At 27.9% G+C, this 57,671-nt stretch carries 58 protein-coding genes (2 of these 58 cut by a window edge); 5 read left to right on the forward strand and 53 right to left on the reverse strand.

Going from position 1 to position 57,671, the window contains the following annotated elements; all coding sequences use genetic code 11:
* The 3 genes from NSA50_RS03560 to NSA50_RS03570 all read right to left on the reverse strand — a co-directional run.
* Nucleotides 1–174: the 5' portion of a GTP-binding protein gene (locus tag NSA50_RS03560; RefSeq protein WP_257443037.1), read on the reverse strand. It extends 450 nt beyond the left edge of the window; only the first 174 of its 624 coding nucleotides appear in the window; its start codon is at nucleotides 172–174; its stop codon lies off the left edge, out of view.
* A 9-nt stretch (nucleotides 175–183) separates the two neighbouring features.
* Nucleotides 184–1,125 (reverse strand): CobW family GTP-binding protein, encoded by a 942-nt coding sequence (locus NSA50_RS03565; protein WP_195264293.1) that lies wholly within the window; start codon nucleotides 1,123–1,125, stop codon nucleotides 184–186.
* A 172-nt stretch (nucleotides 1,126–1,297) separates the two neighbouring features.
* The gene (locus NSA50_RS03570; protein ID WP_257443039.1) at nucleotides 1,298–2,923 is read right to left on the reverse strand and encodes a cell shape-determining protein; all 1,626 of its coding nucleotides are present in this window, start codon (nucleotides 2,921–2,923) and stop codon (nucleotides 1,298–1,300) included.
* Nucleotides 2,924–3,239: 316 nt separating this feature from the next.
* On the opposite strand from NSA50_RS03570, the gene NSA50_RS03575 reads away from it, so the two are divergent.
* Nucleotides 3,240–3,863 carry a DUF975 family protein gene (locus NSA50_RS03575; protein WP_195264291.1) on the forward strand — a complete coding sequence of 208 codons (624 nt, stop codon included), beginning with the start codon at nucleotides 3,240–3,242 and terminating at the stop codon, nucleotides 3,861–3,863.
* A 309-nt stretch (nucleotides 3,864–4,172) separates the two neighbouring features.
* Here NSA50_RS03575 and deoC read toward each other — a convergent pair whose 3' ends face one another.
* The 4 genes from deoC to NSA50_RS03595 all read right to left on the reverse strand — a co-directional run bounded on the left by deoC (nucleotide 4,173) and on the right by NSA50_RS03595 (nucleotide 7,933).
* A complete protein-coding gene (deoC, locus tag NSA50_RS03580; protein ID WP_195264290.1) occupies nucleotides 4,173–4,847 on the reverse strand; it encodes a deoxyribose-phosphate aldolase in 675 nt (224 codons plus the stop codon).
* A 113-nt stretch (nucleotides 4,848–4,960) separates the two neighbouring features.
* Nucleotides 4,961–6,007: a DNA polymerase IV gene (locus NSA50_RS03585; protein WP_257443040.1), complete on the reverse strand. Its 1,047-nt coding sequence runs from the start codon at nucleotides 6,005–6,007 to the stop codon at nucleotides 4,961–4,963.
* 11 nt (nucleotides 6,008–6,018) lie between these two features.
* Nucleotides 6,019–6,969 (reverse strand): DUF4003 family protein, encoded by a 951-nt coding sequence (locus NSA50_RS03590; protein WP_195264288.1) that lies wholly within the window; start codon nucleotides 6,967–6,969, stop codon nucleotides 6,019–6,021.
* 178 nt (nucleotides 6,970–7,147) lie between these two features.
* Nucleotides 7,148–7,933 carry a hypothetical protein gene (locus NSA50_RS03595; RefSeq protein WP_257443043.1) on the reverse strand — a complete coding sequence of 262 codons (786 nt, stop codon included), beginning with the start codon at nucleotides 7,931–7,933 and terminating at the stop codon, nucleotides 7,148–7,150.
* Between the two features lie 145 nt (nucleotides 7,934–8,078).
* Here NSA50_RS03595 and NSA50_RS03600 point away from each other — a divergent pair, with 145 nt between their 5' ends.
* The gene (locus tag NSA50_RS03600; protein ID WP_257443045.1) at nucleotides 8,079–8,798 is read left to right on the forward strand and encodes a hypothetical protein; all 720 of its coding nucleotides are present in this window, start codon (nucleotides 8,079–8,081) and stop codon (nucleotides 8,796–8,798) included.
* A 197-nt stretch (nucleotides 8,799–8,995) separates the two neighbouring features.
* Here the strand turns inward: NSA50_RS03600 and NSA50_RS03605 are convergent, their stop codons facing one another.
* Nucleotides 8,996–9,271 carry a hypothetical protein gene (locus NSA50_RS03605; RefSeq protein ID WP_195264285.1) on the reverse strand — a complete coding sequence of 92 codons (276 nt, stop codon included), beginning with the start codon at nucleotides 9,269–9,271 and terminating at the stop codon, nucleotides 8,996–8,998.
* Nucleotides 9,272–9,436: 165 nt separating this feature from the next.
* Between NSA50_RS03605 and NSA50_RS03610 the strand changes: the two genes are divergently transcribed.
* Together NSA50_RS03610 and NSA50_RS03615 are read left to right on the forward strand one after the other, a co-directional pair.
* A complete protein-coding gene (locus tag NSA50_RS03610) occupies nucleotides 9,437–9,958 on the forward strand; it encodes a ferritin-like domain-containing protein (RefSeq protein WP_257443055.1) in 522 nt (173 codons plus the stop codon).
* A 106-nt stretch (nucleotides 9,959–10,064) separates the two neighbouring features.
* The gene (locus NSA50_RS03615) at nucleotides 10,065–10,481 is read left to right on the forward strand and encodes a hypothetical protein (RefSeq protein WP_008678112.1); all 417 of its coding nucleotides are present in this window, start codon (nucleotides 10,065–10,067) and stop codon (nucleotides 10,479–10,481) included.
* A gap of 38 nt (nucleotides 10,482–10,519) precedes the next feature.
* Here NSA50_RS03615 and NSA50_RS03620 read toward each other — a convergent pair whose 3' ends face one another.
* From NSA50_RS03620 to NSA50_RS03655, 8 genes are all read right to left on the reverse strand, one after another.
* Entirely contained in the window at nucleotides 10,520–11,257 is a 738-nt protein-coding gene (locus NSA50_RS03620) for an amino acid ABC transporter ATP-binding protein (protein WP_257443058.1), read from the reverse strand.
* 12 nt (nucleotides 11,258–11,269) lie between these two features.
* A complete protein-coding gene (locus NSA50_RS03625) occupies nucleotides 11,270–12,718 on the reverse strand; it encodes an ABC transporter permease subunit (protein ID WP_257443060.1) in 1,449 nt (482 codons plus the stop codon).
* Between the two features lie 28 nt (nucleotides 12,719–12,746).
* Nucleotides 12,747–13,901 carry a tRNA uracil 4-sulfurtransferase ThiI gene (thiI, locus tag NSA50_RS03630; RefSeq protein ID WP_195264282.1) on the reverse strand — a complete coding sequence of 385 codons (1,155 nt, stop codon included), beginning with the start codon at nucleotides 13,899–13,901 and terminating at the stop codon, nucleotides 12,747–12,749.
* Entirely contained in the window at nucleotides 13,898–15,043 is a 1,146-nt protein-coding gene (locus tag NSA50_RS03635; RefSeq protein ID WP_195264281.1) for a cysteine desulfurase family protein, read from the reverse strand. Before NSA50_RS03635 ends, thiI begins: the two co-directional genes overlap by 4 nt.
* A 556-nt stretch (nucleotides 15,044–15,599) precedes the next feature.
* Nucleotides 15,600–16,037, reverse strand: a complete 438-nt coding sequence (locus NSA50_RS03640) for an ACT domain-containing protein (protein WP_195264280.1) — start codon at nucleotides 16,035–16,037, stop codon at nucleotides 15,600–15,602.
* Nucleotides 16,009–16,932: a homoserine kinase gene (gene thrB, locus NSA50_RS03645; RefSeq protein ID WP_195264279.1), complete on the reverse strand. Its 924-nt coding sequence runs from the start codon at nucleotides 16,930–16,932 to the stop codon at nucleotides 16,009–16,011. The genes NSA50_RS03640 and thrB overlap by 29 nt, the downstream gene beginning before the upstream one ends.
* Nucleotides 16,929–18,392 (reverse strand): threonine synthase, encoded by a 1,464-nt coding sequence (thrC, locus tag NSA50_RS03650; protein ID WP_257443064.1) that lies wholly within the window; start codon nucleotides 18,390–18,392, stop codon nucleotides 16,929–16,931. The genes thrB and thrC overlap by 4 nt, the downstream gene beginning before the upstream one ends.
* 251 nt (nucleotides 18,393–18,643) lie before the next feature.
* Nucleotides 18,644–21,193 (reverse strand): calcium-translocating P-type ATPase, SERCA-type, encoded by a 2,550-nt coding sequence (locus NSA50_RS03655; RefSeq protein ID WP_195264277.1) that lies wholly within the window; start codon nucleotides 21,191–21,193, stop codon nucleotides 18,644–18,646.
* Nucleotides 21,194–21,420: 227 nt separating this feature from the next.
* Here NSA50_RS03655 and NSA50_RS03660 point away from each other — a divergent pair, with 227 nt between their 5' ends.
* Nucleotides 21,421–23,061 carry a putative manganese-dependent inorganic diphosphatase gene (locus NSA50_RS03660; RefSeq protein ID WP_257443067.1) on the forward strand — a complete coding sequence of 547 codons (1,641 nt, stop codon included), beginning with the start codon at nucleotides 21,421–21,423 and terminating at the stop codon, nucleotides 23,059–23,061.
* A gap of 214 nt (nucleotides 23,062–23,275) precedes the next feature.
* Here NSA50_RS03660 and NSA50_RS03665 read toward each other — a convergent pair whose 3' ends face one another.
* The 37 genes from NSA50_RS03665 to NSA50_RS03850 form a co-directional block, all read right to left on the reverse strand.
* Nucleotides 23,276–24,049 carry a flagellar hook-basal body complex protein gene (locus tag NSA50_RS03665; protein ID WP_257443069.1) on the reverse strand — a complete coding sequence of 258 codons (774 nt, stop codon included), beginning with the start codon at nucleotides 24,047–24,049 and terminating at the stop codon, nucleotides 23,276–23,278.
* 14 nt (nucleotides 24,050–24,063) lie between these two features.
* Nucleotides 24,064–24,846 (reverse strand): flagellar hook-basal body complex protein, encoded by a 783-nt coding sequence (locus NSA50_RS03670; protein ID WP_257443071.1) that lies wholly within the window; start codon nucleotides 24,844–24,846, stop codon nucleotides 24,064–24,066.
* Nucleotides 24,839–25,003: a hypothetical protein gene (locus NSA50_RS03675; protein ID WP_195264273.1), complete on the reverse strand. Its 165-nt coding sequence runs from the start codon at nucleotides 25,001–25,003 to the stop codon at nucleotides 24,839–24,841. The genes NSA50_RS03670 and NSA50_RS03675 overlap by 8 nt, the downstream gene beginning before the upstream one ends.
* A 38-nt stretch (nucleotides 25,004–25,041) precedes the next feature.
* The gene (locus NSA50_RS03680) at nucleotides 25,042–25,557 is read right to left on the reverse strand and encodes a hypothetical protein (protein ID WP_195264272.1); all 516 of its coding nucleotides are present in this window, start codon (nucleotides 25,555–25,557) and stop codon (nucleotides 25,042–25,044) included.
* Nucleotides 25,558–25,596: 39 nt separating this feature from the next.
* On the reverse strand, nucleotides 25,597–26,322 hold the full coding sequence (locus NSA50_RS03685; protein WP_257443073.1) for a FliA/WhiG family RNA polymerase sigma factor: 726 nt from the start codon (nucleotides 26,320–26,322) through the stop codon (nucleotides 25,597–25,599).
* Nucleotides 26,323–26,336: 14 nt separating this feature from the next.
* Entirely contained in the window at nucleotides 26,337–26,978 is a 642-nt protein-coding gene (locus NSA50_RS03690; protein WP_257443075.1) for a flagellar brake protein, read from the reverse strand.
* A 10-nt stretch (nucleotides 26,979–26,988) separates the two neighbouring features.
* The gene (locus NSA50_RS03695; RefSeq protein WP_257443077.1) at nucleotides 26,989–27,852 is read right to left on the reverse strand and encodes a MinD/ParA family protein; all 864 of its coding nucleotides are present in this window, start codon (nucleotides 27,850–27,852) and stop codon (nucleotides 26,989–26,991) included.
* Nucleotides 27,846–28,997 (reverse strand): flagellar biosynthesis protein FlhF, encoded by a 1,152-nt coding sequence (gene flhF / locus NSA50_RS03700; RefSeq protein WP_195264268.1) that lies wholly within the window; start codon nucleotides 28,995–28,997, stop codon nucleotides 27,846–27,848. The genes NSA50_RS03695 and flhF overlap by 7 nt, the downstream gene beginning before the upstream one ends.
* Nucleotides 28,997–31,057: a flagellar biosynthesis protein FlhA gene (flhA, locus tag NSA50_RS03705; protein WP_257443080.1), complete on the reverse strand. Its 2,061-nt coding sequence runs from the start codon at nucleotides 31,055–31,057 to the stop codon at nucleotides 28,997–28,999. The genes flhF and flhA overlap by 1 nt, the downstream gene beginning before the upstream one ends.
* 17 nt (nucleotides 31,058–31,074) lie before the next feature.
* The gene (locus NSA50_RS03710; RefSeq protein WP_257443083.1) at nucleotides 31,075–32,919 is read right to left on the reverse strand and encodes a fused FliR family export protein/FlhB family type III secretion system protein; all 1,845 of its coding nucleotides are present in this window, start codon (nucleotides 32,917–32,919) and stop codon (nucleotides 31,075–31,077) included.
* 14 nt (nucleotides 32,920–32,933) lie between these two features.
* Nucleotides 32,934–33,203 carry a flagellar biosynthesis protein FliQ gene (fliQ, locus tag NSA50_RS03715; RefSeq protein WP_035285706.1) on the reverse strand — a complete coding sequence of 90 codons (270 nt, stop codon included), beginning with the start codon at nucleotides 33,201–33,203 and terminating at the stop codon, nucleotides 32,934–32,936.
* Nucleotides 33,204–33,212: 9 nt separating this feature from the next.
* Nucleotides 33,213–33,986 carry a flagellar type III secretion system pore protein FliP gene (gene fliP, locus NSA50_RS03720; RefSeq protein WP_195264265.1) on the reverse strand — a complete coding sequence of 258 codons (774 nt, stop codon included), beginning with the start codon at nucleotides 33,984–33,986 and terminating at the stop codon, nucleotides 33,213–33,215.
* Between the two features lie 13 nt (nucleotides 33,987–33,999).
* On the reverse strand, nucleotides 34,000–34,353 hold the full coding sequence (locus NSA50_RS03725; protein WP_257443087.1) for a flagellar biosynthetic protein FliO: 354 nt from the start codon (nucleotides 34,351–34,353) through the stop codon (nucleotides 34,000–34,002).
* Between the two features lie 34 nt (nucleotides 34,354–34,387).
* On the reverse strand, nucleotides 34,388–34,834 hold the full coding sequence (locus NSA50_RS03730; RefSeq protein ID WP_257443089.1) for a flagellar basal body-associated FliL family protein: 447 nt from the start codon (nucleotides 34,832–34,834) through the stop codon (nucleotides 34,388–34,390).
* A gap of 1 nt (nucleotide 34,835) precedes the next feature.
* The gene (locus NSA50_RS03735; RefSeq protein ID WP_195264262.1) at nucleotides 34,836–35,576 is read right to left on the reverse strand and encodes an OmpA family protein; all 741 of its coding nucleotides are present in this window, start codon (nucleotides 35,574–35,576) and stop codon (nucleotides 34,836–34,838) included.
* Nucleotides 35,576–36,382, reverse strand: a complete 807-nt coding sequence (locus tag NSA50_RS03740) for a motility protein A (protein WP_257443092.1) — start codon at nucleotides 36,380–36,382, stop codon at nucleotides 35,576–35,578. Before NSA50_RS03740 ends, NSA50_RS03735 begins: the two co-directional genes overlap by 1 nt.
* A 16-nt stretch (nucleotides 36,383–36,398) precedes the next feature.
* A complete protein-coding gene (locus tag NSA50_RS03745) occupies nucleotides 36,399–36,590 on the reverse strand; it encodes a flagellar FlbD family protein (protein ID WP_195264260.1) in 192 nt (63 codons plus the stop codon).
* A 132-nt stretch (nucleotides 36,591–36,722) separates the two neighbouring features.
* Complete coding sequence (locus NSA50_RS03750) at nucleotides 36,723–39,359, reverse strand: flagellar hook-basal body complex protein (protein WP_374940961.1); 2,637 nt, start codon at nucleotides 39,357–39,359, stop codon at nucleotides 36,723–36,725.
* A 76-nt stretch (nucleotides 39,360–39,435) separates the two neighbouring features.
* Nucleotides 39,436–39,822 carry a TIGR02530 family flagellar biosynthesis protein gene (locus NSA50_RS03760; RefSeq protein ID WP_195264258.1) on the reverse strand — a complete coding sequence of 129 codons (387 nt, stop codon included), beginning with the start codon at nucleotides 39,820–39,822 and terminating at the stop codon, nucleotides 39,436–39,438.
* Between the two features lie 36 nt (nucleotides 39,823–39,858).
* Nucleotides 39,859–40,551, reverse strand: a complete 693-nt coding sequence (locus tag NSA50_RS03765; protein WP_257443095.1) for a flagellar hook capping FlgD N-terminal domain-containing protein — start codon at nucleotides 40,549–40,551, stop codon at nucleotides 39,859–39,861.
* A 12-nt stretch (nucleotides 40,552–40,563) separates the two neighbouring features.
* Nucleotides 40,564–42,069, reverse strand: a complete 1,506-nt coding sequence (locus NSA50_RS03770) for a flagellar hook-length control protein FliK (RefSeq protein ID WP_257443096.1) — start codon at nucleotides 42,067–42,069, stop codon at nucleotides 40,564–40,566.
* Nucleotides 42,070–42,086: 17 nt separating this feature from the next.
* Nucleotides 42,087–42,518: a flagellar export protein FliJ gene (gene fliJ, locus NSA50_RS03775; protein WP_195429346.1), complete on the reverse strand. Its 432-nt coding sequence runs from the start codon at nucleotides 42,516–42,518 to the stop codon at nucleotides 42,087–42,089.
* A gap of 14 nt (nucleotides 42,519–42,532) precedes the next feature.
* Nucleotides 42,533–43,843: a flagellar protein export ATPase FliI gene (fliI, locus tag NSA50_RS03780; RefSeq protein ID WP_257443097.1), complete on the reverse strand. Its 1,311-nt coding sequence runs from the start codon at nucleotides 43,841–43,843 to the stop codon at nucleotides 42,533–42,535.
* A 15-nt stretch (nucleotides 43,844–43,858) separates the two neighbouring features.
* Nucleotides 43,859–44,617, reverse strand: coding sequence for a FliH/SctL family protein (locus tag NSA50_RS03785; protein WP_257443098.1), 759 nt, complete (start codon nucleotides 44,615–44,617; stop codon nucleotides 43,859–43,861).
* Nucleotides 44,601–45,617: a flagellar motor switch protein FliG gene (gene fliG / locus NSA50_RS03790; RefSeq protein WP_257443099.1), complete on the reverse strand. Its 1,017-nt coding sequence runs from the start codon at nucleotides 45,615–45,617 to the stop codon at nucleotides 44,601–44,603. Before fliG ends, NSA50_RS03785 begins: the two co-directional genes overlap by 17 nt.
* Nucleotides 45,618–45,621: 4 nt before the next feature.
* On the reverse strand, nucleotides 45,622–47,184 hold the full coding sequence (fliF, locus tag NSA50_RS03795; RefSeq protein ID WP_257443101.1) for a flagellar basal-body MS-ring/collar protein FliF: 1,563 nt from the start codon (nucleotides 47,182–47,184) through the stop codon (nucleotides 45,622–45,624).
* A gap of 21 nt (nucleotides 47,185–47,205) precedes the next feature.
* Nucleotides 47,206–47,508 (reverse strand): flagellar hook-basal body complex protein FliE, encoded by a 303-nt coding sequence (gene fliE, locus NSA50_RS03800; RefSeq protein ID WP_257443102.1) that lies wholly within the window; start codon nucleotides 47,506–47,508, stop codon nucleotides 47,206–47,208.
* 9 nt (nucleotides 47,509–47,517) lie between these two features.
* Nucleotides 47,518–47,922, reverse strand: a complete 405-nt coding sequence (gene flgC / locus NSA50_RS03805; protein WP_195264250.1) for a flagellar basal body rod protein FlgC — start codon at nucleotides 47,920–47,922, stop codon at nucleotides 47,518–47,520.
* Nucleotides 47,923–47,924: 2 nt separating this feature from the next.
* Entirely contained in the window at nucleotides 47,925–48,320 is a 396-nt protein-coding gene (gene flgB / locus NSA50_RS03810) for a flagellar basal body rod protein FlgB (protein WP_257443105.1), read from the reverse strand.
* A gap of 636 nt (nucleotides 48,321–48,956) precedes the next feature.
* Nucleotides 48,957–49,814, reverse strand: a complete 858-nt coding sequence (locus tag NSA50_RS03815; RefSeq protein WP_257443107.1) for a flagellin N-terminal helical domain-containing protein — start codon at nucleotides 49,812–49,814, stop codon at nucleotides 48,957–48,959.
* A 224-nt stretch (nucleotides 49,815–50,038) separates the two neighbouring features.
* Complete coding sequence (locus tag NSA50_RS03820; protein WP_257443109.1) at nucleotides 50,039–51,037, reverse strand: hypothetical protein; 999 nt, start codon at nucleotides 51,035–51,037, stop codon at nucleotides 50,039–50,041.
* 26 nt (nucleotides 51,038–51,063) lie between these two features.
* Nucleotides 51,064–51,459, reverse strand: coding sequence for a tetratricopeptide repeat protein (locus NSA50_RS03825; protein ID WP_257443110.1), 396 nt, complete (start codon nucleotides 51,457–51,459; stop codon nucleotides 51,064–51,066).
* 105 nt (nucleotides 51,460–51,564) lie between these two features.
* Nucleotides 51,565–52,632, reverse strand: a complete 1,068-nt coding sequence (locus NSA50_RS03830) for a glycosyltransferase family 2 protein (RefSeq protein ID WP_257443112.1) — start codon at nucleotides 52,630–52,632, stop codon at nucleotides 51,565–51,567.
* 79 nt (nucleotides 52,633–52,711) lie between these two features.
* Nucleotides 52,712–54,112, reverse strand: coding sequence for a TPR domain-containing glycosyltransferase (locus tag NSA50_RS03835; protein WP_257443114.1), 1,401 nt, complete (start codon nucleotides 54,110–54,112; stop codon nucleotides 52,712–52,714).
* 30 nt (nucleotides 54,113–54,142) lie between these two features.
* Nucleotides 54,143–56,359, reverse strand: coding sequence for a glycosyltransferase family 2 protein (locus tag NSA50_RS03840; RefSeq protein ID WP_257443116.1), 2,217 nt, complete (start codon nucleotides 56,357–56,359; stop codon nucleotides 54,143–54,145).
* Between the two features lie 62 nt (nucleotides 56,360–56,421).
* Nucleotides 56,422–57,237, reverse strand: coding sequence for a flagellin N-terminal helical domain-containing protein (locus tag NSA50_RS03845; RefSeq protein WP_195264792.1), 816 nt, complete (start codon nucleotides 57,235–57,237; stop codon nucleotides 56,422–56,424).
* A 157-nt stretch (nucleotides 57,238–57,394) separates the two neighbouring features.
* A protein-coding gene (locus NSA50_RS03850) for a flagellin N-terminal helical domain-containing protein (protein WP_257443117.1) crosses the window boundary here: on the reverse strand, nucleotides 57,395–57,671 show its end. Its footprint extends 539 nt past the window's final position; 277 of the gene's 816 nt are visible here — the last part of the coding sequence; the start codon falls outside the window, past its right edge — the gene reads right to left on this strand; the stop codon is at nucleotides 57,395–57,397.

A 57,671-nucleotide genomic window follows, 5' to 3' on the forward strand; every position in this document is an offset into this window, starting at 1 on the left:
TAAATAAACTATTTTTACATTTTTAAATTTTTTTTCTATATTAGTAGTTCCCCTTTCTAGAAGAACCACTAATATTTCATCATTATTACACATTTCTGTAGTTAAATAAGAATTTATAAAAGATGTTTTACCTGAACCTAAAAATCCACTTACAATTTCCAGCTTACATTTCATATTTTATCCTCATTTAAAAAGTTGCTTTAACTCTTCTTTATTTAATTTAATACCAATAAAAGAAATAACACTATTTGTATTGTCTTTTATTTCTCTAATCTCAAATTCATCTTTTACAAAATCAAATTGTCCATTACTTCCATCTAAAAGCTTAACAATTCCTTTAGCCCTTAGTACATCCCCATAACTTTTTGATGAAGATATGAACTTAAACTTTGATATTAATTCTGATTTAGATATCTTAGAATTAGGATATATTGCAAAAGTCTCAAAAACTTCATCAGCTTTTTTATGTTCTTCTAACTTTTTAGTTAATTTAGCCTTATATGAGTTGTTTCCTTTTAAATTTAAGTTTTCAGAATTATTTTGATTTAATATATCTTTTCCTTTTATCTTGTTCCAATCTTCCCTAATAATAACTGCTCGTCTATTTAGTTTTTTTATTTTAGAAACTACATCTTGAACTTCTTCATAATTTAACTTTTGAACTCTACTTAAAACTATTTTTTTAGTATTTAGTATTTGATCTTCATAAAAATCTTTAAAATTATTAATATACATATCAAATTTTTCAGGATCAATAACAGTAATTATATTGTCAACTTCTGATTTTTCTTTTAATTTTCCTTCCTTAAAAACTTTTATTATATCTGTTAATTTTGCAACCCCTGAAGGTTCAATAATTATTCTATCTGGATGATATTTTTCTATTACTTCTAATATCGCTTCCTTAAAATCACCAGTAACTTGACAGCAAATACAACCTGAATTTATTTCCTTTACTTCTATATTAGATTGTCTAAGTATAGCTGCATCAATACTTACCTCTCCAAACTCATTTTCTATAATTGCTATATTTTTTTCATATGCACCTTCAGTAATAAGCTTTTTCATAAGAAAAGTTTTTCCTGCTCCTAAAAATCCTGAATATATATCTATTTTTATCTTCATTTAACACCTCTATTAAAACTTGCTCTTATAACGTTCTAAACATTTTATGCCTTAAATTTAAGTTATATTACTTTTTTAGTAAGGAAATACTTATTAAATATAAAACTTTTTATTTTCTGATATAAATAAAAAGAGGCTATAAATTAATTTTTAATTTATAGCCTCTTTTATACTATTGATTTTGTGTGCTTTTTAAAGTAATATTTTCAAATGAATTTGTTAATATAAATTTTCCATCTCCAACTTTTATAAATTTAACTACTATCTTATCACCAACAGAGCTTAATGCTACTTCTCTTGATGTTTCTGTTGAAACTGAAAATATATTATCACTTCCTTTAATTTTTATATCATAAATACTAGTTCCATCCTTAACAACTAATCCAATTCTTTCGATTTCACCTTCTAAGCTTTCCTCACTATTACTACCCTCAAGCGAAATATTAGTGTTAGTTAATCCCTCTAAATATTTATTAAGAGTTGATTGTAATGAATCTCCAACGCCTACTATATTATAATTTTTAACATTCACCATAGCATACTGTTTAACTAATCCATTTGAATCTTTTAAAGTCATAAAATAAGTTGGTTCATTTTGTATATTTATTAAATATGGTAAGGTGGCTGTATATCCATATTGTTGAACTTTACCTTGTGCAGATTTCATACTTGCAGTTTCTGTTGCTCCTGATGTTTTATATAAGCTTGTTTCACCTGTTCTTGTATTAGTTAAAGTAAAGCCTACTAATCCTTCATCATTTCCTACCGATGTTACTCCCGTAAAATAATAACATTCATCATTATTAAATATTAAGTTCATTCCATCTGTAGACTTTAACTTATCTTTATCGCTAAAGTTAAATACTCCATGAACAAGTTCTCCCCATTTATCTATATAATTTTTTATATATCTATCTGGTTGAATTCTATCTATCCATTTTGGTGCATCTTCTATTCCATAAACATTAGATTCTCCCGTCTCAGCATTTAATACAAGAACACCTATCGCTTTTGCCTCTGCTATCCCAATAGCATTATCATACCTAGTAACAACCCAATATGGATTTCCTTCATCATCTAATTCAAAAGTAAAATCAGTATGACCAGCCTTCATATCTCTAAGATAAGCTGCTCTGTGTAAATCACTAAAAAGATAAGCTGATTCTAAATATTTAATTTTAATATCTTTTCCATTTACCTCTGTTACTAATTGTACATCACTTTCGTTTGTTGCACTTACCTTTATATAACCTGTAGTTCCTTCTCTATTAGTAAACCATTTAAATAATGAGGAATGTTCTAATGGGGCAACATAATAAAGTTGTCCATTCACACTTTGCAATGTTAAATCTCCAATAGTTACTTGGCTACCTAAGCTAGGTATTTCCCCTAATTTCTTATCAGCTAATTTATATGCAACTTCTTTATCTATAGTTGGTAACTGTTTTAAATCTATGTGTTCAATTTCACTACTAAATTCAACACCTTTCACATCACCAATTAATCCTCTATGGGCCTTATAGCTCACTATAGGACTAAATACTACTAATGATATAATATAAATTGCAGCAACTATTACTGCAGCTAGTCCATATTTCTTATTTAATGTAAAAAAAGCATAAGTTGCTGTTACTACAACAAATACTCCTGCAATATAAAATGAACTCAATGTAAAATCTAGTATTAAACTACTATTAAAAGCTAAAAATATTCCAACTATAATATAAGCTGTTAATAGCCATCCTAAATATTTAAAAAATGATCCTTTTTTTGGTGTAATGTTTCTTATATTCTCCATTTTCCATCCTCCAGTATTTATTCTACCGTATTATATAGTATATATTACATTGTAATATAATAGTTGTAAATATATTTCTGAAGAAAATTTCTATCTTATTTAAAACTATTTTAAAACTATAAAATTATTTCATATATTATTTTTCATGTTTTATTTGCAAAGATATTAATTATTTAATACTAAAACATTATTTATTATTGTATAGTTAGTTCAATAATCCATATAATTTTTTTAAAAACTTATTATTTTTTCACAGGAATTATTCTATATAATTTAAAATATAATATAATAACAAAACAAGTTTTAGAGGTGTGCTATGAATAGAGCTGAATTAAAATCTAAAGCAAAGGAACAATTAAAAGGCCGCTGGGGATTAGCAATAATCACTGCACTTGTTGCAAGTTTAATTGTTGACACTACTAGCATGACAAAAGGTCTGGACTATGTAATTGAAGTTTCAGACAATTTAACTTTAACATTAAACTTAATTTCGTTTATTTTTGGTGGCGTTATTTCTGTCGGATTGAGTAAATTTCTTTTAAACCTTACAACTAATAAAGAAAATCCTAAATTTGCAGATTTATTTTCACAATTTAGAATATTTTTCAAGGCACTTGGACTATATATTTTAATGGGATTTGCCATATTTCTAGCTACATTATTTCTTATTATTCCTGGTATTATAGTAGCTATAATGTATTCACAAGCCTTTTTTATTTTAGCTGAAGATCCTGATAAGGGAATTGTAGAATGTTTAAGAGAAAGTTCAAAGCTTATGTACGGTTATAAATGGAATTTCTTTGTATTAGAGCTTTCATTTATTGGCTGGTGGTTATTAGCAGTATTGACTTTAGGTATAGGTGCTTTATGGGTTAATCCTTATCAAAAAGTTACAGAAACAAACTTCTATTTAAAACTAAAATATAATATGCAAAAATAAAGTATAAAAATAGGAGTTAATTAATTAACTCCTATTTTTATACTTTATTTACTTATTATTTACCCCATTGATTATTTGTAGCTGTCTTTTTTGCTCCATGACATCCACATTCATCAGTATGTTTCTTTTCTTCTACTTTTTTGTTTTTACAACCACATCCATTAGCCATATTAAACACCTCCTATAACTTACATCCTTATTATTTGTTTTTAGGATTAATTTAATGTTATAAAAAATGTTGAATATATGGATTAATAATTGATATAAGGTAACCTTTATTTAGATTACCTTATAATAACATATTTATAATTAGTAATTTGAATTAGATTTAGTTCCTTCACAAATTGCTATTGAAGCTGAAGCTCCTATTCTTGTAGCTCCATTTTCTATCATAGCCATTGCATCTTCTAAACTTCTAACACCACCTGAAGCCTTAACTCCAAGTTCTGGTCCTACTGTTTCTCTCATAAGCTTTATGTCACTTGCTGTAGCTCCTCCAGTACTAAATCCTGTAGATGTCTTAACAAAATCAGCTCCTGCTTCCTTTGATAATTTGCAAGCTGTTACTTTTTCTTCATCAGTTAAAAGACAAGTTTCTATAATAACTTTTGTTAAAGCTTTTCCCTTTGCAGCATTAACTACAGCTTCTATATCTTTCTTAACATATTCTAAGTTTCCTTCTTTAAGCTTTCCTATATTTATAACCATATCAACTTCTGTTGCACCTTTTTTAATAACGTCTTCTGTCTCAAAAGCTTTTACTTCTGTTGTAGTAGCTCCTAAAGGAAATCCAATAACTGTGCAAACCTTCACATCACTACCCTTTAACATATTTGCAGCCTTTTCTACCATTGCTGGATTAATACAAACTGATGCAAAATTATACTCTAATGCTTCAGTGCAAAGTTTTTCAACTTCCATTTCTGTAGCATCTGCCTTTAAGATAGTGTGATCTATCATTCTTGCTAAATCTTTTTTATTCATAAGATCTCCTCCTGTATGTTAAATTATTTTTTCTCTCAAAAATTCATTATAAATGAAAATCCCTAGTAATTAAAGAGAGTTTTTTAACAAATCTTATTTTTTATAAAATTTAATTAAAATAAACGTAGTTGTTCCACCTTATTCTCTTTAAATGATGAAACCGTAACTCCTATTAATCTAACTCCTTCATTTATTTCTTCATTATCTAGTATTTCCTGACAAGTCTTAAATATATCCGCAAAATTATTAGTATAATAATTTAATGTTTTGCTTCTTGTATGATTTTGAAAGTCACTTGTTTTATATTTTACTGTGATAGTTTTTCCTTCTAAATTACCTCTTATAAGATATCTACTTATTTCATTAGAAAAATCTTTTAAATAAAGAATTAATTCTTCTTTATCATGAGTATCACTCTTTAATGTTCTTTCTTTTCCATAAGATTTCCTATCTCTTTCAACTTCCACTTCTCTATTATCAATTCCACGTATTCTATCATAGATTTCTAAACCATACTTGCCTAGATATTCTATATAAAAACTTTTTGGCATTTCATATAAATCTTTAATAGTAAATATTCCTATATTATTTAATTTTTCAACTGATTTTTTCCCAACTCCATGTATCTTAGATACTGGAAATGGTAATAAAATATCTGGAACCATTTCTTTTGTAATTATTTTTATTCCATTAGGCTTGTTCCAATCCGAAGCCAATTTTGCTAAAAATTTATTATATGATATACCTACGGAAATAGTTAATCCAATTTCTTTAAGAACTCTATTTTTTATATATATTGCTGCTTCCATCCCATTTTTAAAACTGCTATGAGTTATGTCTAAATAGGCCTCATCTATTGAAATAGGCTGTATAATTGAAGTAACATCTCTTAAAATATCAAAAACTTGATTTGAAACTTCTTTATATCTAAAAATCCTAGTTCTTAAATATACTCCATGTGGACATAATTTTTGTGCCATAAAAATTGGCATTGCAGAATGTATTCCATATTTTCTGGCTTCATATGAACATGTTGATACTACTCCTCTTTCACTAATGCCTCCAACTATAACTGGCTTTCCCCTTAAACTCTTATTATCTAGTTGTTCAACTGATGCAAAAAAAGCATCCATATCGACATGCAAAATTAACCTTTCCATAATTTCTCCTTTTAAGCTAAGGCTTCTGCAAACATTCCTTTATTTTTTGATTTTATAAAACAATATACTCCTTGAGCTAATAACTCATCTATATAATTTCTTTTTTCATAGATAGTTGTAAATGAAAGTATTGATATTGCAATAATAGTTCTAAATCCTTTATCCATATAATATTCGTATTCACTTTCTTCCTCACAAAGCATATCTACTACATCTTCGATTAAATCAATACTTTTTCTCATATCATTATTAGATAATACACCTAGCAAAGGTAAAAATTGCTGTGCCAGTTTTATGTCTCTCTTTTCTAATTGCAACATAAACTCTATTGTTTTATACATATGACCTGAAGATCCATTTAACATAATTGCATTTGTTAATCCTTGAATGCTATTCTTGGATTTAATGTTTAAATCCGTCATATGAGTATAAATAGTTTCAATGAACTCATCAATAGTATTAACATCAATATCATTTAACGCCCATAGAGCACAAACTAAATAATCATCTTCGCCTGTAATATTATAATATTTTTCTTTTAAAAGCAGATATACAGCTTTCATTTTATTTGCTATCTTATGCTTATCTTTATTATATCCATATTTAGCTATAACAAATGAAGTTAACACTAAATAATCACATTCATTAAATCCTTGAAATTTTAAAACATCCATTACTTCATATATATCATCAATTAAATTATTTTCATGTCCTTCTTCTAACGCAATTAATAAAGATAAAATATAAAGCATGTCACCTCTAAAAGGTGAAACCCTTGATGATGTTGCTTTTATATATTTTCTTATTTCCTTTACTCTCTCAAATGGAATTTCTTTTTCATAATGGGCAAAAACTAATGATGCAAAGTGATTAATTAAATCTCCATCATTTCTAAGATCTTCCTTTGCATTTCTATAGTTCTCAATTGTCAGATTTATTCTGTCTTTGAGAAGTTTCTCCATATCTAATACTCCCTCACTTTACTTTAAGCATATTAAATTCCCCAATACTATTATACTATAAAAACTGTGTCAGTTTCATAACAAAATTATAACAATTTATAAAACATACATTAAAGAAGCCAAGGTAAGAATTCATCTTATCTTGGCTCTTAGCATTTGTCATTTGTTTATTTTATAATTAACAACAACAGAATAGTAATGCAAGAGCTGTTAATCCAAACCAGCAGTCACATCCGCAACCACCAAATCCAAATCCTCCGCATCCAAATCCGCCACCACAGCCAAATCCTCCACAGCCTCCACAACAATTGTTGAAGCATTGATTTTGAATTACACTACCCTTTCTATCAAATATGATAGTTAGTTTTATAGTATTTTCACAATCCTTTAAAAACATTTGTGGAAATTTACAGAAGAATTTTGATAGCCATGGGCTAAAAGATCTTACTATAATTACAAATTCTTGAGGTTCAAAAGATTCTCTAAAACAACAATTTATATTAACCTTTTCTAATCCTAAATTAAAATCGTTGTTAGATAATCTACTATTACAGTCTGTACTACTTATATCATTAATACTAAAATCATTAATATTAAAATCGTTGAAATTAAAATCATTGATACTTGAATCCTCGCCTTCTAAACCTTCTAAATTAAAATTATTACTAAAACCATTTAGTTCATTTCTAAAACTGTTAATAGAATTATTATTACAGCACGGATTTCTTCTTATTACTCTAATCGGAGTAGAAATTGCTAGTAAGTCATTACATGGAAGAGCTGGAGCTGATAAAATTCTACCACAATTAACAATGATTATATTTATCTTTACTCCATCACCACAGATGTTTCTTGGTAAATTTCTCCTAAGCTCTCTTCCTATGCATTCATCTGCACAAATTATTAGATTATACTCATTGCCTATACAGTCATTATTTTTTACTCTTGTTAAACATATTTTCATTTGTATTTTCCCCTTTTATCTTAAAGTTAGATAATACATAATATGTTTAACTTATACTATTGTTTACCCAATATAAATTTATTATTTTACTAATTTAGTTATATATTAAATAAACTTATTAATATAATTATATATAGCAATAATTTTGAAAGGAATAAATATGGCTGGTAAGAAATTTTCAATACTAAAATCATCAAATAACGACGTTATTGAGGAAACTACTATTACAGAAAAAAAGGATAACTATCCAATAATAGATACTGAAGTAATAGAATTTATCTCAAAAGAATTTCCTAATACATCTAAAGAAATAAGCAACTCTCTTACAAATTTAAAAAATACATTAGAAAAAACAATAGATTATATAGAAGATATATCTAGCTCAATAATAAAAAATGAACGTAACTTTAGCTTAAGTGGAAAATATAGAGACACATCCATAAGACTTCATGATATAAGTATTAGTATAGAAAAATATATACAGTGGATGAAGGGCTTAAATAACAAGGCAACGCTTGACTCTACACCTGATAATAAAGATGAAAATGAGGATTCTCTCCCCTTAGATGATGACATTAACGATAATTTTCTAGAAATTTGTAATGATTTTACTGATAAAAATCCTTTATATTTTAAACTAGATAGCTCTAAAGTAAAAGTAGATGACTGGAACGACCTTGTTATAAAAACTGCAGACATACTTATAAAAAATTATAAGAATTCAAAGGATCTATTATATTCAAACATAACTTTTCCAAATCTTAACACAAAAAAATCACCTCAAAATGATTTTAGAGACACAATAATTGAAATGCTATTAGAATATAAAATAGATTTATCTAGATATTTTATTTCAATAAACTAAATAATTTGTATAATAATTATCTTTTTGGCAACACTAATAATGGATGCATTAATTAGTGTCCTCTTAGTATTATGAAAAAAGATGAATGAATTTTTTTAATTCATTCATCTTTCTTTTTATAAGTAAGCTCTATTTTATGCATATCAATTACTTTTTATAAAATAATATCTAATCTTAGTTTAATATTATATAAAAACTTATAAACTTCTCACATAAAACCCTTTATTATAAATTTCTTTATCATATTTTATTTCAATATCATTACATAACCTTTCATCTCTTTTAGCTATAGTAAATTTCACTTCATTTATAATTACTTCGAAATCTTCGTCTGACATAAAATCTGCATACAAATCATAAGCTGGCTTTCCACATCCAACTGCTACTACCTTTACTCTTATATGATTATAGCTGCTTTTTTCTATTTCACTTAATAATGCTTCCTTTGTACTTTCATTAAATATTATATTCATGTTTATCCTCCTTCATATTGTTCGTTAAAATAATACTATTATTTTTATTATATATATGTTTCAATTAATAATCTACATAAGAAACTTTACTATCTAAGCTCTTTTGATATCACCATACAACTTCTTTTCGTATACTATAATAAAAAATAATTTAAAGGAGCTATTATGAAAAATGACTTTAGAGACTTACATGAAAATTGCTCATTAGGATTACCTTATCCTAAAATAGAGATTTCTGAGAAAAATTCCAATTATGCTAACTTAATAAAAAGAAGCTATGCTGGAAATATCTCTGAATTAACTGCAGTAACTCAATATACTTATCAAGGACTAATTGCTAATAATATAATAGGAAATATATTAAAAAAGATAGCAGAAGTTGAAATGCATCATTTAGAAATTTTAGGAGAACTCATTGTGGCTCTAGGTGAAAATCCAGACTTTTCTATAAATAAAAAAGATAAAAAATTAAACTGGAATTCTAAATTTATATGTACTTCTGATTCAATAAAAGATATGCTTTTAGAGGATATAAAAAATGAAGAAGAAACTATAAAGCTATATAGAAAAACTGCTAACTCAATTAATGATGAAAACATAATTGCAATCCTTAATAGAATAATACTAGATGAAGAGCTCCATATAAAAATTTTAACTAATTTATATGAAATAGAAATGAGTAAATAATTAATTTAATTTTTTATTTAATTAATAATAGAATTATGTTATAATGACCTTGTTATTATAATTATTTGATTATGACAATATTTCTTAATATAAAGGAGTTTTAATTATGGGTTTCAAAGATAAAATGAGTAAATACTTTACAGATGCATATATGGAAAAATACGGTGATAGAATGACTAGTACTGCTGGTACCGTTTTATCTGTAAAAATTGAAGAAAAAAACATACTAGGTATAATAAGAAAGTTAACAGCTCATATTTTAATAAAACCAGATATGGGCAAAGGTGTAGTTAAAACTCAATATAAGGCTAGAAAATGGTTTAAAAAGCCAACTTTTATTGATGTTAAACAAGGTCATAAAGTAATCGTTATGGGAATTGAAGGTGAAAAAGGTAAGGCTGATTCAGAAGTTATTACTATTTCAAATATAGCTAATTTGACTACTAAAAAAGACTTACATCCATTTGATCACAATCAAATTAAAAAAGCAAGACAACAAGCAACAAGAATGAGAGCAAGATAATAAAAACAGCCTAAAAATTTTAGGCTGTTTTTATTTTTTTATTTTTCTTCTATTAGTCTTAAAAATTCCCTAGTTCTATCTTTTTTAGGTTTTGTAAATATGTCTTCTGGAGCTCCCTCTTCTACTACAACCCCATTTTCCATAAATACTATTCTATCTCCAACATCCTTTGCAAATCTCATTTCATGAGTTACTATTATCATAGTCATATTTTCTTTTGCCAAATCTTTAATTACTCCTAAAACCTCTGAAACTAGTTCTGGATCTAAAGCGGAAGTTGGTTCATCAAATAATATTACCTCTGGATTTATAGCTATTGCTCTTGCTATACTTACTCTTTGTTTTTGTCCTCCAGATAAAGTTTTTGGATAAACATCTTTTTTTTCTAATAATCCAACTTTTTTTAATGCTTTAGCTGCTATATTATTTGCCTCTTCTTTATCCATTCTTTTAACTACAATTAATGCTTCTGTTACATTTTCAATAACAGTTTTATTATTAAATAAATTATAATTTTGAAAAACCATCGCTGATTTAGATCTTAAATTATGAATATCCCTTTTAGAAACTTTATCAGTTTCTACCTTTAAATCTGCAATTTGAATTTCTCCTGAAGTAGGTATTTCTAAATAGTTTAAACATCTTAAAAAGGTTGATTTTCCAGCCCCTGATGGTCCAATTATTACTACTACTTCACCTTTTTTGAGTTCTAAATTTATTCCTTTTAGAATTTCATCATTTCCAAATTTCTTTTTTAAATTCCTTATCTTAATCATCTTTGTCACCTCTTAGTAAACAGATAGCTTCTTTTCTATCGATTTTTGTATAACATTATAAACACTAATTGTTACCCAATAAACTATTGCAACAGCTATATAACTTTCAAAAAATCTATAGCTTGCTGCTGCACTCATTTGTGCCCTAGCTAGAGCTTCTGTTACTCCTAATGTAAATGCTAAAGAAGATCCTTTGATATTATCTACAAATACATTTCCAAGGGAAGGTACTGCAACTCTAAACATTTGCGGCATAACTATACGCTTCATTCCTTGCATCTTAGTCATCCCTACTGATAAAGCCGCTTCCATTTGTCCATTATCTATAGCATCAAATGCACCTCTTAAAGATTCTGCAATATAAGCTGATGCATTTAAAGCCAATCCTATTACAGCTGCTGTATAAGCCGTAATACCTTTTAATGATGGTATTATTTGAGGCAATCCAAAGTAAAGTAAAAATAATTGAACTAGAAGTGGAGTTCCTCTTAAAAATGATATATAAACTTCTACTAATTGCTTTAATATCTTTATATTATTAATTCTAATTAGAGCTACTATAACTCCAATTACTAAAGCAATTATCATAGATATTATTGACAAACTTAACGTAGTTTTTAAACCACTTAATATACTTATTAATAATGATTTAATATAGTTAACATTTGAACCAGTTACATCTGTTTTTAGCCATTTATTAGATATTTCAGTAAAGGTTCCATCTTCTTTCATATCATTTAAAGCTTTATTTACTTCTGCTACTAGTGTTTCATTTTCTGAATTCTTTATAAATGGGAATGCATTTTCAACAGGTTCTATTGGCTCACCTGCTAACTCTAAATCTAAATTCTTTTCATTTATTGTTACTATTGCAGAAATCTTATCTATAACTACTCCATCAATTCTACCAAGTAATAAATCTGTAAAGGCAGCATCTGTATTTTGATATGTTACAACAGAAACTTCATTGTTTACATCTTTATCTCTTATTATTTGCTCGTAGTTACTACCAAGATCAACTCCTACTTTTTTTCCTTTTAAATCTTCAAAACTATTAATTGATTTTGGATTTCCTTCTTGTACAATTATTTGCGCTCCACTATAAACATATGGATCACTAAATAAATATTTCTCTTGTCTCTCTTCTGTAACAGTAATTTGATTTGAAATAGTATTAGCCTTATTAGTATCTAATAGTCCAAACAGACCACTAAAAGATGCCGTTGTAAAATCTATATTATACCCTAATCTGTTACCTATTTCTCTCCATACATCAACATCAAATCCTTCTATCTTATCACCATTTAAAAATGTAAAAGGATAATAAGTTCCAGACATTGCAACAACTAATTTTTTCTCACTATTTAATGTTTCTTTATTATTAGTGCATCCTACCATAACTAATATTGATAGTAATACACTTATAACTAAAGATACTTTTCTCTTCACCCTTATCTTCACTTCCTTATCTTCTGTTCAAAAAGCTATATTAGTTAAATACTACAAGTTCTGTCTCTTCAATAGCTTTATTTACTAATTCGTCAATATTTAAAACTTCTTCTGATTTTCTTATTAAATCTACTCTTGGTTTTGTTTTAGGATGCTTTGGAACAAATATAGTACAACAATCTTCATATGGTAATATTGATGTTTCATATGTTCCAATTTCTCTTGCTATATCCATTATATCTGTTTTATCCATAGCTATTAATGGTCTAAATACTGGTCTATCAGCGCAATCATTACTTACCATTAATCCTTCCATAGTTTGGCTTGCTACTTGCCCAATACTTTCCCCTGATGATACTGATTGAATACCGTATTTCTCTGATAAACTACATGCAACTCTCATCATAAATCTTCTCATTATTATTGTTAATTCATCTTCTCTACAACCATTTATTATTGCCATTTGTATTTCTGTAAATGGTACTATATGCAGGTTTACTCTTTCTGTATATGTAGCTAATATTTTAGCTAAATCTTTTACCTTATCTTTAGCTCTTTCTGATGTATATGGATGGCTATGATAATATACACAATGTAATTCTACACCTCTTTTAGCCATTAAATATCCAGCAACTGGAGAATCTATACCACCTGATAACATAAGCATAGTACTACCATTAATACCATATGGTAAGCCACCTACACCTTTTATTTTATCTTTAGTTGTATATATATATGCATTTTCTCTGATTTCTACATTTACTAGACACTCTGGATTTTTAACTTTAACTTCTAATCCATTCATATGATAAACTACATAAGCCCCAACTTCTTTAGATGTTTCTAATGAATTTTTTGGGAATGCCTTATTTGCTCTATTAGTTTCAATTTTAAAGTTTTTAGGATTAGCTTCCTTAACCTTTCTTAATGCCTCTTCTTTAATAGCTTCCATATCTCTTGGAACTTCTGTTACTATACAAACCTCAGCAACACCAAAAACTTTTCTTACTCTTTCAGTAGCTTCTTCTATATTATCCGCCTTAATAAAATATCTACCTTGATCAGATATTAATGTATATTCAATTCCTTTTAACTTTTTCTTTATATTATCCCTTAATTTTTTTTCAAATTTATTTCTATTTAAGCCCTTTAAAAAAATCTCTGATGCATATTTTACTAATATTAATTTATTCATTTTCTTACTCTCCTTAAAAATGTTAATGAACTTTTTAAAACTTCTATAACTTTGTCTACTTCATCTTTAGTATTAAACCTTGAAAATGAAAATCTTATGGCACTTTCTATTTCTTTATTATTTAATCCTAAAGCCTTTATTACATAGCTTCCAGATGCTGCGCTAGTTTTTGATGTACAAGCAGATCCAGTTGCTACAAAAATATCTTTATCTTCCATTAAATGAAGTAACACTTCAGCTCTTACTCCAATAAAAGAAACATTTAATATATATGGTGTAAAACCTTCACTTAAAGGACTATTTATTCGTATATTATCTATTTCTTCTAGCCTTTTTATCATATATTCCTTTAATTCACTTACATATTTAAAGTTTTCTTTTGTATTACTAAAAGTAATTTCTGCTGCCTTATGTAAACCAACTATAGCTGGTACATTTTGAGTGCCTCCTCTAAAGCCACCTTCTTGACTTCCACCATTTATTAATGAATTTAATACTATTCCTTTTTTAATGTAACAAAATCCAATTCCCTTTGGACCATGGATTTTATGAGCAGCCACTGATAGCATGTCTATATTCATTTTCTTTACATCTATGTCTAACTTTCCATAAGATTGAACTGCATCAACGTGAAACCTTGCCCTAGAACTTCTTTCTTTAATAATCTCTCCTATGCTCTTTATATCTTGTATTGCTCCCATTTCATTATTAACATGCATTATAGAAACTAATACTGTGTCCTTGCATATGGCATTCTTTAAATCTTCTAGAGATATCTTTCCATCTTTATCTACATCTAAATATGTAACTTTAACTCCATTCTTTTCAAGTTCTTTATATGTCATTAAAACTGAATGATGCTCAAAAATAGTTGTAATAACATGATGCCCAGGCTTTACTAACCCTTTTATTATTAGATTATTTGCTTCACTTCCACCTGATGTAAAATAAATTTCATCTTTTGATGCGTTTATACTCTTCCCTAAAAATTCTCTTGCTTCAACAAGCTTCTTTTCAGATTTCATACCTATCTTATGGAGAGATGATGGGTTTCCGAAATATTCCTCCATTGCATTTACTACTTCATCTATAACCTCTTTATATGGTTTTGTTGTTGAACTGTTGTCAAAATAAATTTCCAAACTTTATCCCTCCTTATAATAATATTATTATCTTTTATTATTTCTTAAATTCACAATATGAAACTTAAGCATCCCCTTATTTTTTACGCAAAGAAATATAAACTTTATTATAAATACATTATAAACTAAAGTTTCCTATCTTTTCTTCATGTTTAAAATTACTATATCAAATTTCCCAAAATAAATAAAGGTTTAATTTTTATCACTAACTTATAAAAACAAGTAAAAAGACTATCTCGTAAAATATTACTATATCTTAGAGATAATCTTTTATTTTACTTATTATTACTTTTCATCTTTTTATACTCTATAATAAGTATTACTGTTGTTGTTAAAAGTACCATGGAAATTGATAAAAATATCTCTAACAAGACTTATGCTCCTAATAAACTACTATATAATACATTGTATATATAATATTTATAAATATTACATATTGAACTCATAAATTTAAATCATTAAAAAAAGGCTTTGTAATTGTATAAAATAAACACATTACAACAGCCCTTTGCAAGATATCAAAACTTCAATAAAGAAGCTTTAAACTTAATTAAAATTATTCCATAGCTACAAACTCTACCTTTTCAACATCATTTAATTTTGACAAATCTTCAAGTAAAGTTTTTAAGTCCCCACTAAGTGATGATATATCAATTGTTAAACTCAAGTTTGCACTTTTATTCATAGGTATTCCTTGATTTATTGTTATTATATTTCCTCCTTCTTCAGAAATATAATTTAAAATACCAGAAAGTACACCTTTATTATCTTTTATCATCATGTTGATTGTTACCTTTTGTCCCTGCTCAGTTTCGGCAAGTTCAAAAACAGCCTCTTTATATTTATAATAAACACTTCTACTAATATTAATCGTTTTAGCTGCCTCAGTAACATCTTTAACTTTTCCTTCTTTTAACAATCTCTTTGCATCCACTACCTTTTCATAAACCTCTGGCAAAACTCTTTTATCTACTACTAGAAAATTCCCCTTCATTAGTATCACCTTCAAATATAGTAGCCCCATTATTATCTATATAAAGCTCCTTAATATCCCAATTAATATTCTCATTTTTCAAGAAATCTTTTATATCTGAAAACATCTTAGTATCATTACTTTTTATTATAGACATAATTGTTGGCCCTGCACCACTTAAAAAGCATCCCAATGCACCTAGTGATATACATTTATTATAAACTAAATTATAATCTTTTATCAATGGAATTCTATATTTTTCATGAATTGCATCTTTGCAACAATATTTTAATAATTCATATTTTCCACTTACAAAACTAGAAATCATTAATGATACTCTGCTAATATTATATATAGCATCACTAATTTTAACTTCTACAGGTAAAACCTTCCTAGCCATTGCAGTTGATAATTCAAATTTCGGAATTAATGCTATAAAACTAATTCCTTCTTTTATATCTATTTTATTGTAAATAACATCTTTTTCTTCCATAACAGATACAACCATACCACCAAAAAATGCTGGAGCTATGTTATCAGGATGTCCCTCAATATCAACTCCTATTTTAAAAAGTTCTTCTATACTTAATTTATTTTTCATAATATAATTAGCGCCTAATAATCCTGCAACAATACAGCTAGAGCTTGACCCTAGTCCCCTTGAAATAGGTATATCCTCTTTAATTAATTTTATATTTAATCCTTTAGGTTTAAAATCATATTTCTCGAAACATGTATTCATAGCCTTATATACTATATTTTCTTCATTGCAAAACTCATTTTTGAATCCATCAAAATTAATTCCTTCTTCACATTCAGAAAACTCATACTCATTATATAAGTTAAAAGCTATTCCCAAAGAATCAAATCCTGGTCCTATATTTGCAGATGTTGCTGGTACTCTAACCCTTATCATATATTTTCTCCTACAAATTCCTCAAGAACTTGTCTCATATTTTCAGTGCTACAAATATTATTATGAAGAACCTCTTTCTTATCCAAATCTCTTAAATTAGTAGGAAGATTTATTCCACAATATTCATTTAGCCTTTTTATTACTTCAAAATCGTTATCCTTATTAGTATCTATTTCTAAAGCATTTGTTATGCTTCTTGGAAATTTATATGGACTTGCTGTTGAAGCAATCAAATATGGTGTTGTATCTCCCGTAGATTTAATATACTTATTTAAAACTACATAAGCTACAGCTGTATGAGTATCAATTAAATAGCCCTCTTTTTCATATAAATTCTTTATTGCTTTATATACTTCTTTTATACTCGCATGATTTCCATAAAAGTCTTTTAAAAACTCCTTACTTTCCTTACCAATACTATATACACCCTTATTCTTTAATTCTTCCATTAACGTTTTTATTTCATTCGCGTCTCGTCCACTAGCTTCGAATAAGAGTCTTTCTAAGTTTGATGAAACTAATATATCCATAGATGGAGATTCTGTTAATATAAGCTCTCTTCTTCTATCATATATTCCTTCATTAAAGAAATCAGATAAGATTTTATTTTCATTAGATGCACATATGAACTTTGCAATAGGAAGCCCCATTTCCTTTGCATAATATGCAGCTAATATATTCCCGAAATTTCCCGTTGGAACTGCAACATTTATCTTATCCCCTAATTTTATTTTTTGCTTATTTACTAATTGAAAGTATCCATAATAGTAATACACTATTTGTGGAATTAACCTTCCAATATTAATTGAGTTTGCAGAAGAAATCCTAATACCCTTGCTTAACATCTTTTCTTTAAATTCTTCATCCCCAAATATTTCCTTTACGCCTCTTTGAGCTTCATCAAAATTCCCTTTAATTCCAACAACTTTTACATTTCTACCTTTTTGAGTTAGCATTTGCATTTTTTGTACTGAACTTACCCCATCTTTCGGATAATACACAAGTACTTTAAAACCTTCTACATCACTAAATCCTTCTAATGCTGCTTTTCCCGTATCACCTGAAGTAGCTGCCAAAATAATAATTTCATCATTTATATTTTCTTTTTCTTTTGCTAATTTCATTATTTGAGGAAGAAACAACAACGCTGCATCCTTAAATGCAGATGTTGGTCCGTGATATAATTCTAAAAATCCATTTTCCTCTACTACTTTAAATCGATCTTCATATGATTTATTTACTGCAAATTTAATTTCTTCATAAGTAAAGTCTGTAAAAAATTCTTTAATGACTTCAAAAGAAATTTCTTCATATTTAAGATTTTTTTTATTTTTTATTTTTTCATATAAATTAGGAAATTCTTCTGGAACATATAATCCACCATCACTAGAAATTCCATTTATAATTGCCTTTGAAGAAGATATATTAACTTCTCCTCCTCTAGTACTAATAAACCTCATAAAATCACCCCAAGCTTCGGTTTACCATCCTTTACCAATATATTACCATGTTCTTTATTGGAATACAAGTGTTTCTAATTTGTAAACATATATTTTTTTGCAATAAAATATAGGAGTTATAAATTACCCCTATATTTTAATTCATATTTATATATGCTTTAATCAATATACTATATAATCAATACAGTATATTACTAAATAGCCAATTTAATTATTTTATCAAAATAACAAATTGAAATCATATATATTTACTATTTTTTTGATCTTATAAATAAATACACACTATTTATTAAGAAAATTATTCCTGAGTAGAATAAAACTATAGCCCATTGTCCAAGCTTTAATGGAACGGTATTAAATATACTTGCTAAAAATGGTACATATAGTATTGCACATACCATAAGCATTGAGACAGTTACAGCTCCAACTAAATACGGATTACTAAATACCTTAATTTCAAAAATAGAATGTCTTTCTGATCTACATTCAAAAACATGTAGCAATTGTGACATAACAAGTGTTATTAATGCAAGTGTTCTACATGTAGCTAAGTCCATTCCATACAATCTTCCTGTCATAAATGAAAGTAAAGTACAAATACCAATTAGACATCCTCTCACAACAATTTTTGACCATAAGCCTCTTGCAAAAATACCTTCATTCTTTTCTCTAGGCTGTTGCATCATTATATCTTTATCAGCAGGATCCACACCAAGAGCAATTGCTGGTAAACCATCTGTTGCTAAATTAACAAATAAAATTTGTATTGGAGTAAGTGGATTCGGTAAATAAAATATTGATGCTAAGAACATGGTTAATACTTCACCTAGATTACAAGATAATAAATATCTTATAAACTTTCTTATATTATCATATATTATTCTTCCTTCTTCCACAGCAGATACTATAGTTGCAAAATTATCATCCATTAATACCATTGAAGCAGCTTCTTTAGTTACATCAGTTCCAGATATCCCCATAGCAATACCTATATCTGCTTCCTTTATTGCTGGAGCATCATTAACACCATCTCCAGTCATTGCAACTATATTGTTTTGCTTTTTAAAGGCTTTTACTATTCTAAGCTTATGATGTGGAGATACCCTTGCAAATACTCTTACATTTTTAACTTTTTTCATAAGTTCTTCATCACTAGTCTTTTCTATTTCTTCACCAGTCATAGCTTGATCATCTGTGTTGCAAATATTTATTGACTTTGCTATTGCAAGTGCAGTATTTTTGTGATCTCCTGTTATCATTACAGGTTGTATACCTGCAAGTTTACATTTAAGAACTGCATCCCTAACTTCAACTCTTGGTGGATCAATGCTTCCTGCAACGCCTAAGAATATCAAATCTTTTTCTAAACCTTCATTTTTTACTAATCCAGTTTCTTTATATGCAGCAGCTATACATCTTAAAGCTCTATTTGACATAGCTTCTATATATGATGCAACTTGCTTTTTCTTTTGAGCTGTTAAAGGCTTAATAGTTCCATTTTCTAATATGTGGGTACACCTTTCAATAACTCTTTCTGGAGCTCCCTTCATATAACAAACTTCCTTTGTTCCTTCTCTAACTATAACGCTCATCATCTTTCTTGAAGAATCAAATGGAATATCATAAATTCTTTTTGCATTAGAAACAAAAGCTTTAAGCAAATTCACATCTTTAAAGAAAGCTTTTATTAATGCCGTTTCAGTTGGGTCCCCATGTAAAGCCTTTTCTATGTTTTTAACATTAAAATCATAATTACAATCATTACAGTAAACTAAGGCTTTCATCATAGTCGAATGGTTAGTTAACTCTTCTTTATCTAAATCATGAATTTTACCATTCATATATATCTCTTTTACTGTCATCTTATTTTGAGTTAATGTTCCAGTTTTATCTGAGCATATAACAGAAGTACAACCTAGTGTTTCTACTGCTGGCAATTTTCTTACCAAAGCATTTTTCTTTAACATTCTAGATACGCCTAATGCTAGTGCAACTGTTACAATAGCTGCTAGTCCTTCTGGAATTGCCGCAACAGCTAATGAAACTCCAAGTAAGAACATTTCTGTTATTTCATTACCTCTAAGTATTCCAAGTACTGTTACAACTGCACAAATAGTTAAGCATAGTACTACTAATATTTTACCTAGTGAATCTAATCTCTCTCTTAATGGAGATTTTTCTTCTTCAATATTATCTAAAAGATTTGCTATTTTCCCCATTTCTGTATTCATTCCAATACCATCAACAAGTAAAATTCCTCTTCCTTTTAATACTGTTGTTCCCATAAATCCTTGGTTTTTTCCTCTTTTTGAATCTTTAGATACTCCAACTGATTCTCCAGTTAAAAGAGATTCATCAATCATCATCCCCGATGCTTCAATAAATGTACCATCAGCTGGAATTCTATCTCCAGCTTCTAAGATTACTAAATCTCCTATAGTAACTTCTATTGAATTTAATACTTTCAATACCCCATCTCTAATAACTTTACAAGTTGGTGCTGCTAATTCCTTTAATGCTTCTAAGGACTTTTCTGTTCTATATTCTTGAACAAATCCCATTATTGCATTTACAACAACTATAATAAGTATCGTTATAGCATCTGCAGTATCTCCCATTAATCCAGATATTACAGTAGCAGCTATTAATACCCAAACAATAAAATCATTAAATTGAGATAAAAATATTACTACAGGTGATGTTTTTTTCTTGTGTGACAATTCATTTAACCCATAAGTGCTTTGTCTTTTCTCAGCTTCCTTTGTAGATAGACCCCTAGACATTTCTCGTTCTTGTATCACCGGTTGTCCTCCTTATAATAGTTTCTATATATTATATTTAGTAAAATCAAAGATATGATTTTTTTTAATTATTACTATGTTAATCTAATAATTTTTCATTTTTATAATTATTAATTATCGAGTTTAATTGTACAAATTTCTACACATACTTTAAATAGATAGCTTTACAAATTTAAAATATAAATATAGAATAGGTATATATGTAATTAACTAAGGAGGGTAAAAATTTGAAAGATGTAATTTATGTAACTGGACATAAGAATCCAGATTCAGATTCAATATGTGCAGCTTTTTCATATGCTGAATATAAAAATAAGACAGGCAATCTGCCTGCAATACCAGTAAGATTAGGAAATGTTAGTCAAGAAACTCAATATATTCTTGATTATTTCGGAGTTGAAGCTCCTCAATTATTAAAAACTGTAAAATTAAAAATAGAAGATTTAGAGTTTGATAGAATAACTCCAGTATCTCCTGAAATTTCATTAAAAACTGCATGGAAGATAATGAAGGATAAAAATATAAAAACTCTTCCAGTCGCTGACGAAAATGATCATTTACTTGGAGTTCTAGCTGTATCTAACTTAACTTCATGTTATATGGATATATGGGATAATAAAATTTTAGCTAAGAGTAATACTACTTTTGAAAATATTGTTGATACATTATCTGCAAAAGAAATATTTGTAAATTATGAAAGAAAAACTTTCCCTGGAAAGATTGTTGTTTCAGCAATGAAACCAGAAAGTATGAAAGATCATATAGAAGCTGGAGATATAGCAATAGTTGGAGATAGAGAAGAAGTTCAAGATGCTTTACTTGATCTTGATATATCTTTACTAATAATAACAGGTTCTCATGCACCAACTGATGCAATAGTAGAAAAAGCTAAACAACATAACGTAAGTATTATAAGTACACCTCATGATTCATTTACAGCTTCAAGACTTATAGTTCAAAGTATTCCTGTTGGATATGTTATGATTAAAGAAAAATTAGTAACATTCTCAACTGATGACTTAGTAGAAGACGTAAAAAAAGTTATGATAGATACAAGATACAGAAGTTATCCTGTTATTTCAGAAAATGGTAAAGTACTTGGTACTGTATCAAGATATCATTTAATTTCTAACTTTAAAAAGAAAATCATTCAAGTTGACCATAATGAAAGAAGTCAATCTGTTGATGGACTTGAAGATGCAGAAATTTTAGAAATAATAGATCACCACAGAGTAGCTGATATTCAAACAAGCGGTCCACTATACTTTAGAAGTGAACCAATTGGAAGTACTTCTACTATAGTTGGTAAATGCTTCTTTGAAAATGGAATAAGACCTTCCAAGCAAGCTGCTGGACTTTTATGTGGCGCAATAATTTCAGATACACTATTATTTAGAAGTCCAACTTGTACTCCACAAGACAAGAGCATTTGCTTAAAATTAGCAGAAATAGCTGGAATAAATGTAGAAGAATTTGCTAAAGAAATGTTCAAGGCTGGAACTTCATTAAAAGGAAAAACAGTAGAACAAATCTTTAACCAAGATTTCAAGCCTTTTGGAATTGAAGATACAAGAGTTGGTATAGCTCAAGTAAATACAATGGATATTGAAGGATTTATGCCACTTAAGGATGAAATGTTAGCTTATATGAACACTAAAGCAAAAGAAGCTAACCTAGATATGGTAATGTTATTACTTACAGACATACTAAACGAAGGATCTCAAATACTAGTTGCTGGAGATAGACCAGAAATAGTAGAAAAAGCATTCAACGTTACACTAAAAGACAATACTGCATTCTTAGATGGAGTACTTTCAAGAAAGAAACAAGTAGTTCCACCAATAACTGCTGCAGTATCATCACTATAATTTAGCTAGCTAAATTATTAATGAAAGAATGAAAAAAGAAAAAGTTATGGATGAAATTCCACTGGAACTTCTAAATAGAATTAAAAAGGCTGAGAAAATCTCAGCCTTTATTTTATTCAATAATTCAGCTTATCTGAATTATAACAATAATTATTTCACTCTTTAATTATTTCCTTAATTCTTTCACTATTTCACTCTTTAATTCTTCCCATTTCTACCTAGCTCTCATGTTGTTAATCATTCCCCACATTTCGTCTGCAGTTTTTACTCCTCTTGAGCTAAGTTCGAAGGCTCTTTGTGTTACTATCATCTCTGAAAATTCAGTTGCAATATCAACATTTGATCCTTCTAATGAACCTTGATATATATCAAAATTTGTTGTTCTTTGGACTTCTACTCCTGGTGATGGAGTAAATAAATTATCTCCTATTGATAAGAAAGCTCTATCTCCTACAGCTGTATATACTGGAATTTCAGCAACTTGTATAAAGTTTCCTTTATCTTTTATATACACTTGGCCTTTTTTATCTACTAAAAAGTTATCTTTATTAAACACAACATTATCTTCTGAGTATCCATCTAAGTAATTTAACTCTAATTTATTTCCTCTATTATCTACAAGCCTACCTCTAGAATCAATAGCTAAAGCTCCATCTCTTGTATATGATTCTTGACCATTATCAGAAATAATTTTAAAATATCCTAATCCATCTATTGATAAATCAGTACTTCTTAAAGTTTCTTGAAGCATCCCCTGTGAGTTGTCTCTAAACCATTCTGAAGTTCTTGTACCAGTCCCAATTACAGACTCCTTATCATTAAGTGGAATTCCTTTTCTATCTAAGGACTCTGTAAGTAAATCCTTAAAACCAACATCTATTTTCTTATAGCCCATAGTAGTTGAATTTGCTATATTATTTGAAATTGCATCTAACTTATCCTGATTTGCATTCATTCCTGTTCTACCAGTCCATAATGCTCTTAACATACATTCTCCCCCTACTATTTAACTGCTCCTATTTCATTTGCAGCCTTTCCTAAAGTTTCATCAATAGTTTGTACTATTTTTTGATTAGTTTCAAAATTTCTCATTGTAGTTATCATATTAACCATTTCATTAGAAATATTTACATTAGATCCTTCTAATGCACCTTGTGTAACCCATACTTGTGCATTATATATAGGATTTTCTCCTCTAAAATAGTTGCCTCCTACCTTTAGTAAATCTCCATAATCACTAAAGTCTGCAGTTGCTAAATTATGAGTTGATCTATTTCCTACATAAATATTATTATTTTGATCTAAAACAAATTTATCTCCACCAACAAATATAGGCTCAAGTTCACCTGTATTTTTATTAGTTCCAAGAACTCTATCACCATTAGTATTTATTAGATATCCATCATTTCCAACTTTAAAATTACCATCTCTTGTATATAATATTTCGTTACCATTATTGGTTTGTCTTTCTATAGTAAAGAACCCTCTACCTTCTATAGCAAAATCTGTTTGTTTATCAGTGCTTTTTATAAGTCCTTGAGTAAATGCAGTATCAACACTATCTATTTCTGATCCTAGACTTATAGTTCCTAATTTTTGTGTTACATTTTTACCATTAATTACTTTATCCCTATTTTGCATCATAACTTCATCAAAGCTTTTGATTGATAAATTATCTCCCTTAAAGCCTGTTGTATTAGCATTAGTCATATTGCTAGTAATATTGTTTTGCCTATTTTCTAGTGATATTAATCCTGACACAGCTGTATATAGACTTCTAATCATTGCTCTCATCCCCTTTAAATAGTACTTTACATTCATCATCATAGTGCATTCCAAGATCTCTAGCCTTTTCTTCTATCTTATCACTAGAAATCTCTTTATTATAGCTATATCCAAACATAAAAATCGAAGTTAATACCATTCCTATTCCTATTCCCATAAGTACTTTTCTATCTGTTAAGAAATCAAATATTACAGTTAATTTTTTAATAAACTTTTTATTAATAATACTTCCCCCTTACCTATGGATAGCTCTTCGCATATTTTTTCATCAGTTAATCCAGCTTCTAGAAGTAATTTTACTTTCTCTAACTTATCATTTTTTAAATTGTTATACGAAATATTTGACTTATTTGAAAAATTTATTTCAGATATTACATTCTCATTAAATTCGCTATTAATATGCTCTTTTTTTAAATCATTATCTAATTCTTCTACTTCAAAACTTGTTATATTTATTTTATTATCGTCTGTTATCTTAGAACTCTTAATATCAGTGATTGAAATTTTTAATTCCTCAATTTCTTTCTGCAAGTCTAAAACAGTTTCTGCTAAGTCTTTTCTTATAGCTATTATCTCTAAACCATAGTCTTTATCATTATTTGATTCTTCTCTCTCTAATATTTTATCAAATGATTTATTCTCTTTTTTTATTGCCTTAATATTTAAAATTATAAGCATAATTCCTATTAAAATTGTTAATATAGGAAGCATAATCTTTTCCCCTCTATTATGTTCAAAATAAATTACTTTCTATATATAATTTATTTTTTGCATTACTACTCTTAAATTTCTTATTGCTCTGCTATGTAACTGACAAACTCTAGATTCTGAAACTTCTAAGATTTGTCCAATTTCTTTTAGTGTCAACTTCTCATAATAATATAAATTTAAAATAAGCTTGTCTTTATCTTTTAACCTTTCAATTGCTTCTGCGAGAATCTCTAATTTTTCTTTATACTCTAAAGATTCCTCAGGAGAAATAGAATTTTTGTCTTCTAAGGTTTCCATTATAGTTACATCATCATCGGCTGAATAAATTATAGATTCTAAAGACATTATAGACATGTAGTTAATATAATTTTCAACTTGAGAAACTTCTTCCACCGATATATTTAATTCTAGAGCAATTTCTTGTAAACTTGGATCTCTCATATATCTATTTTGAAGCTTTTCAACACATTCATTATATTTTGCTAATTTATCCATAGCTCCTTTTGAAATAGGTCTGCATTTTCTTATTTCATCAATCATAGCTCCTTTGATCCTTAAAGTTGCATAAGATGAAAACTTCATCCCTTTCGTTGAATCATATCTATTAATTGCATCTAAAAGCCCAACAATTCCGTAGCTCACTAAATCCTCATATTCTATATACTTAGTTTTACCGAGCATAACTCTAGAAGCCAAATATTTAACTAATGGTATATACTTTTCGACTATTTGTTCTTTATGAATTACAGGGCTTTGACATTCCATATTAATGACCTCCTCTAAATAAGTTCTCTTTGCTTTCTCATTATTGTAAATACAGTTTTAATAATTTTTTCTCTAGTTCCACTATCTATATCATCAAAATTTATACCACATATATATTTTTTATCTTGTGCTTTATCGACCCTTATAACTTTTCCTCTCACAGATATTTTTTCGTTATCGTATGTTAAATTTGCAATTATAATATCTGAAACTTTAATTTCTTCTTTTATCTTAATTCGCATACCTCCACCGCTTAAATCAAGAAGCAATGCATGCTCATACTTTTCTTCCCCACTAATATTTGCTTTTAACTCTTCTTCCTTTATATAATTGATAATTTGTACAACATTGACTCTTACGTAGTCTCTTCTTTGAATTCTTGTTACATCATAAGGTTTACTTACTCTATAAAATGGTATATCTTTTTCTATAACTCGACCTAAAACCTTGTTCTTATATCCAAATACATTTCCTTTATCATCATAAAAAATCTGCTCTATTTCATTTCCATCTTTTAATGTTAAATAAATACCATCACTTACCGGAATAGTTATTAGTATTTCATCATCCTTTATATCTTGAATCGAAGATTTATATATACCTTCTTCCCATAAAACATCAATTTTGCAATTTATACCAAGTTCTAATTTTGCCATGACTGACCCCCTAAGAAAAAATATTAAATAATTTTTTAAACAACCCTTGAGCTCCTGCTCCCATAGTTTCTTTTTTTTCACCTATAATTTTTTCGGCTATAGTTTTTATACATTTAGCTGCATCGCAATTTGGATATCCTATTACAAATGGAAGCTGTTCTCTTACAGACATTATAAGTTTTCTGTCCTCATATACAACTCCTAAAAAGCCTACATCTATCTTTAAAAATCTATTAACTGCCATTTTGAATTTCGAAAAAGTTTGATCTCCTTCTTTTTTTTCTAATATCTTATTAACTACTATACTTGCCCTATCCTTTATTTTGAAATGATCTACTGCTTTTAATAAACTATAGCCATCTGTTAATGATGTTGGTTCTGGAGTCGTTACTAATATTACTTCATCAGAACATGCAATAAAAGCCAAAACGCTTCTACTTATTCCTGCACCTGTATCTATAAAGATATAATCAAATCCCTCTAACATTTCTATCTTTTTTAAAAACAAATCTCTTTGATTTTGCTCTAAATCCTCTATATTATTGAGACCACTTCCACCTGATAATAACTTAACTCCTTCTGGACCATTAACTATAATATCTTCCATTGTTAATTTACCATTTATTAAATCTAAAACACTATTTCTAGGATATATTCCCATTAATACATCATCATTTCCCATTCCTATATCAGCATCAAATATTAATACTCTTTTTCCCTTCTGTACTAATGTAATTGCTAAATTAACTACAAAATTGCTCTTACCGACTTCTCCCTTACCTGATGTTACTGTAATAATTCTAGGCTTTCCTTTTTGCTCCTCTAGGGCTTCACCTCTTGCTAGTCTCCTTAAGCTTTCAGCTTGATCTAACATATAGTTTCCTCCCCTAGAATAAGTCTTGAAATTTCACTTTTTAAAGGGATTCTAATATCATCTGGAACATTTTGACCAGTAGTAATATATGCTATAGGCTTTTGTGCTTTCTTTATAATATTGTACATACATCCATATGAGCTAGTTTCATCAAGTTTAGTTATTATCATTTTTTCATAGCCAATTTCACTATATCCATTGATTATTGTTTGTATATCTCTATTTTTCGTTGTTCCACTTATAACCAATGCTATATGATCAGCATTTACTTTTTGAATAAAAGCTCTAAGCTCTGAAATCTGCATAGTATTTTTGCTACTTCTACCAGTCGTATCAATTAATATTACATCACAATCTTCTAGCTGATTAACTGCAAATTCCATTTCCTTTAAAGTTATAACTACTTTAAAAGGGATATTCATAATTTCCGCATAAGTTTTTAATTGCTCTACAGCACCAATTCTATATGTATCTATTGTAATTAAACCAACCTTCTTTTTTTCAATTAATGCTAATCTTCCTGCAAGCTTAGCTATAGTTGTGGTTTTTCCTACTCCTGTTGGCCCTACTAAAACTACTTTACCATTTAAGCTTGCAGTACAAACTTCAATTTCATTCTCTAGCAAACTTTTAAAGTATATTTTAAATTCATCTAAATTATCATACTTATTCATTAATATTTCTTTTATTAGTTCATCATCAATATCAATATCTTTTAAATATTCTAATACTAAGTCTTTTTCCTCTTCTTTGTTAGTATTTCTAATAACTTTATTTAACAAATCTTTGATTTCTTTTACTTCTTCTTTTATATTATCTGCATTTGTTAAAGCTGCTTCTTTATTAATCTGTTGACCTTTATCAAACTTTGTATCTTTACTATCATTTATTATCTTGTTAATACTGTCTAGTGAATCTTTAAAATCTATATCATTTTCATTTCCCATATTTAATTTACTCTTTTTATCTATCTTGTTATTTTCCAAAGCTGCTGTTACTTCAATAAGCTTAGGTCTAAAATATCCCTTAACACCTGATTCTCTTACCTTTCGTTGACTAATTATAATAGCGTTTTTACCTAGCTCATACCTTATCCTAGTTAGAGCTTCATTCATATTTTTAACTAAGTATTTTTTAATTACCATTACAACGATACAACTCCTTCAGTTCTTATTTCTACGTCATTTGGTATCTCATTTAATGATATAACCATCACATGTGGAAATACCATTTCTATAAGCTTTCTAAATACAGGTCTTATATTAGGTGATACCAATATAACTGGTTGATTATTGTAAAAATATACTCTATCGAGAGTATCTCTTACACTCTCAAGTATTCTAGTAGTTGTATCCGGATCAACTGCTGGAAATGATCCTTGCATAGATTTTTGAGTATTAGCAGATATTATTTCTTCTATTTGTGGAGATAAAGTAACAACTGTTATACTTCTATCTTCATCTATTACTTGATTACAAATTGTTCTTGCTAATGCAAATCTAACATACTCAGTTAAAAGTTCTAGATCCTTTGTAAGTCTTGAATTATCTGCTAAAGATTCCATTATTGCAACCATATCTTTTATTGGAACTTTTTCTCTTAATAAATTTTGTAATACTTTTTGAAGCTCTCCTATTGTCATTAAGTCTGGTATAAGTTCCTCTACAACTGTACTATATTTTTCTCTAGTATTATCTACTATTAATTGAACCTCTTGTCTTCCAAGTAATTCATAAGAATGAGATTTTATAGTTTCAGTTAAATGGGTAACCATTACTGTAGTTGGATCTACAACCGTTAAACCTTTTATTTCTGCTTCTTCTCTTTGATCTTTATTTATCCATACTGCTGGCAAATTAAATGTAGGTTCAATAGTTCTTATTCCAGATATTTGAGAATTCTCTCCAGATGGATCCATACAAAGTAACATATTTGCCATAAGCTCTGCTGAGGCAATAACAGTTCCTCTTATCTTTATTACATACTCATTTGTTTTTAATTGAAGATTATCTCTTATTCTTATAGGTTGTACAACAACTCCCATTTCAATTGCACATTGTCTTCTAACTGAAGCAATTCTTTGAAGTAAATCTCCACCTGTTGATTCATCAGCTAAAGGAATTAATCCATAACCTATTTCTACTTCCATAGGTTCTACAGAAATTAAACTCATTACATTTTCAGGCTCTTTTCTTTCCATTTCTGTATACTCTTCTTCTACCTTTGCAAGCTCAGCTTCTTGATTTTTCTGATCTTCCTTTATTAAAAGATATGTAGCAACACTTCCTGTAACAGCTGCTAATAAAAATGGAATCTTTGGCATACCTGGTATTAAAGATAAAAAGAACATTACTGCAGAAACTATTCCAAGTGCAACAGGGAATGCAGTAAGTTGTTTGCTAAATGTTTTACCAAAGTTATCAGAAGAACCTGATCTAGTTACTAATATACCTGATGCTGTGGATATTAATAATGCTGGTATTTGGCTAACTAACCCATCTCCAATAGTGAGTCTTGTGTATAATTCTCCAGCTTGTGTAAAGCTCATACCGCTCATTACTCCAATAACAATTCCTGCTACTATATTAATTAAAGTTATTATTATCCCTGCTATAGCATCTCCTTTTACGAACTTAGACGCCCCATCCATAGATCCATAAAAATCTGCTTCTGATTGTAAGTCTTGTCTTCTTTTTCTTGCCGTTACTTCATCAATTATTCCAGCATTTAAATCAGCATCTATACTCATTTGTTTACCTGGCATAGCATCTAAAGTAAATCTTGCTGATACTTCTGAAACTCTTCCTGCACCGTTAGTTATTACTACGAATTGTATAATTACTATAATTAAGAAAATTATTATTCCAACGATATAGTTTCCGCCTATAACAAATTCTCCAAAGGCTTCGATTATACTTCCTGCACTACCCTCACTTAATATAAGCCTTGTAGATGATATGTTAAGGCCTAATCTAAAAAGTGTTGTTACAAGTAGTAGTGTTGGAAAGACTGATAATTGTAATACATTTGTCGTAAACATAGTGATCATTATTACTACAGCTGAAAGTGTAATATTAAATGCTAATAAAATATCTAATATTAGCGGTGGAAGAGGTATTATTATCATAAGTACAATACCCAATACACCAAAGGCTACTAATATATCTGTGTTTTTCTTCAAATTAATTTTATTATTTACAAGCAACCTTATCCCATCCTTTATTATCTAGTACGTCTTTTTTTCTTATCTAATTTAAATACCATAGCTAAAACTTCTGCTACAGCTTGATACATATCTTGTGGAATTTCTTTATCAATTTCTACAGATTCAAATATCATTCTTGCTAAAGGCTTGTTTTCTATTATTGGTACTTTAGATTCAATAGCTTTTTCTTTTATCTTTATAGCTATCGCATCTGCTCCCTTAGCTACAACCTTAGGTGCTTCCATCTTACCTTCCTCATATTTTATTGCAACAGCTAAATGAGTAGGATTTGTAATTACAACAGTAGCATCACCAACTGATTGCATCATTCTTCTTTGAGACATTTCTCTTTGCCTTTGTTTTATTTTAGATTTAATTTGAGGATCTCCCTCCATTTGTTTGTATTCTTCTTTAATTTCTTGTTTAGTCATTCTAATATCCTTCTTGAAAAGCATATATTGAACAACATAATCTATAATTGCAATTACAACTAATAATATACATATTTTCACAAATATACCTACTATTAAAGATTTAACTTCTCCCCCCAAAGTAGGTAAATATAAATTTCCAATTTGCATTATCTTATCAAAGTTATCTCTTACATATGAATAGGAAATGTATATCATTATTGAAATAAGAATTAAGTTTTTTATTAGTTCAACTAAAGCTTTTTTAGAAAACATATTCTTAAATCCATTAATCGGATTTAGCTTTCCAAATGAAGGCTTTATAGCATCCTTAACTACTAAAAATCCAGATTGAATTAAGCTTGCAGCAACTCCAGCAATCATTATAGGTAAAATAACAGGCATTATTACCATTGCTGCTTTGCTTATAATAAGAGTATTAATACCTTTTATGCTATTTTCAGTAACTTCCATTGACCCCATATCTCCTAGAAAATAAACTACATTATCCTTCAAGGAAGATACTATAAATCCACTTAATGTAACAATAACTAGTATAGTAGCTATCATTGTGATTGCAAGACCAATATCTTTACTTCTAGCTATTTGCCCTTTTTTTCTAGAATCACTTTTCTTCTTTGGCGTAGCTTCTTCTGTTTTTTCATCTGCACCAATTAAAAAAATTAATGGAACAGTTGTCATTATTTTTCTGAATATATCTGGTAAATAACTTATACTACTAACAAATAACTTTATTATAATTGGCAATGATACCGATATTGCAATTATCCCAACCAGCATTTTAACTGGCATACCAAGTATCATCACATTTATTTGTGGGACAGCTCTTGAAATAAGTCCCATACAAAGATCTGTTAATATAATTATCAATACTATTGGTATTGCAATTTTCAATCCTATTGCAAAATACTTTGCTATAACTTCTATAAGTACCATCATTGTATCTGGATACATTAAACTTTTACCCATCGGTAGTATTATAAAACTCTCTATAAGCGATTTAATAAGCATATGATGTCCATCTACTACAAAGAAAATCATTAATGCTACATAATGAAGCAAATTACCACTTATAGTCGTACTCGTTTTACTATTTGGATCTATTGTATTAACCATACTCAACCCTATATGTACATCTATTAAACTCCCTGCCATAAGTACTACTTCAAAAGCAATATTAGAGATTAATCCAAGAACTAATCCTGTTGTGACTTCTGAAATCATATAAATAACTAAATAATAATTGCCAGTTATTGAATTTATATTTGAATAATCTATTCCTCCAAGTAATGCAAAGGAGAATATGAAAGAAAACATAGCTTTTAATGTTTTCGGTGTTCCATTTGGAAAAAATATATTAGTTATAGCAAAAAATGCCGTCACTCTTAAAAATATTAAAAACAGGGCTAAAAAGTAGGCTGTATCTATCATACTTTACCTACCCCCTAAGTAGATATCTTAATAATAAGCTCAAATATTCTTTCTGTAAAAGATACTAGTGTATGTAACATAAAGCTTGATAACATTAGTCCTACAGCTGCAATTCCTATAAGTTTTGGAACAAAGGTTAATGTTTGTTCTTGTATTTGAGTGGTTGCTTGAAATATGCTTATTATTAATCCAATTAAAATTGATACTATTAAAATAGGTCCTGCTACCTTTAATGATGTATATAATGCATCTCTAACAATTCCTATTATTAAATTTTCACTCATACATATCACCTACCCTCCAAAGCTCATTATCAATGACTTAACCATTAAATACCAACCATCTACCATTACAAATAATAATAATTTAAACGGTAGTGCTACCATAACAGGTGGTACCATAAACATTCCCATTGACATAAGTACACTTGCTACAACCATATCTATTATTAAGAAAGGTATGAAAAGTAAAAATCCTATTTGGAAAGCTGTTTTTAGTTCACTTATTGCAAAAGCTGGTATAACAACAGTTAATGGAATATTATCTCTTGTTATTTCTTCTTTATCTAATTTTGATGCTTCAACAAATAACTCTAAATCTTTTTGTCTTGTTTGCTTTAACATAAATTCCCTTAAAGGTTTGCTTCCAGCCTCCATAGCTTCATTTTGTGTTATAGTATTTTCCATAAAAGGCTTAAATGCATTGTTATTAATCTCACTATACACTGGTTGCATTATAAATATAGTTAAAAATAATGCTAATCCTATAAGTATTTGATTTGGTATAGATTGTTGCGCTCCTAATGCATTTTTTAAAAATGAAAATACAACTATTATTCTTGTAAAAGATGTCATCATTATTATTATTGAAGGTAATAATGTTAAAATAGTTAGTATTATTAACAATTTTATATTGTCAACATAATTTTGAGGAGAAGTAGATTCACCACCTACCGAAATATTAACGTTTGGTACATTTATAGGCTCAGCACTTACGCATTTATCAAAGGTGAATATTAACGTCAATGCTATTAGCATCATAAATAAATATTTTTTCTTTTTACTCATACTTATCTTCCTTTTAGTTATATTTATTCTTAAGTTTATTTACTTTAGATTTTAAACCTTTAATAGCTACTTCATATTGCTGATTAATCTTTTCTTTTTCTCTTCTTTTCTCCTCTTCTAAAAGCAATATATCTTCCTCAGATATTTCATCTATCTTTTCAGTATTATTATTAGACGAACTCATTATATAACCTTTTTTACCAATCTTTACTACTACTATTGATGTATCTTTAGATATTTGAACTCTTTCTAATATTTTTACATATTTTCCTTCATTAAACCTGTTAAGTCTATTTCCACTTATTTTAAATACTAAATACATAAGTCCCAGTACTACAATAAGTGCAAATATTAGTCTAACTATCATAAACACTAAATCCATCTTTTAACTCTACTTCCTTCTATTGTACTATAATATCGCTTATATATACATCTTTTAATATACCTGACTTTAATTTTTGATTCATTCTAGCTACAATATCACCTTTAATAACTGCTTCATTTGCTGGCTCAAAGTCTTTTGCCTTACAGGATTTTATATAGAAATTAGCTACATCTCTAAGTACTACTTTTTTATCTTCTATTTCTTTAGTTAAATCTTTATTATTTTTGTCATAACTTATTGAAAGGTTAAGCTTAATATATCTATTTGATCCTTCATCACTTAAATTAACAAATATTTCTCCAACTTCAAAAAAAGCTTCTTCCATAACAACCGGCTGTGAGGCATTATTTTTATTCATAAAGTAATATACTCCCCCAAATGTCCCCCCACCCAAAATTGCTAGAATAGCAATTATTATAATTAATTTGCTACCCTTTTTTTTCTCTTGCTTGCTTTCAGCCATTTTATTCTTCCTCCTTTTCAGTTGTCACAATCAAAATATCAACTCTTCTATTTTTAGCCATATTTTCATAAGTATCATTAGCTGCTACTGGATGGTACTCACCATATCCTGCCGCACTAAATCTTGAAGGATCTTGTCCCATTACTTCTATAAAATATTTAACTACATTAACTGCTCTATCAGCAGATAATTCCCAGTTCGATGGAAACCTACTTGTATTTATAGGTCTATTGTCTGTATGACCTTCAACTAATATTAGATTATCTATAGATGCTAGAAGAGAATTGATTTTATTAAGTACTTCTTTACTTTCTTCTCTTAAATCAGAACTTGAAGTTTCAAATAATACGTTATCTCTTAGCTGTATTATTACTCCTCTTTTATTATCGATTATATCTACTACAGATTCTAATCTATTTTCATTAACAAATTCTTTAACATTCTTATACATTTTTTCTTGTTCTGTTAAGGACTCTCCACCCTCTATATTATCATCCGTTTCTCCGCCAATTAAAGGTACTTCACCATTATACATGTTATATTCCATTATACTGTCACCACTTTGCCCACTCATCATTGATACAAAGGCATTAGAAATACTTTTTGTTTTTTCAGCATCAACAGTAGCCATTGAATATAACAAAACGAAAAAAGTAAGCAATAAAGTTACAGTATCAGCATAAGTTGCCATCCATTCATCGCCTCTTAAGCCATCACCTTTATTCTTTTTCTTTCTAGCCATTAAATAACAACTCCTTCACCATTTTCAATGCTGTTATTTAAATATTCTAATTTTTCTTTAGGAGGTAAGTATGTTATTAGCTTTTCTTCCACAATTCTTGGATTTACACCTGATTGTATTGCAAGTATTCCTTCTAAAATCATTTCTCTTTCTCCAGCTTCCTTTGCACTCTTTTGTCTTAAGTTAGAAGCAATAGGATTGCAGAAAATATTAGCCAAAAGTGATCCATAGAATGTAGTTATTAAGGCTTTTCCCATACCAGATGCAATATTAGCGACATCTGTTAAATTTGCAAGCATTTGAATTAATCCAATTAAAGTCCCTAGCATACCAAATGCAGGTGCATAAGCTCCCCAAGCAGCGTAAATACCTGCTCCTCTTTCATGTCTATTTTCCATTTCACCAATTTCTAACTCTAATATTTCTCTTATTGTTTCTGGCTCAATACCATCTACAACCATTTGTAATCCTTTTTTCATAAAAGGATCTTCCATTTCTGAAATATCATCCTCTAATGATAACAAGCCTTCTCTTCTAGCCTTTTTAGAAAGATTACCAAATCTTACAATTATATCTTTTCCTGATGATTTATTTTCCTTAAAAGCTTGTATGAAAAGCTTTCCCATATTTTTCACTTCTTCTAATGAATATGTTATTAAAAGAGCTGATAAAGATCCTCCTACAGTTATTATTACAGATGCTAAGTCCCAGAAAATTTTAAGACTACTTCCAATAAGCATTCCATAAATCATTAATACTATGCTTAATATTAAACCCACTGAGGTTAATATGTCTAACTTTTTCATATAATATTGCCTCCCATTATAATCTATAAGTAACAATCTTATTTTTGTATCTAATTACTTTTTCTACTATCTCTTCTACACTTTCAAGCACAATATACTTTTTACCATTAGTTAATGTAATTAAAGTTTCAGGAACCTCTTCTATTTTCTCTATATGATCTGCATTTAAAATAAAATCTTTATTATTCATAGCTGTTACATTAATCATTTAATTCCCCTCTTCACTATAGTAAATTCACTTTAGTAGATGTAAAATACTTTTTCGTAATTTACTTATATAGTTAGACTGCTTTGCTCAGTTTATTGGATCAACTGAGCATGAGCAATCTATTTTGTTTTATTATCTCTTTAAGTTAATTATATCTTGAAGAATTTCATCTCCAGTAGTTATCATTTTTCCTGATGCTTGGAAAGCTCTACTTGAAACTATCATATCTGTAAATTGTTCTGATAAATCTACATTTGACATTTCAAGCATTCCTTGAAGATTATCTCCATACCCTTTTGAGTTATCATCATTTAAAGTTCCAACACCACTCTTTATAACAGCATCTCCTGAGTTAACTGATGAACTATAAAGATTTCCTCCAAGCTTAGTTAAACCTTCTGGGTTCTTAAAACTTGCCATGGCTATTTGTCCAAGTGCCGCTACTCTACCATCTTCAAGTACTCCATTAATTACACCATTTTTATCTATGGTATAAGTTTTAACTCTAAGTTCTGTATCTGTACCTGGTACTTTTACCTTGTCTGGAATCTTAAGAGTTTTTAATTCTCCATCATATGATTTAAGATTTTTTGTTGCATCTATAAAGTTAATACTTCCATCAGTATTCATACTTTCTATTGGAGTTCCTCCATTTGTTTCTTCTGAAACAACGCCTCCAATTTCCATTGGTTTTCCTGTTGAAGTTATTCCTTGAGCTATTCCTTTTCCTTCTAAAGCTCTAGTTAAAGCATCTTGTATATTTTTAGCTGTAATAGCATTTGTAGTTACAAAATCACCATTTATAGTAATTGTCTTTCCTTTTTCATCAATTGTAGCTGATGTCTTAGTACCAGGTGTTATTTGTCCAACTTGGAATTTGTATCCATTCAACGCTGCTCCAGCATCAAATGTTAATTCAACACCACCAACAGTAATTTTGCCTGGTGCCTTATCAACCTCTCCACCTTCAATATTATCTGAAGTTAATCCAGTGTAAGGTTTTGATGTTCCAGATACCTTTACTTTCTCACTTGTACCTAACTCTGCATTTAACTCTGCATTTATCTTATCCTCTAAATCTCTTGCTGCAACTTTTTTAGTAAAATCACCTTTAATAACTAATTTATGATTATTTCCACCTGAAGCTGCTACATATTCTACTGATAATCCTGGTTCATTAATATCTGTAATTTGAAACTCTAAATTATTTAATAGTGTTCCTGCTGGAAGTTCTACATTTAACCCAGCAATATTTAACGCTTTTGGAGATGACGCTGTTACACCATCTTGGAACTTAATTTTATTTGTTATATCAGCTGAATTTATACTTCTTGCAACAGTTAATTGAGTCTTAATTCCATTTGCTTTTAATGCACTATTTAATTTAACCTGTAAATCTGCATTAGTAAATTTATCAGGAGTTGAATTAAAATCACCATTAATAATTATGTTTCCATTTTCAACTACTACTGTAAGTGGGGTACCTACTGAACTTTCTCCTATAGAAATAGTATAATCATTAAGTTCGCCATCAGTTACTCCAGTAAAAGTAAATCCACCAACAGCTTTAGCTGCACTTCCATCTTTTGCATCTACCATTTCAGCTGGAGAATTTACTTTACCTGAATCATCTGTCCCACCACTTATATTACCCAAAGTTGCAGGAGTTCCTGTAACTTTTGCTTCTTGTGTGATTCCTGCACCTTTAAACTTACTATTTAACTCATCTTGCAAATCTGCAGAATTAAATGATTTATTTAAAAAATCTGCATTAATAACAATTTTCCTTCTTCCTTTTTCTATATTAACTTCTAGTGGATCTTTTGATATTTCTCCAATTTCAAAACTATATCCATTTAAATCACTACCTTCGTTAAGTTGGATAGTAAACCCAGATATAGTAATAGCTTTAGGTGCTAATGCATCTGTACCACCTACGACTGCTGATGATCCTAAACCTCCAAAGCTAATAGGCTTTCCACTAACAAACATTTGTTGGGATATTCCAGCAGAAGAAAGTCCTTTATTTACTGCTGATTCTACTTGAGCTGGTGTTAATGCTCCTGCTCTAGAAAAATCTCCATTTACTACTATTAGTTTTTCAGCCTTATTAACATCTGCAGATGTAACTGTTCCTGGTCCAACAGATCCTAGAACTATTTTATATCCATTTAATTGTGATCCAGGTCCAAATCTAAAGTCTAATCCCGCTGTGCTTACTCCATTAGGAGCTTGTCCTGTTGCATCTTGTGAGCTATCATCATTTGTTAATGAATAACCCATAACTCTAAATCCATCACCAGTTAATAAATTCCCTTGCTCATCTAGGATAAATGATCCATCTCTACTATACATTATTTCGCTTCCAGAATTGCTTAATGACTGAGCAGTTATATTATGCGCCCCAGCCCTATGATTTACTTCTAAAGTTCCATCATAAATTGATGGTCCTTTACTTACCATAAAGAATCCATCACCATCTATTGCAACATCTAATTGTCTTCCTGTAGGTTGCATCATACCTTGTGTCATAACAGAATCTATACTTGCAAGTTGAACTCCAAGCCCAACTTGGCTAGCATTTACTCCACCTTGATTGTTAGATGGTGCCATAGCATCTGAGACATTTTGACTTAGCATATCACTAAATCTTGCTCTTGATGATTTAAATGATGTAGTTCCAACATTTGATATATTATTTCCTATAACATCTAACTTAGTTTGATTAACTTTCATACCGCTTATACCAGAATACATTGATCTTAACATAAATTGACCTCCAACCCTTTATTTTTTCTTGCATCTGTCATTCAGCAAGAATCAAGCCTCCTAAAATAGGTCCAGCTTATAAAATTACAACACTATCAACATTTGTAAATACATTTTCCTTAGCTCTTTCTTTTTCAATTGCTGTTATTACAGTTTTATTTTCTATACTAGCTATTAAAGCTACATCTTTGTATATCATTACAGAATTTTTAGAGCCCTTATCTTGTGCCATTTTGAATCCTTTTGCAATTTGCTCCATATCTTTATCCGTAAAATTAATTTCTTTTAATCTGTCTGCTGCATGTTTTGATAGTGTATATTCTTCACTACCTTTATTTATAGCTTCATTTAAAATGTCATTAAACTTACTTTTATAGTGATTATTTTTTCCATTTACACTTTCGTTTGGTAACTGAAAATTACCTACAGGATAAGCTTTTCCATTTATAACTCTAAAGCTCAAAAAATCACCTACTTTAATAATTTAATTATTTACTTCTTACTCTTCCTCTCGCTTTATTTCTTCTCTACTATTTGAAGCTTTAATTATCTTGTCATAAGTAAATTCTTTTATTTCATCCGAATCATGTAACTTAATTCTTACCTTAACTACACCTTGGTCCTTTAGTACACCTAAAACTTCTCCAGTAATATTATTTTCTTTTGAATCCTTCTCACTTAATTCAACATGTTTTCCTATAAATGAAGAAGCAACTAAAAATGACATATTACCATTAATATTATTAATTGATGGTAACGAATAATCAGGAACATCTAAAACAGTAAGCACATCTGTTATATCAAAGTCCTTATAAGAATTACTTCCATTTTCATTAACTTCCACAGAAATCGTTGTTTTACCTGATGTAGAAGTTACAGATTTCACAATTCCAGTATAAGGATTCCCTGCATTATCAACACTCTTTAAAGTTACCCCTTTACCAACCATTGAATTATTTGCATAACTAGACATTGTGCTATTTAAATTTGTCATTTGCTCCATTGAAGCAAATTGTGCCATTTGAGTAACATATTGAGTAGAATCGTTATTTCCCATTGGATCCATATTAGACAACTCTGCAGATAATATTGTTAAAAATGCATTTTTATCCATATCTTGTCCAGGTTTAACTATTTGTGTTCCTCTATCAGTTGCTCTAGTACCTGTATAGCTATTAATAACATTAGACACTTAGTTTTCCCCCTATGCTAATAAATTTACATTACTTTCATTAAGTAATTCTTCTTTAATTTCTTCGTCATCAATAAATATAGGATTATTATTATTATCTCTGCTTTGCTGATTTCTAAAATTATCTGATGAATTTTCTTTTCCATTAAAGAAAGTAGTATCTTCATTATATATTCCTATATTTACTTCTTGAATTTTAATATTTTGATCTACTAAACTTTTCTTTATCTCATGTAAATTAGAATTTAATAAATTATAAGTTTCCTTAGAAGTTGCTTTTATCTCGGCTCTCATTATTCCTTCTTCTGAAAGAATTTTAATAGTCATTTCTCCTAGCTCTTTAGGATAAATTTTAACTTTTAATTCTTGAACAGCATTTTTCATCATAAACTTAACATTTTTTATTACATCTAAATCTAATGTTTGCTTATTTACAACTATTGGTTCTTTTATTACTTCTACATTATTTTTATTAAATTTATCATAATAGCTTAATACTTTTGAAAATGATCCTTTACTATCATTATCTATTATCTTAGAAAGTATTTTATCTTCATCATTATTTTCATCTAAGGCATTTTGTTTTAATGAATTATTATAATTTAGATTTTTATCTTTATTTGAATTCTTATCCAATGAGTTAGCCTTATTATCTACAACATTATCATTTACAATTACTCTTGTATTACTAGTACTTTCTTCTATAATATTATCTTCATTATTTACTTTTTGTAATATCAAAGCACTTACTATTTTAAGCTTGTCTTTCTCTTTAATACTAGAAGATATTTTTTCTATAGATTCTTTTGGTAATAATTCTAATAAAGAAATAATTTTATTTGATAACTCACCCTTATAATCCTCTATAGTATTACTCTCAAAAGTATTTAAGTTTATGTCTTCTAAAATACTATTAGTTGACCCTTTTAAATCTCTTAGTAAATCCTTAATATCAATATTACCTGAATTATTATTGCTTTTGCTTAGTAATTCTAGAGCTTGTAAAGGATCTGCTATTTTTGTATCCTCTTTTGAATTAAATAATGTTAAGAATAAATTTTCTATATTATCTAAGCTAGAATTATTTAAACTATTAACCTCACTATCAGTAGTAATTAAATTTTCATTACTTAAATTTTTATTTAAAAGTCTAGATAATAATATTAATATTTCACTTAAAGCATCTATATCAGATTCGCTTTTTATAAAATCCTTACTTTCTATAAAATTCCCACTATCTATTAATTCTTCTATTTTATTAGCTACCTCTGATAATATATTTTCCACATTATCTTCATTCTCAGAAATCTCATTTTTACCAATATAAGTTTTATTATTTTCTTGTACTGATGTATTATTTGCTAAACTCTTTGAATTATCATTTTCAACTTCTTTATTAAGATAATCTTTAAAATCTGAATTTACCTTTTCTTCTTTTTTAGATTCTTCTTTCTTTGAGATAGTTTTTATATCCTTTAACTTATTATCTAAATCAATCAGAATTTTTGTATTTATCACTCTTTACTCACCTCCTTTCAATGCTTTCTCATGTATGCATATAAAGCAAGTTCGTCATTAAATATTTGATCTTTTCTTTCTTCTTCTTTATAAAATTCTAAGGATTTTCTTTCTTTTAATATATCAACTGTTTTTCTTTCTATCTGCTTTTTCAATAAATCTTCTCTTCTTATATCAAGTTCTTTTAATTTTATAGTTAAATCTTTTTCTGTTTCTGTAATTCCTTTATCTAAAGCAAATAAATAGTTTCTTTTAATTTTTTGATATACAAGGCTTTCGTCTTTATTTATTCCACTGTATTTATCATAATTAAATTTAAGATTATTTAACTTTTCTTCTGTTTTTTGTTTTTCTCTTTCAGTCTTAGTAAATAATCTTTTGCTTTCTTCTTCCTTTTCTGTTCTTATTTCAAGAAGTTTTTCTAATCTAAATTTAAAATTTCCCGACATTTTGAGCCTTCCTTTTAATTTCTAAACATAGAAATAAGTTTTTCTAAAGAAGTGTTAAAATCAGATTTTTCTTCAATTCCTTGTTTTAAATAGCCATTTAATCTATCATTATATTGAATTGATAAGTCTATCTTTTTATTACTTCCCTTTACGTAAGCACCTAAATTTATTAAATCCTCAGCATCTTTATATGTTGCAAGTAAATCTCTTCCCATTGATGCAGCTTCCTTATGAATATCAGTAGCAATACTAGGCATAAGTCTACTAATACTATTCAAAATATCTATAGCAGGATAATGATTCTTATGTGCTAAAGCTCTTGATAAAACTATATGTCCATCTAATATACCTCTTACAGCATCTGCAATTGGCTCATTAAAATCATCACCATCAACTAAAACTGTATAAAAAGCTGTTATAGATCCTTTATCAGATGTACCTGGTCTTTCCATAAGTTTAGGCAATTTAGCAAATACAGATGGTGTATATCCTTTTTGTGCAGGTGGTTCTCCTATGGCCAAACCAACTTCTCTTTGTGCCATGGCAAATCTAGTTACCGAATCCATCATCAATATAACTTTTTTCCCTTTATCTCTAAAATATTCTGCTATAGCTGTTGCTGTTAATGCACCTTTAATTCTTATTAAAGCTGGTTTATCTGATGTTGCACATACAACAATAGATTTTTTCATACCTTCCGGACCTAAATCCTTTTCTATAAACTCTAAAACTTCTCTTCCTCTTTCTCCAATTAAAGAAATTACATTAATATCGGCTTCAGCCTCCCTTGCTATCATTCCAAGTGTAGTACTTTTTCCTACGCCAGAACCAGCAAATATACCAATTCTCTGTCCTTCACCTACAGTTAAAAATCCATCTATAGCTCTTACTCCAGTTGGGAGAATTTCTGTTATTCGCCTTCTTGTTAATGGATCTGGAGGTTGATTTTCAAGAGGATATCCTTCCCCTTGAAAAATCTCATCCCCTTGAAGTGGATTACCTAATCCATCAAGTATTTTGCCTAGTAAATCATCTGAACACCTTACCTCTAAAGGTCTTCTTTCTGGATCTACTCTACATCCCGGAGATATTCCTATAAGTTCTCCTAGAGGCATTAAAAGTACTGCATCTTCTCTAAACCCAACTACTTCACATTTAATTGGTTGATTTTCTAGATTATATATAGTACAAAGTTCTCCAACAAAAGCTTTAACCCCTTGAACTTCGATTGTTAATCCTATTACTTGTTTAACTGTTCCTTCTAAATAGCAAGTATTTACTGCTTTAATTTTTCTATTTAATAAATCAAAATCTACATTTATCATATTTTCACCTACTTACTATTTAAATAAAGCTTCTTCAAGTTTTTCTAATCCAATATCTAACCCAATAATAGCTTTCCCTGTATTTTTCTCGACTATGGCATTTCCATTTTCCATTAAAGGATCTTCAATAATAAATATTTCACCTTTTATTGCATATACTTTTTTAAAGTAATCAACTTTATCTTCAATTGCTTTTACATGAACTGTATTACATTTTATTATTATATTTTCTTCACCATTAGCTTCATTTAAAACTTCTTCTAATAAAGGCAATATACTTTCAGCTTGTTGGAACTCTTTTCTAACTATTATAGATGCCATTTCAAAAGCTATATTTATAATATCTTTTTCTTTCAGTTTTAAATATTCTCTATATTCATTATTTGCAGATTCTAATATTTTTTCTGACTTTTTTATATTTTCTCTTACCTTTTCTTCAGTTTCTAACTTAGCTTTTTGTAATCCTTCTTTATATCCATCTTCAAAACCATTTTCTTTGCCTTGTGCATACCCTTCTTCATAAGAAGTTTTTTCAATTTCAACAGCAGTTTTTCTACTTTTCATAAGTAGTGCTTCTGCTTCTCTTTTAGCCTTTTTTATAATACTGGCTCCTAAGCTCTCATAGCTTTTTCTAATTTCTGCTTCAATAGATTTCATATCTTTTTCTTTATTCTCTTCTACAACTTCTACTTTACTTACATAATTAGTTTCTATCTTTTTTTTAGAAACTTCTAAAGCAGAGTCACTTTTTATAAGATTATAGGATAATTGCATCTTCTCCACCTCTTGAAATTATTATTTCTTGAGCATCATCTAATCTTCTTATTATTGAAACAATTTTTTGTTGTGCTTTTTCAACATCCATAAGTCTAACTGGACCTAAGAATTCCATATCCTCCTTAAGTGAAGCTGCTGCTCTCTTAGATTGATTTCTATAAACACAATTTGCAACCTCATCTGAACATCCTTTAAGCGCAAGTGCAAGTTCTTTTCCATCAACTTCTCTAAGAATCCTTTGAATAGATACATCGTCAAGAGTAATAATATCTTCAAATACAAACATTGAGCTTTTAACAATATCTGCAAGTTCTGCATCTTCTCTTTCTAAGCTTTCAGTAATATTCTTTTCTGTAGTTCTATCAACTTGATTTAAAATATCTACCAAAGTTTCAACTCCACCAAGTGAAGTCATTTCACTTCTAACAACAGTACTTAATTTACTTTCAAGTACTTTTTCAATTTCTTTAATTACCATTGGAGAAGTATTGCTCATAGTTGCTATTCTATAAGCTACTTCACTTTGAGTATCTTCAGGTAATTCAGCTAAAACTTGTGCAGCCTTATCTGGTTGAAGATAACATAATATCAAAGCTATTGTTTGTGGATGTTCATAGCTAATTACATTCAATAGTTGATGAGCATCTGCCTTTCTTGCAATAGAAAATGGCCTATATTGCTGAGTTGCTTCTGTAACCTTACCTAAAATTTCATTTGCTCTTTGAGTTCCCAAAGCCTTTGATAATAAAGTTCTTGCATACTCTATTCCACCTTCTATAATATAATCTCTGGCCTTATTCATTTCTAAAAATTCATCTAGAATAACCTGCCTTTGTTCAGAAGTAACGGACGATATATTAGCAATTTCATACGTTATCTTTTGTATTTCCGGTTCTGGAAGCTTCTTCAAAATTGCTGATGAGGCTTCAGGCCCAAGTGTTATAAACAATATAGCTGCCTTTTGTACTCCGTTTAATTTTGCTAAATCTCTTGCCATATTATCACCTCTCATTCTCAGCTAACCAGGATTTTACTATATCTGCTACTTGATCTGGTTTTTCAGTTGCATATTGCTTTATTTCATTTTCTATATGTGCCTTTGGATTTATAGTTTCAAAATTAATTGAAGGCATAGTTTCAGTATTCTCATTAGTTAATCTGTCATCTATAACAACATCTAATAAGTTTTCTTTATCTTCTTTATTATTTTTAGATTTCCTTCTTACTAAAATTAAAATTACTATTATAATAATAAGTCCCAATAATCCTAAAACTGAATAAATTATCATTTTATTTCTATTTTCTTTTGCTAATAATTCATTTATATCATCAAATTCCTTTTGTGCTTCTTCCTTTGTCACTGGATCGAAAGTCATACCAACTACTGATACACTATCTCCTCTTTCCGTATTAAGTCCAATTGCATTAGCAACAGATTTTTCTATAGCTGTTTGTACATTTCCTGCTATATTCCCATCAATGAAAACAGAAGCAGTTAATCTTTTAACTTCTCCTGGAGCACTTATAGTTTTAGTTTCTGTTTTTCCACTTTCATAGTTAGTGCTTACCTCTTCTCTTGAAGAATTATTTTCTGTACTACCATCATCTATAGTATTTCCCATGTTATTATCTACAGGACCACCGCTATTTTCTCCTGTGCCTGTTCCATTATTTTCTTTTATAGTTTGCTGGCTAACAATAACCTTATTAGGATCTATAGTTGTTTCTGTTTTTTGCTTAGAATCAAAATCTAAATCGACATTTACAGAACTTTTAACTTTATTTTTCCCTACTACAGGTTCTAAAAGATCAATAATTGATTTTTGTATGTCTTCTTCATATTTTTTTTCTAAATCAAATTGTTTTTCTATAGTTTCAGAGCTTACTTCTGTTCCATCTGAATTATTTAAACCTTTAGTTAAAAGATTCATATTATCATCTATTACTTCAATATTCTCCTTAGGGACATTTTCAGTACTTCCAGAAACTAACGCAACAATCGATTCCACTTGTTCTTTACCTAACTTATTACCATGAACAAGTTTTAAATAAACAGCTGCCTTTCCTGGTTCCTTATCTTCTACAAAAACAGAATCCTTTGAAGGTGTTATATGTACTCTTACTGTATCAATTTGAGGAAAACTTTTTATAGTTTTTTCTAATTCTCCTTGTTGCATTCTTAATTTTTTTAATTTAAATTCTTCATCAGTCATTCCAAATGAGTTTCCAGTATCCATTAATTCATAACCTTTACTTCCATCTGAAAGTTCAGGAGCTAATTCAAGCCTTAGCTCATCTACTGATTCCTTTGGAACCATTATTGTTTCACCTTCAATTTTCATATCAACTTTTTTCTCTTTTAATTTATTTGTTACAAGTTGTGCATCACTTGCATCTAAATTAGAAAACAAAACCTTATATTTATTAGCCGAATTGTAAAAAAATAAAGACCCTATAGCAATAATAAATGTAACCAGCGCTGCTATTATTGCAATTCTTATTCCTTTACTAAATGACTTAAACTTCCCCCACAGCTTACTGAAGCTTTCCTTAAGCTTATCCATTAATAGCACTCCTTACCATAATTACAATTGCATTCTTGTTAATTCTTGTACTGCTTCAACAACCTTATTTCTTACTTGAATTGCTAATTGAAGTGACATTTTAGCTTCCTCCATGCTTAGCATCATTTCATGAACTTCAACATCTTTTCCTGAAATAAAATCATTTGTCATATTATCTGCATTAATTTGTTCCTCATTTAAATTATCCAAACTATCCTTTAAAGCACTTTGAAAATTCTTTTCTGAAGGGCTTGTCTTAATATTATTGGTATTAATATTGCTTTCAAAAATCTTTTCACTTGGAATAAAGTTATTAACTATCATAATTTATTTCTACCTTCCCAACTCTAATGTTTTAGTAAACATGCTTTTTGAAGCATTCAAAGTGTCTATATTCGCCTCATAAGATCTAGAAGCTGATATTATATCAGCCATTTCATTAAGTAAATTAACATTTGGCATAGTAACATACCCATCTTCATTTGCATCTGGATGAGTAGGATCATAAACACTTTTTAGAGGCGACTCATCATCAACTATTCCAACAGCTTTTACTCCATTAAGTTTTTTTGCCTCATCTAAATTTTCTTGAAACACCGCAATTTTTCTTACGTAAGGTTTACCATCTTCTCCTCTAGTTGTAGTTGCATTAGTTATATTAGATGTTATCGTATCCATCCTCAACCTCTCCGCCGAAAGACCACTTGCACTTATTCTCATAGTATTAAATATTCCCATCCCTATCTACTTCCTCCTGATATAACACTCTTAGTCATATTTAATTTTGAATTTGCTTGAGTTATTAATGCATTATACATTAATGTGTTTGCTGCTTGATTTACTTTTTCTAAATCCATATCAACATTATTTCCATCAGTTCTCATACTAGTACTTTTATCTTGTTTAACACTAATTAAAGAATTGTTTAATTCTCCATTTAAATACCCTTTTTTAGTTTTCTTTAAAGAAAACTCTTCAGTTGCTTTTGTTAGATTATCTTCAAAAGAAACATATGATTTCTTAAAATCCTTAGTATTTATATTTGCCATATTATTTGCAATTACTTTTTCTCTTAATGCAGATGCATCCAATCCTAATTTTATAAATTGCATTGAACTATCATTATTTATATTCATAATCCCTCTCCCTACAACAACATTCTTCAATTCTCAAGTTTAATTTACAAACAGCTACTCTTATTTCTTTTTCTTAATTAGGTTATTTATGAAAAATTCACCATATTTCTATTATAGTTTAATATGAATTATTTTTCTATAATAATTTCATTAAAAATACCCATTATATTTTTATGAAATTTTTAATTTCAGCAATTCAAATCTTATTTTTCGATTATTTTCTACATAATATCTCAATATTTTTCTTATCATTTAAAAATTCATTATATTTAACTATAGAAAGCTAAAAAAAATAGAAAATTATTTTAATATTTATGTCGATATTATTTTAAAATATTTGTTGAATTATATTTAATAAGAAATTAAAATTATTTTATTTTTTCACCTCTTTCTTATATTTGAGAAAACATTGTGCAAATTTAAGTTTAATTCTGCTGTTTTGTAAAATATTTAATATACAAATTCTAATTAATAATTAATCATAAATTAGGAAACCTCTTTATGAATATTTATATAAAAAACCTTTTAGATAAAAAAATATAACAACTTTAAAGGGGCTCGCGTTTCGCGAGCCCCTTTAAAAACAAATTATATATGTTACAATAAAAATTTTAAATTTATATTATAACTATTTTTTTATTTCATATTCTCTAATACTCTTAGCACATCCTGTGGAAATTTATTGGTTTGTTGCATTAAAGCAATTGAAGTTTCATGTAGTATTGATGTTCTAGCATACTCAGCCATTTCTAATGCTAAATCAGAATCCCTTATTCTACTTTCAGCATTTTCTAAATTCAATGAGCTTCCATTTAAATTTTGAGCTGAAGTATCCATTCTATTTTGAATTGCTCCATACCTGCTTCTTACAGAGTTCATAATTTCTATTGCTGAATCTACAATATTTAAATTTTTATCTAATTCATTTGTGTTAATTATATTTATATTTTTCAATGAATTTCCTTCTGAATCAATAAGCATATCTGTTATTACATTAAACACAGGTATTTTTATTTCTTCTTTTGCATTAGCTCCTACAACATGATTTAAATACTTAGGATAATCATTATTAGTAACTTTATCAGAATTCAATAACTTTACACCATTAAATTCAGAATTATTTACTGTATAATCAATATGTTCCTTAAGTTGATTTATTTCACCTTGAATTATAGACAAATCTTCATCATTTTGAATTCCACCAACTTGTACAGTTAATTCCTTAATTCTATTTAAAGCTTCACTTACAGTATTTAATGCACCATCTACTGATTGCATCATAGAAACTCCATCTTGAATATTTCTTTCAGCCATTTGAAGTCCCCTGATTTGCATTCTAAGCCCTTCACTAACTCCAAGTTTATTTGGATTGTCCTTAGCCGAATTAATCTTAGTACCAGTACTAATTCTATCTAAAGCAATAGATTGGGTAACTAAATTTTTTTTATAGTTTCTATATACATTTAAAGATTGCATATTTTGATTTAATCTCATAATATTATCTCCTACATTATACAAATTTAAATACTTATGTTTAATTTATCGTTACTTTTATAATTTCCTTTATATACTTCTAACTATATATAAAATTATAATCACCTTAAAACTTTATTATAGCCCTATAAAAATATCTTTACTTATTTTACTTACTTCATATTTGTTTCCATGGTATTCCACATTTTCTATAACTCATCTAACTCGTTATCCATTAGTTAATTTTACCATATAATCTCTTTCTTCAATACTTCAGTAAACTTTATTGATCCTTTTCCGTTTAAATGAGAATAATCCCAAAAATCATCATCTTCAAATAAATCACTGTCAAAATAATCGATGACTTGAAAACTATATTTATCTTTTAGCTTATCTAGTATGCTGTAAAATATATTTTTTCTATTTATATCGAAATTCTCTCTATAATATTTGCTTGTAGGACATATTGCAATAATAGGAGTTATATTATTTTCTTTTAAAAATACTATATATTGTTCTAATATTTTTTCATTTTCAATTCTTGTTTCCATATAATTCATAGATGAATTCTTTTGAGCTTCATAAATTCCACTTGTATCATTTAAAGTTAATATTGTTCTTTCTTTTATTTTATTCATATTTATATATTTTTCAAACGTTATTCGCTTTTCATAAAAAGACTTAATTATATCTAACTCGATGATGTTATCATTATTATGATAATCTTTAAAATAATTAATATATCTATGAATTCCATTGCTAGCACTTGTTTTAGTCATATCGTAATCAAAAGAATAATACCCCATATTTATAATTACATACTTCAAGTTATCTTTTACCTGTTTAAAATTAAATAAATACTTTATTAGTTTAAAATCATAGTATAAATCTTGAGATGAAAAAGAAAAATTAATAAAATTGTCATTAATATCTTCTTTTATTCCTACCTCTGCATAAGATAATCCCGTTATTATTCCATTAATTTTATTTCTTCTTAACATGTCCAAAATTTTATAGTCTAATCCTTCTATAACTGAGAGTTTATAATCTTCAAAGAAATAAATATTTTTTTTATTATATTTTTTTATAGATTTTAATATTTTATTTTTATCAATATCTTCAACTACAAAGATAAAATCGTATTTATAATTTTCTAGATTCAGAATATACTCGTTATTATATAAAATTTCAAGATTTATAATCTTTAATACATTCCATTCATCAAATAATTCATTAAATTGCATACATCTATCATAATTTCCTAATAATATTACATCATATTTTTTCTATTATATCCAATTTCATTCAATTTACTATTTACTATTTCTTTATAATCATTATTTTCATTTACGATTCTAGCTATATTATATATAATTTTGGCTGCCTCTATCTCGTTATTTACTTCATATAAATATCCAAGATTATATATTAAATCAAAGTTAATACATGATTTTTTAAGACCATCATTTATTATATTTTTAGCCTCTTCCATTTTTCCTTCTAAAATCAATAAAATTGATTCAATTGAATATATCTCAATATCATCTTTAAATATTTCCTTATACTCTTTTAAATATTTCCTAGCTTCAAAAAATAATCCATTACTGATTAGTATGTTTATATTATTTTTTGCTTTATTTTTTAATTCTTTTAATTCTTCATTCACATTTATACCTCATAAAGTTTAATATGTAATAATAAATCTTCATAAATAGTGCTCTTAAATATATTGTCTATTTATTTTTCTAATTATAAAGCTTTACCAACTTTCTTATTTATCTTTTATTTTCTCAAATCTATCTTTTGCATTCTTATACCCTTCATTATATGATACTTTATAATAATATTTAGCTTTATCTAAATCCCCAGTGGTTTCATAAAACACACCTAAATTATAAGCAGCTTTAAAACTTCCTACACCTTTAACAATCTCATTTGCTGTACTTCCTATCTCTAGACATTTTAAATAACTTTCTTCAATTAAGCATAAATATTGTCCATATTCCATCACATTAGATAAAATTAAATTCATATAGAATATACCACAAGAAAAATTAAAATCTGCATCATTTGAATATTGATTATAATATTTTTCAATAATACTTAGCCCAATATCAAATTTATTTATATTTACTAAGTTATTTATGTATAGATTAACAAAACTTTTATTATATGAATAATTGAACTTAATATTTTTATAGCATCTTTCGAAATACATATCTGCCTCTTCATACCTTTTAGCTACATGTAATGTCCTTGCAATTTGATATAAAATATAATTATCATTGCTATCACTTTCCAATTCCTTAAAAAGCAAATCTAAGTTTCTTTTAGATTTATCTTTATTAAAATACCCACTATGGATTACTTCTAAATTAATATTCTTTCGCTTATACAAAGATTCCAACTGCTCATGAATACATCCCTTATACACCAATCCCTTTGGATAAAATCTAGATACATATTCAGTTGAAGAACTAATTTCATTGCCATCAATAAATTTACTCTCAATTTTAATTCTCCCTATGCATCTTGGATTATTAATGGCAAAATCAATTAAATCTTCTTTTTCTCCAATATTAACTACTTCGTCTGCATCCAATACTAATATCCAATCGCCACTACATTTCTCTGCTGCAAAATTTCTAGCCATTGAAAAATCATTACACCATCGAAATTCATATACTTTAGCTCCCATTTTTCTTGCTACTTCTATTGTTCCATCTTGGGATCCAGTATCTACAACTATTATTTCATCCACCAAATTCTTTACACTTCCAAGGCAGTCCTCCAAAACTTCCGCTTCATTTTTAACTATCATAGCTAATGATATTTTCATAAATTACTCCTTTCATTATTTATTTTATATGAAAAAAACAGGCAAACCAAATGAATACCTGTTTCAAAGGTCTTCATGATTACTTAGCCTGGAGCTCTAATATTTTTCTATCTATAACAGCTAATATATCTTCTTCGACATATTGATTTCTTGATAATTTATAATTAAATATAGCTCCTACTTTATCTCCAAGCATTTCTAATATACAAGCTTTGTTATAAATTAAATCACTATTATTTCCGTTAATAATAAGCCCATAATTAACTTCTTCTAAAGCTTTATTATAATCTTTACTTAGAAAATATATAGCTGAAGTTATTGTAAAAAATTCTGCATCTGTAATATATTTATATTCAGGCATATTTCGTAGTTCATTTAAAATATTAATTGCTTCTTCAATATTAGAGTCTAATAATACTTTTAAATTTTCCTTTAGTTTTATTATCCAATCATTAAACTCTATTATCTTTTTATTTTCTTCTATCATTTTAATAGCATTTTCTTTAGAAGATAAAGAAAACATTTCTACACTTATATCATCAATATATAGCTTATTATCTAAAATATTTAAATAGTTATTTAAAAACTCAATACTCTTATCATATTTTTTTATTTTATTTAGGGATAATCCTTCTAAATAAATACAATCTAAGAAGTAAGGAAATACTTTCAAAACATCATTACAAATATCTATAGTTTTTATAAATTCATTATTTAAGTAATAAGTTTGTGCTGCCGTCCTATAATACATTAATGATTCTTCATCAATTTTTTTTGATATTAATTTTAAATACCTATCAACTTGATGCTTAGAATCTTCAAAATTTCCTATTGAATTATAACTCTTAGCCAATTGAAACATATAATAGTAATTGCTAGGATTTTTAGATAACTCTTTTTTCAATATAGTTGCTGTCCTATTAAACTTAGCTAACCTTTTCGTATCATCCATTATATATCCAAAATGGTTTATTTGAATATCTGTAAATTTTATAGGATCAGTAAAAATAGGTTGATTATGAATAGCCCCAATATATTTAAAATTTCCATCATTTTTAAATATCAAAGGAAATTTCAAATCTGAATATTCTTTTAAATTTTCATTTAAATAATTTCTTAATTTTATATATATGGTATTATAATTCCTATATTCTTTACTCTTAAAAAGATTAATAAGATCATTAACACTATTCGTATCTACGCATTGATCAGCATCTTGAATAAATATATACTCACCCTTAGCCTTAGAAATACTATAATTTCTGGCCATAGAAAAATTGTCTTGCCATTCAAAATCATAAATACTCTCTGTGTACTTTCTACATATCTCTATAGTTTTATCTGTGGAACCAGTGTCAACAATCACTAATTCTGCAATACCATTTTCTATTAATGGGCTCATACTTTTCAAGCAACTATCTATATATTTTTCCTCATTTTTAACAATCATGCAAATACTTAAACTTAGATTTTTTTTCATATTTATCTTCCTTATTAAACTAATCTATTTTTATATAATATCTATTTTTTCTTTCAATCTAATTATATTAGTATTGATTTCCTCTAAATTTATCTTTTCAGTTTGTATATCTAAAATATCATAATAAATAGATAATGCCGATATATTTTTATTATTTGTCTCATAAATATAAGCTAAATTATATAATAAATCTATATTTTGTGAGTAATATTTTAACCCATTTTTTAAGATATCTTCTGCTTCCTTTATTTCATTTGAATAGAACTTCAAGGTTGACTTAATAGATAGTAACTCAACATCTTGCTTAAGATTAAATAGTTCTTCTAATTGATTTAATACCTCTATTGCCTCTATAATCATATTATTATTTATTAAAGTTATTAGATTCTCTTTAATTTTTCTTATATCACTCTCTGTGATCAAATTATTGTCTTCTATATCCTCTAATATTAAAGAATCTTTTATTATAGATATCAAATTACTAAACTCAGGCTTTATAGTAACTGCTTCTTTTAAAACAGAAATTGCTTTTAATATATTTTTTTCTTTAATAAACTTATTGAAGTTATTGATTTTGTTTGAAAACTCTCTAGCATCATTTAGACTACTATCTTCAATATCTTCAACTATTAATATATATTTATACATTAAAGCTATTAGCTTTTCTTTATTAATTAAATAAGAATTGATTATCATATCACTTTTTTCAAGTAAATATCCTATTATATAAATAATCTCATTTCTGTAATTACATCCAACTATATCATCAATAGATGAATTATTTAAAGTATCAATTAAAGATTCAATACAATTTTCTATTTTAATTGCCTTATTTAATTTTGAGTTTTCATCTATGAAACTTAACAAATTTTTAAAACTGCTATCTTTTTCGAAACTAATCTTTTTCTTTACTATTTTTCTTTCTTCATCATCTAAATTCAATTTTTCTATAAGTAAATCCTCATCTATATTTTTTGTACTAACAACTATCTTTGAAAGTAAATAATTAAGTAGTATAATTTCATCTTCTTCCTTTAATTTTTCGATTAAATTATTTATAGAAGATATGTCTTCTTTCAAAATATTTATTTTTAATATTTTTCCAATCACTAACATGTATGTTTCTTTATCTTCATTTAGCTTATTTATGTATTCTTCTATATTTTCTAATTGATTTATCTTAATTTTAAGCCTTAAAAGTTCTCCAATGACACTAAACTTATGTCCATAAGAAAATACTTCTAATCCATTAGTGCTCGCATATTTTTCGTATTTAAATGTATTTAAATAATTTAAATACATTTTCAAATTATAAACCGCTCTATCAAGATCACCTTCAATAAGATAGCATTTTCCCATTAGATAGTAGCAATCTATTAATTCTTCGTCTAATTCTTTCATTTTTTCACAATAATAAATGCACTTATCATATTTCTTTGCATTAAAGTATATTATTATGGCATTGTGATAATAATTTATTCTTAAACTTTCGTTAATTTTTTCTGATTCAATTAACAAAAGATATTTTTCTAATTCAATTATTGCTTCCTTAGTATCTCCATGCATCTCATAACTTCTACTAAGTTGATATATATAATAAATATTACTTGGATCTTTTTTCAATTCACTTTTTAATAATGTCGCTGTTCTTTTAAACTTTTTTTCTTTTATATCCTCAGTCATTATATATCCATAATGCATCATGTATATTTCTAAATTTTTTACAGGTCCTTTATATATTGGCTGATTATGTATTTTACCTTCATATCTGAATGTTCCATCATTTTTAAATATTAAATTCAACGAAAAATAGGTATATTCACTTAAATCTTCTTTTGTAAAGTTTTTATATACTAATGAATATGTATTAAAATTTTTATATTCATTGCTACTAAAAAGTTGTATTAATTTATTAACCTCATTTTCTTCCATTTCTTGATCTGCATCCATTATAAATATGTACTCGCCTTTAGCAAGAGAAATACTGTAATTTCTCGCTTCCGAGAAATTATTATTCCATTCTTTAAAATATACTTTGTTTGTATATTTTTTAGCTATTTCAATAGTCTTATCAACTGAACCTGTATCAACTATTATTAATTCTGCTAAGTTTAAATCAAGTAATGGCTTTAAGCTTTTTAAACAATTATCAAGGAACTTTTCCTCATCCCTGACTATCATACATACACTAAGCCTATAACTATACTTATTTTTTAATTCCTCGATATGCTTATTTGCTTCTTTCATTAATATTACTCCTTAAATTATAATTTAAAAAGAGGGACCTAAGCCCCTCCTAAAAATAATTATTATCTTAATAATTGTAAAACACCTTGTGGTTGTTGATTAGCTTGAGCAAGCATAGCTTGTGCAGCTTGTTGTAAAATATTATTCTTTGAGAAATTCATCATTTCTTTAGCCATATCTACATCTCTAACTCTACTTTCTGCTGCTGTTAAGTTTTCTGATGTATTATTTAAGTTGCTTATAGTATGCTCTAATCTGTTTTGTAGAGCTCCTAAATCTGATCTATGAGTTGATACTTTCTCTATAGCCTTATCAAGAACATTTGTTAATGTATTAGCTGAAGATGTATTAGTTACTTTTAAGCTTGCTGCTGTTATTCCTAATCCAGATGTACTCATAGTTTTTAATGAAATAGTAATCTTTTGATTTGAATTAGCTCCAACTTGAATATTTACTTTTGAAGTATTAGCTAATATACTTTGTTTATTAAATTGAGTTTGGCTTGATATTCTATCTATTTCAGAAGATAATTGATTTAACTCTGTTTCAATAGCTGTTCTATCAACTGATACATTTGTATCATTTGCTCCTTGAATTGAAAGTTCTCTCATTCTTTGAAGAATGTTATGAGTTTCATTTAAAGCACCTTCTGCTGTTTGAATTAATGAGATACCATCTTGAGAATTTCTTGATGCTTGATCTAATCCTCTGATTTGTCCTCTCATTTTTTCTGATATTGCAAGTCCTGCAGCATCATCACCAGCTCTGTTTATTCTTAAACCTGAGCTTAATTTTTCCATTGATTTTCCTGCTGCTGATGTGTTCATTCCCATGTTTCTATGTGCATTTAATGCATTCATATTGTGATTAATTATCATTTTTTATTCCTCCTTGATTTTAACTTGACATCCTTGTCATAATATTATTAATATCATATAAAATATCTTTCCTTTATTAAAGGAAACTCCTTCTCACTACTTCGAAGGAGTAAGCGACTCACAAAATTTTAGCTAAAGCTTAAAATTGGTTCCTTGCTTATCTTAATAATTGAAGAACACCTTGTGGTTGTTGATTAGCTTGAGCAAGCATAGCTTGTGCAGCTTGTTGTAAAATATTATTTTTTGAGAAACTCATCATTTCCTTAGCCATATCTACATCTCTAACTCTGCTTTCTGCTGCTGTTAAGTTTTCTGATGTATTATTTAAGTTGCTTATAGTATGTTCTAATCTGTTTTGTAGAGCTCCTAAGCTTGATCTATGAGTTGATACATTTTCTATAGCTGTATCTAAAGCGTCTGTAAGTGCATTTGCT

The sequence above is a fragment of the Clostridium mucosae genome (assembly GCF_024622765.1).
Taxonomy (GTDB): domain Bacteria; phylum Bacillota; class Clostridia; order Clostridiales; family Clostridiaceae; genus Clostridium.

Excerpts from the sequence above, each read along its gene's own strand:
- NSA50_RS03565 (WP_195264293.1), bottom strand. The coding sequence starts at position 1,125 with ATGAAGATAAAAATAGATATATATTCAGGATTTTTAGGAGCAGGAAAA.
- NSA50_RS03570 (WP_257443039.1), bottom strand. The coding sequence starts at position 2,923 with ATGGAGAATATAAGAAACATTACACCAAAAAAAGGATCATTTTTTAAA.
- NSA50_RS03575 (WP_195264291.1), top strand. The coding sequence starts at position 3,240 with ATGAATAGAGCTGAATTAAAATCTAAAGCAAAGGAACAATTAAAAGGC.
- deoC (WP_195264290.1), bottom strand. The coding sequence starts at position 4,847 with ATGAATAAAAAAGATTTAGCAAGAATGATAGATCACACTATCTTAAAG.
- NSA50_RS03585 (WP_257443040.1), bottom strand. The coding sequence starts at position 6,007 with ATGGAAAGGTTAATTTTGCATGTCGATATGGATGCTTTTTTTGCATCA.
- NSA50_RS03590 (WP_195264288.1), bottom strand. The coding sequence starts at position 6,969 with ATGGAGAAACTTCTCAAAGACAGAATAAATCTGACAATTGAGAACTAT.
- NSA50_RS03595 (WP_257443043.1), bottom strand. The coding sequence starts at position 7,933 with ATGAAAATATGTTTAACAAGAGTAAAAAATAATGACTGTATAGGCAAT.
- NSA50_RS03605 (WP_195264285.1), bottom strand. The coding sequence starts at position 9,271 with ATGAATATAATATTTAATGAAAGTACAAAGGAAGCATTATTAAGTGAA.
- NSA50_RS03610 (WP_257443055.1), top strand. The coding sequence starts at position 9,437 with ATGAAAAATGACTTTAGAGACTTACATGAAAATTGCTCATTAGGATTA.
- NSA50_RS03615 (WP_008678112.1), top strand. The coding sequence starts at position 10,065 with ATGGGTTTCAAAGATAAAATGAGTAAATACTTTACAGATGCATATATG.
- NSA50_RS03620 (WP_257443058.1), bottom strand. The coding sequence starts at position 11,257 with ATGATTAAGATAAGGAATTTAAAAAAGAAATTTGGAAATGATGAAATT.
- thiI (WP_195264282.1), bottom strand. The coding sequence starts at position 13,901 with ATGAATAAATTAATATTAGTAAAATATGCATCAGAGATTTTTTTAAAG.
- NSA50_RS03640 (WP_195264280.1), bottom strand. The coding sequence starts at position 16,037 with ATGAAGGGGAATTTTCTAGTAGTAGATAAAAGAGTTTTGCCAGAGGTT.
- thrB (WP_195264279.1), bottom strand. The coding sequence starts at position 16,932 with ATGATAAGGGTTAGAGTACCAGCAACATCTGCAAATATAGGACCAGGA.
- thrC (WP_257443064.1), bottom strand. The coding sequence starts at position 18,392 with ATGAGGTTTATTAGTACTAGAGGAGGAGAAGTTAATATATCTTCTTCA.
- NSA50_RS03665 (WP_257443069.1), bottom strand. The coding sequence starts at position 24,049 with ATGTTAAGAGCATTATGGACTGGTAGAACAGGAATGAATGCAAATCAG.
- NSA50_RS03670 (WP_257443071.1), bottom strand. The coding sequence starts at position 24,846 with ATGATTAGAAGTCTATATACAGCTGTGTCAGGATTAATATCACTAGAA.
- NSA50_RS03675 (WP_195264273.1), bottom strand. The coding sequence starts at position 25,003 with ATGGGAATAGGAATAGGAATGGTATTAACTTCGATTTTTATGTTTGGA.
- NSA50_RS03680 (WP_195264272.1), bottom strand. The coding sequence starts at position 25,557 with ATGCTTCCTATATTAACAATTTTAATAGGAATTATGCTTATAATTTTA.
- NSA50_RS03685 (WP_257443073.1), bottom strand. The coding sequence starts at position 26,322 with ATGGAATGTCAAAGCCCTGTAATTCATAAAGAACAAATAGTCGAAAAG.
- NSA50_RS03690 (WP_257443075.1), bottom strand. The coding sequence starts at position 26,978 with ATGGCAAAATTAGAACTTGGTATAAATTGCAAAATTGATGTTTTATGG.
- NSA50_RS03695 (WP_257443077.1), bottom strand. The coding sequence starts at position 27,852 with ATGTTAGATCAAGCTGAAAGCTTAAGGAGACTAGCAAGAGGTGAAGCC.
- flhF (WP_195264268.1), bottom strand. The coding sequence starts at position 28,997 with ATGGTAATTAAAAAATACTTAGTTAAAAATATGAATGAAGCTCTAACT.
- NSA50_RS03710 (WP_257443083.1), bottom strand. The coding sequence starts at position 32,919 with ATGATAGATACAGCCTACTTTTTAGCCCTGTTTTTAATATTTTTAAGA.
- fliQ (WP_035285706.1), bottom strand. The coding sequence starts at position 33,203 with ATGAGTGAAAATTTAATAATAGGAATTGTTAGAGATGCATTATATACA.
- fliP (WP_195264265.1), bottom strand. The coding sequence starts at position 33,986 with ATGAGTAAAAAGAAAAAATATTTATTTATGATGCTAATAGCATTGACG.
- NSA50_RS03725 (WP_257443087.1), bottom strand. The coding sequence starts at position 34,353 with ATGATAGTTAGACTAATATTTGCACTTATTGTAGTACTGGGACTTATG.
- NSA50_RS03730 (WP_257443089.1), bottom strand. The coding sequence starts at position 34,834 with ATGGCTGAAAGCAAGCAAGAGAAAAAAAAGGGTAGCAAATTAATTATA.
- NSA50_RS03735 (WP_195264262.1), bottom strand. The coding sequence starts at position 35,576 with ATGGCTAGAAAGAAAAAGAATAAAGGTGATGGCTTAAGAGGCGATGAA.
- NSA50_RS03740 (WP_257443092.1), bottom strand. The coding sequence starts at position 36,382 with ATGAAAAAGTTAGACATATTAACCTCAGTGGGTTTAATATTAAGCATA.
- NSA50_RS03745 (WP_195264260.1), bottom strand. The coding sequence starts at position 36,590 with ATGATTAATGTAACAGCTATGAATAATAAAGATTTTATTTTAAATGCA.
- NSA50_RS03750 (WP_374940961.1), bottom strand. The coding sequence starts at position 39,359 with ATGTTAAGATCAATGTATTCTGGTATAAGCGGTATGAAAGTTAATCAA.
- fliJ (WP_195429346.1), bottom strand. The coding sequence starts at position 42,518 with ATGTCGGGAAATTTTAAATTTAGATTAGAAAAACTTCTTGAAATAAGA.
- fliI (WP_257443097.1), bottom strand. The coding sequence starts at position 43,843 with ATGATAAATGTAGATTTTGATTTATTAAATAGAAAAATTAAAGCAGTA.
- NSA50_RS03785 (WP_257443098.1), bottom strand. The coding sequence starts at position 44,617 with ATGCAATTATCCTATAATCTTATAAAAAGTGACTCTGCTTTAGAAGTT.
- fliG (WP_257443099.1), bottom strand. The coding sequence starts at position 45,617 with ATGGCAAGAGATTTAGCAAAATTAAACGGAGTACAAAAGGCAGCTATA.
- fliF (WP_257443101.1), bottom strand. The coding sequence starts at position 47,184 with ATGGATAAGCTTAAGGAAAGCTTCAGTAAGCTGTGGGGGAAGTTTAAG.
- fliE (WP_257443102.1), bottom strand. The coding sequence starts at position 47,508 with ATGATAGTTAATAACTTTATTCCAAGTGAAAAGATTTTTGAAAGCAAT.
- flgC (WP_195264250.1), bottom strand. The coding sequence starts at position 47,922 with ATGGGAATATTTAATACTATGAGAATAAGTGCAAGTGGTCTTTCGGCG.
- flgB (WP_257443105.1), bottom strand. The coding sequence starts at position 48,320 with ATGAATATAAATAATGATAGTTCAATGCAATTTATAAAATTAGGATTG.
- NSA50_RS03815 (WP_257443107.1), bottom strand. The coding sequence starts at position 49,814 with ATGAGATTAAATCAAAATATGCAATCTTTAAATGTATATAGAAACTAT.
- NSA50_RS03820 (WP_257443109.1), bottom strand. The coding sequence starts at position 51,037 with ATGCAATTTAATGAATTATTTGATGAATGGAATGTATTAAAGATTATA.
- NSA50_RS03830 (WP_257443112.1), bottom strand. The coding sequence starts at position 52,632 with ATGAAAATATCATTAGCTATGATAGTTAAAAATGAAGCGGAAGTTTTG.
- NSA50_RS03835 (WP_257443114.1), bottom strand. The coding sequence starts at position 54,112 with ATGAAAAAAAATCTAAGTTTAAGTATTTGCATGATTGTTAAAAATGAG.
- NSA50_RS03840 (WP_257443116.1), bottom strand. The coding sequence starts at position 56,359 with ATGAAAGAAGCAAATAAGCATATCGAGGAATTAAAAAATAAGTATAGT.
- NSA50_RS03845 (WP_195264792.1), bottom strand. The coding sequence starts at position 57,237 with ATGATAATTAATCACAATATGAATGCATTAAATGCACATAGAAACATG.